The following is a 41,127-nucleotide window of genomic DNA, read 5'->3' as shown; positions in this document are numbered from 1 at the left end:
GGATGTAGTCAGGCAAGTGCAAAGCTATCTCACTGGCGGAACCTGATTGCTCGCGCCGACAAATTCGCGCGAGCTTACTGTGATGCGACTTCAAGCTCGGGGAAGATGATTGGCTCCAGCGGTGGAGTCGCCTGGTTCAGGCCGAGTCGCCAGTAGCCGACATCGTGCCATTTTCCAAGCTTGAACCCTACCTCCGGGTACATGCCGATTTGGGTGAATCCTAGTGACTCATGCAGGCCCACGCTGCCTTCATTTGGTTGCGCGATCCCAGCGTAGGCTGAGTGAAATCCCTGCTTTTCAAGAATCGAAAGCAAGGTCCCGTAAAGTTCTCGGCCGACGCCCTGACGACGAACTGATTCTGCGATGTACACGGTCACATCAACGGCCCATCGGTAGGCCGGACGTGCGCGATGCTGACTTGCGTATGCATAGCCTTTGATCTCGCCCTGCTCTTCAGCCACCAGATAGGGATAAGTCTGAAGCGTCTTAGTTATCCTATGCGCAATTTCCGTAATGCTCGGCGGTGTTTCTTCGAAAGAGATCGCAGTATTCAGAACGATTGGGGCATAAATGCGCTGGATGGCATCTGCATCGGTTGCCGCCGCCGTACGGATATTCAAAGCCATGGAGGATCGTCCTTGAGACCAAGCCTGAACCTTAGCTTTTCCAAGCCACTTTTCAATATCAACGAATGCAATATCGGTATTCAGTGTCGGAATCACAGCTTGAAGCCTGAAGGTCGGTAGTCTGTAAAATCATCTTCAGCGAGCAGAATCAGGCAAATCGCCGACAGTATCCGCTTAACGCCGACACCGCCCTGCCCCCTAATCTGAACCCATGCAGAACACACCACTGCAACGGGTTAACCAGAGACTGATCTGAACGACCCGGACCTCAATCGAAATTTGACCGGAGTCACCGCCATGAAAACTGTAAGCCAACTGATCGCTATCGCCACCTTCGCCCTCAGCGCAAGCGCATTCGCCGTACCGAGTAATCAGGAAGAACGTTTCTTCACCCAGGTCAGCGAACCACAGCAGACTGTTGCTGCCGATGGCTCGGAACGTACGCCGCAGGGCCAGGCTCTGGCTGAAAACGGCCGCAACCGCCTCGAGGAACAAGGCCTGGTTGAAGACGGTCATGACAAGACCCCACAAGGCCAGGCCATCGCTGCCGACGGCTCAGACCGCACCCCACTGGGTGAGGCCCTCGCCGCTGATGGATCGGACCGTACACCGGGCCGTCGCGCAGCATAAGTGCGTGTTGCCGAGACAGGAAAAGTCCTGCGGGTATGAGACCTGCAGGACTTTTCCGTTTTTTGAGGCAAGACCTGATCGAAAACTCTATTGATAGGAACAGGCAATACTTCGATCCGATTCGGCATCGTCCGCCAGCGTTATCCGCCCTAGCATGGCCTCTCCAATTGCCTGCTGGAGTACAGATCCATGAAGACCCTTTTCATCACCGGTGTCAGCAGCGGCTTCGGCCAGGCGCTGGCCAAGGAAGCGCTCGCTAAAGGTCACAGGGTTATCGGCACAGTGCGCAGTGAATCCGCTCTGGCAGCCTTCGAAGCGCTGTCGCCCGAGCGCGCGCATGGGGTGGTGCTGGACGTTACCGAGTTCGATGCCATCGATGGGGTGGTTGCGGCTGTGGAGGATCGTCACGGCCCGGTGGACGTGCTGGTCAACAACGCAGGTTATGGCCATGAGGGGATTTTTGAAGAGTCATCGCTGCAGGAAATGCGCCGCCAGTTCGACGTCAACGTATTCGGCGCGGTGGCGGTGACCAAGGCTTTCGTCCCGTATTTCCGCCAGCGCCGCGCGGGGCATATCCTCAATATCACTTCGATGGGCGGCCATATCACCATGCCCGGGATCGCGTATTACTGCGGCAGCAAGTTTGCGCTTGAGGGGATCTCCGACACCTTGAGCAAGGAGCTTGCGCCCTTCAATATTTTTGTCACCGCTGTGGCGCCGGGGTCATTTCGCACCGACTGGGCAGGCCGCTCGATGCAACGCACGCCGCGTAGCATCAGTGACTACGACGCAAGCTTCGATCCGGTGCGCAAGGCCCGGGAGGAGAAAAGTGGCCATCAGCTGGGCGATCCGCAGAAAGCTGCACGGGTCATGCTGACGATCATCGACAGTCCAAACCCGCCGGCTCATCTGCTATTGGGCAGTGATGCGCTGGCGCTGGTGCGTGACAAATTGCAGCGCACGGCGGAGAGTATTGAGCAATGGGCAGCGCTTAGCCGTTCGACGGATGGCTGAAAGATCAAAAGCACCCTCACCCCAGCCCTCTCCCGGAGGGAGAGGGAGCCGATCGCGGGTGGATTCAACTCCTGAGCCTGCCTCGAAGATTTCCGCAGGGCTTATTACTCTAGAACAGCGCGGTCAGCATTCGGCGCGATATTTCAGGTCGGCAGATCCCGATCAAACACCACGGTCAGTCCCCTCTCCCTCTGGGAGAGGGCTAGGGTGAGGGCTCTGTCTGACACCCCGCCAATCAGCCAGACAGGTTCAAACCCGCCTTTTCACAAGGAAACCCACAGCCCATGCCGAAACCGAAAGACCCTATCACAGCGCGCATGGTCCAGTTAATGAGCCAGCTCGCCCCGCTGGAGGGTTACAACCTGAGCCCGCTGGACGATGTGCGTTTCCTGCGTTCCAACCGACCGCTGACCCGCACGCCGGTGTTGTACGAACCGGGCATCGTGATCCTTTGTCAGGGGCGTAAACGCGGCTATCTCGGCGATGAAATCTACGTCTACGACGCTCAGCATTATCTGGTGGTGTCGGTGCCGGTACCCTTCACCATGGAAACCGACGCCAGCGAAGCCGAGCCGATGCTCGCGGTGTACGTGCGTCTGGATTTCGCCTTGGCCGGCGAGCTGATTCAGCAAGTGGATGAGCGGTGGGATTTCCCTACAGCGCAGCCGATGGGCATGTACGCCTCGCCTCTCGACGAACCGCTGCGCCGGTCAACCCTGCGTTTTCTTGAAGTGATGAGCGACGATGCCGACGCGCAAATCCTCGGCCCGGCGATGCTGCGCGAACTCTACTACCGTATCCTCACCGGCGAACAAGGCGGCACCCTGCGCGCCGCCATCGCCCAGCAAGGTCAGTTCGGCAAAGTGACCCGCGCCATCCACAAGATCCACAGTTGCTATAACCAACATCTCGACGTAGAAACCCTGGCCGAGGAAGCGCAGATGAGCGTGCCGAATTTTCATTTGCACTTTCGCAAGGTCACCGATTCCTCGCCGATGCAGTACCTGAAATCGACGCGGCTGCACCAGGCGCGATTGCTGATGCTGCGCAACGACCTGACCGCGGCAAAATCTGCGTTTCTGGTGGGCTACGAAAGCGCCTCGCAATTCAGCCGCGATTTCAAACGCCTCTTCGGCCGCACACCGCTAGCGGAAGTTGCGTGGATGAAACAGGCCTATGCGCTGCCGGCACCGACGACTGCTTCGCCGTTTGTGTCTTCGCATTGACTTCACCCGCGTATTGAACAAACAGAAATCCACATTGAAGGGAAGAAAGTGAATCTGAGAGCTGAGATCGAAAACGCATTTGGACCCCAGGCATTCGCCCGTCCGCTTTTCTATTCCTGGCCCGGAGGATTGCGTTTCGAACTCTCCGAAACGGGCGGAATGATCGAGCAATTCCTGACCGCTATGCGCAAATCCATAACCATCTGCGGCGACATTTTCCAGGGGGACGCATCGTTTGTCGCATGCCTGCGCATTCATTCCGGTCGCAATCGATTCGCCCATCGCAGCACTCTTCGCGCCCTTAAATCTGCTGGCATCGACACTCCATCAGCGCTGTGCATCTGGAGCGAAGAAATAGATAACGAGGAATGGTTCAGTGAGGAAGAGCCGGAATACTGGGTCAACGTCGCCTTCGAAGCGTCTGCCGCCCGCATTCAAGCATTACTCTGGTGCGCATTGGCCAAGGATTGCGCCGACATCCAACCGCGTGCGAACTGTGCTGTCTACCTGTTCAATCTGCCCAAGCGAGTCATGGTCTTTCCCTATGACGACAGAGGCATGGACGTGGTTGGGACCAACACCGAGCTACTTTCGCAGCTCTATCAACGTCACCATGCCTGGCTGCTCGACCATGACCGGGCAGCGATGGAAGCCTCATTCGGCAGGCACAAGCGTTAGGTGAACGCTACCGCTCCAACGTTTTCGCCATGATGATCGTGCGCTCCGTCTGATGAAACTCATCTCTGATTTTCTTGAAGCCGAGCGAAGCATAGAAGCCTTCTGCGGTGACTGAAGAAGGAACGCGCAGCAAGTTGAAACCTGCGTCCATGGCGAGTGATTGAATGCTCTTCATCAGCTGGCTTCCGACAGCCATTCCTTGAAAGTCCGGGTCGACAAATACGCTTCGAACAACGTCTCCATCAAGACTTGCCGTTGCGACGATTTGACTGTCGAGCGTAGCGACCAGCACCTGACGCTCAGACAACAAGCAAAGGATCTTCGAGGGCGAAAAACTTTTAATCACTCGATCAATGATTTCGGGTGGATAGTCGCGAGCATTGCTCTCACGGAGCGTCTTGATGATCGTCTCACTGATAGCCGATGCATCCGCATCTTTCGCAATGTGAATTTGAATATCCATCACGTAGCTCCTTGCTGGTCAGTTCCGTGTACAGCACTTATCGCAGCAAATTCCCCATCCGCATAGTGCTTGCCCCTTCCTGCGATTCCCCGCTCAATCGCACAGGTCAGCCACCTGCATCAGGATGGGATCATGAACACCACGGCCATTCCCGAAGGTTTCACTCCATTGACCCGCAGCAGTCCGTTGCTGGATCTGCTCGGCCCGATCTACGCCAGAGGTCAGGGGCTGCACTTGGAATTGGGTTTACTGACCGACTCCCGCCACGCCAATGGTCGCGGCACTTTGCATGGTGGTGTATTGGCGACTTTGGCCGATGTCGGCATGGGCTACGCCATGGCCTTCTCCAGCGATCCGCCGCAGCCATTGATTACGGCGAGCATGACCCTGGATTATCTCGGCGCGGTGCACATCAACGAGTGGCTCGAAGTGCGTCTTGAGCACTCCAGAAAAGGCCGCCAATTGGCGTTTGCTGGCGTCAGTCTGCACGTCGGTGAGCGAACGGTTGCGCGCGCCAGTGCCGTGTTCGCGGTGCCGCTGAGCTGAAGCGCGAAACCTCAGTCTGACGCTTCAGAATCATCCCGCGCTGGAACAGGAATTTGCCATGAGGGTTTCTTGCCGATCTGGCTATCGAACGTGCGTCGCGCTTGGCGGAAACCCTCGACGTTTTCCACCACCCAAGTCCAGATCGGCGACATCCGCACCAGCAAGCCCATGCCCAATGGCGTCAGCTCGTACTCGACGTGCGGCGGCACCTGGTCGAGCTCGCGCCGGGTCAGCAGGCCGTCGCGTTCCAGCGCACGCAGGGTTTTGGTCAACATGCGCTGAGTCACGCCGGTCATCTGCCGTTTGATCTCGGCGTGACGCATCGTGCCGTAGACCCCCAAGGCATGCAGGATGCCCAACGACCAGCGACTACCGGCGTGCGCAAGCACTTCGCGGCGCACGCCATCATCGTCTCGTCTGAGCGTCTGGCAGATTGCTTCTGCCTCACTGAGCGCTTGCTGATCAGTCATTTCTTCACCTGGTATCACGCGTGTGCCTTCTTCTGAGTACTGCCCGATCGTGCCAGCATTTGCCGATCTTACATGCAGATCTCAGGAGACATCATGACCGAATCGAACCACCCTTCCCCGCAATCCATTCTTGTCCTGGGCGCAGGCGAGCTCGGCCTGCCGGTTTTGCGCAACCTTGCGCGAGTGGCAAAGCGCTCGCCCGGCAGCACGATCAGCGTCCTGCTCAGGGCCTCGACGATCGACAGTCAGGTGCCGGCAAAGAAAGCCGAAATCGATGAACTGCGCAGTCTCGGCGTGCAGATGGTAGCGGCAGATCTGGTCAACGATTCGATCGACCAACTGGCCGAAGTCTTCGCACCTTTCGATACCGTCATCGGCTGCGCCGGCATGGTCGCTGGTCGTGAGACGCCGATGAAGCTGGCGACCGCTGCGCTCAAGTCGGGCATCAAACGCTACTTTCCCTGGCAGTTTGGCGTGGACTTCGAAGTGATCGGCCGGGGCAGTCCGCAGGATCTGTTCGATGCTCAGCTCGACGTGCGCGAACTGCTGCGCGCGCAGGACAAAACCGAATGGGTGATCATCTCGACCGGCATGTTTACCAGTTTCCTCTTCGAGCCGGTGTTTGAAGTCGTTGATTTCGACAACGACACCGTTAACGCCCTGGGCAGCCTGGACACCAGCGTGACGCTGACGACCCCGGACGACATCGGCAAGCTGACCGCACAAATCGTTTTCTTCGAACCGCGTTTTCGCAACGAGATCGTGTATCTGTCGGGCGACACGCTGACCTATGAACAGGTCGCGGGCCTTCTCGAACGCGTGCTCGGACGGCCCTTCAAGCGTAACGTCTGGACAGTGCCGCACCTGATGCAGGAACTGGAAAAAGACCCCACTCACCACATCAAAAAATACCGCGCGGTGTTTGCCCAAGGTCGAGGTGTGGCGTGGCCGAAAGCGGGCACGTTCAATGAGCAGCAGACGATACAGGTCACGACGGCCGAGCAGTGGGCGCGGGAAAATCTTGCGAACGAGTGAAAGCAGATTTTGCGCAGCGGGGCGTTGTGGGCGCTTTATACTCCCGCAAGCACCAGCTCCGCTGCCCGCTCACCAATAACGACGCACGGCGCCATCGTGTTGCCAACGGTAATGCGCGGCATGATCGAGGCATCTGCAACGCGCAGCCCATCGATCCCGTACACGCGCAATTGGTGGTCAACCACCGACAGCGCATCGCGGCCCATTTTTGCCGTACACGACAGGTGCCAGTAGGTCATCGCCGAGTTGCGGATGAACTGTTCCATAGCGCGGCGTTCTCTCGGCCCGGGCACGACTTCGCGCTTGATCAGCCCATCGAAGGCCTGGCTGTTGCCGAGCGCCCGGCACAGTTCGATCGACGCATGGGCTGCGGCCATGTCCTCGGGCTCGCTCAGGGAGTTCGGCTCAATGATCGGTGCATCCAGCGGCCCTGCACCCGACAGTCGCAGGCATCCGCGACTGGCCGGTCTGGCCAGCCCGGCGAACATCGTCCAACCATGCTCCGGCGGTTGTATGGCGACCTCTGGCGGAGACGGTACCGCAAATGCCAGCTGACACTGCAACAGATCCGGGGCTTCCAGGCGACTGTCGCTTTTCCAGTACAAGGTGGTTTCGCATCCGCTGCCAGCGACCGCTTGGGGTTGTTGGTATTCCCACGTGCAGCCGAAAGCCAGATGATCCTGCAAATTCTCGCCGACACCGGGTAAATGAACGACCGGTGCGATGCTGTGTTTTCGCAGTTCATCCGCCGGGCCGATGCCCGACTGCATGAGCACTTTCGGTGATTGCACCGCGCCCATGGACAGAACGACTTCAGATGCGGCATGAAAGCGCCGCCGCTCGCCGGCGATCAACACTTCGACACCGACGGCCCGGGTGCCGACCAGCAACACGCGGGTCACCAACGCCCCGGTCAGCACCGTCAGGTTCGGACAGTGCAAGCGTGGCCGGACGTAAGCGTCGTAAACCGACTCGCGCTTGCCCTGTTTGATGCGCAAGTCGGTGACAGCGATCCCTCCTGGCCCTTCCATCATCTCGCCATTGGGGCTGTCGAATCGAGGGATGCCCAGATCGCTGGCCGCCTCCAGCGTTGCCCACGCAAGGGGTTGAGGCGTGGCCGGCTGTTCGACATGTACCGGCCCACCTGAACCACGCCGGGTGGCGTCCGGGCTGCCTTGCCAGTTTTCGATCCTGCGGTAGTAATCGAGCACCGATGCGTAGCCCCAGGCCGGGTCGCCAGACTCGGCAGCAAAATGCTCCCAATCGCAGCGATGGCCGCGCGACCAGACCATCACGTTGATGCTCGAACCTCCACCGAGCCCCTTGCCCATGCTCAGCGGGAGCCGTCGACCGTTGAGGCGTGGATCGGATTGCCCCTCGAATGCCCAGTCGCGCGTGGAGCCGAGGTTCAGCGGCCATTGCGCCGGTTCGGTCACCTCGGGGCCTGAGTAACCTTCGCCGGCTTCAATCAGCAGAACCCGTGCGCCTGACTCATCGGCAAGCCGCGCAGCGACCACGCAGCCCGACGTGCCGGCACCACAGACAATGAAGTCATAGTCGTGATCGCTTCGAGGGTTCATACGCCCGCTCCCCTTCGATGCCGCGATCACTGCTTAGCAACGCTGTGCACGGCTTTGAGAATCACTGCGGCGACCTCGGCCGGCTGCGATTGCTGCGGGACATGGCTGGCGTGCACTTCTGCAAGGGTCGCACCAATACGCTTGGCGGCAGAACGCTGGACATCGGGATGAATCATCCGGTCTTCGGTAGCGAGCAGGTACCAGGACGGCTTGGTTTTCCAGGACGAAACGGTGGTTTTATCTTCGAAAGCCGAGGCCTTGATCGGCCCTTGCGTGGCGGTCATGACGGCAGTTTGCGCGGCCGGCAGATCCTGAGCGAAGTCCTTGGCCATGCCTTCGGGGGTCAGATAGAGGAAGCCGTTAGCGTCGGCCTTGATCTGACTGATGCCCGGCGGCGTCGGCGCGCCTTTACCCTGCTCGCCACTGGTTTGCCCGGCGTCTGGCGCGAAGGCGGCGACATACACCAGCGCGCTGACTTTCTGGTCGCTGCCAGCCTCGGTGATCACCGTGCCACCCCAGGAGTGACCGACCAGCACCACCTTGCCCTGCTGGTTGTTCAGCGCGCGGCGCGTGGCGGCAACGTCGTCGGCCAGAGAGGTGAGCGGGTTTTGCACAACGGTAACGGCCACGCCTTTGGCTTGCAGCAGTGGCACCACCTTGGCCCAGTCGGAACCGTCGGCGAAGGCGCCGTGTACGATCACCACCGAAGGCGTTGTATCCTGCGCGTGGCTGGCGCCGGCCATGAAGGTACTGGCCAGGGCAAAGGCGACGGTGGCGAATTTCGATTTGATTGTTTTCATTGGATGAGCTCCTGTTCGGGAGTTCAGAGTGTGCTGGCCGGCCTGCGATGTGGGCATCGGTCAATTATCCGACCCCGGGGCATTTTTCATGGATAGTGGCTTGCAACTGGACATCTCACTGGACGGCGCACTGGCAACCATCGCCCAGGTCGGTGACCTCAGCATGGGGCAACCGCTCGGTCACTCCCGGCGCGTTGCCGCTTTGGCGCGGATGCTCGCGCAGGCATGCCATGGCGACGGTGAGCATCTGCAGGTTGCAGAGCAGATTGCCTTGCTGCGCTGGTCTGGGTGCACGGCCAACGCCGAAGGCTTTGCCGACCTGCTGGGCGACGACGTCGATGGTCGCCGCGCGATGCTCGATCTGACCCTGGGCAATGAACAGATGAACGCGGTGCATCAGGCAACCCCGCTGGCCGTGGTGCACTGTGAAGTGTCCGGTGCAATCGCCAAAACCCTCCAGCTCGGAACCGCCGTTGAAGCGGGCCTGTGTCGGGTGTTCGAAACCTACGACGGCACTGGCCGACCACTGGGCGTAAGCCATGAGCACATCCCGGAAGTCGCCTATCAGGTGGTCATGGCCGGTGATCTGGACATTCTCACCCGCGCCCATGGCCTGGACGCGGCGCTGCGCTGGATCAGCGAGCAGTCGGATCGGCGCTATCCCGCATCGCTGGTGTCGTTGCTGGTGGCCAATGCCAAGGAATGGCTGGCGGATCTGGAAACGCTTTCCTCTAAAGTTGAACCCGCGCCCGAGCAGCGTCATGTCTCACTGACTTTGGTCGGAGACATCATTGACTTGAAGCTGCCATGGCTGGCCGGGCATTCGCGTCAGGTCGCCCATGTTGCCGTGGAAGCTGCGCGCCTGTGGGGCCTGGGTGAGCCGACGCTGACAGACATTGGCAAGTCCGCGCTGATTTACGGTCTCGGCCGCGCAGCCGTTTCCAATCACCTATGGAATAGCCCAGGGCCGCTGCCCTACGGTGCGGCAGAGCGAGTGCGCCTGGTGCCTTATTGGACGCAACAGGCGCTCCGACCGGTAGCGGAATTGGCCGCGCCCGCCGAGATAGCCACCCACGCTTATGAACGGCTCGATGGCAGCGGCTATTTTCGCGGGGTGGCGGGTGATGCACTGAATGCCGAATATCGGCTGTTCGCCACCTCGGTCGCCTGGGTGGCGTTGAGGCAAGCCCGGCCATGGCGATCAGCCCACGACGAAACCGCAGCAGCCACGCTACTCAAAAAGGATGCTGGCCGTGGTCTGTTCGATCACGATGTCTGCGAAGCGGTCATTGCTGCCGCCAGTGGCGAGCGCCGCCTGCGGCAACCCAAGCCTTCGCTGCTGACAGCCCGTGAGTGCCGCATTCTCCTGGAAATCAGCCGTGGCGCGAGCAACAAGCAAGTCGCGCAACTGTTGGCTATCAGTCCGAGCACGGTGCGCACGCACATGGAAAGCATCTTTCGCAAACTGCAATGTTCGACCCGGGCAGCCGCCACCCTGAAGGGGCTGACACTGGGCTTGATCGCCTGAGTCCACCCGGTCACGCCTGATCAGCCTGCCTGGCGCGAGCCAGTTCGATGAATGCCCTGGCGGCCGCAGAGGGATTGCGGCGGTTCGGGTAGTACAGGCACAACCTGTCTCGGGGCGGCGTCCAGTCCTCGAGTACCTGCACGAACTCGCCGGTGCGGATTTCGTCACGAACGTCCTGCTCCATGAAAAAGCCCAGCCCCATGCCCGCCTGCACCGCGACCTTGACCACGCTCGATTCATCCAGGGTCAGCGGACCGTTCACATCCAGACGGGTGACTTCTCCGTCCCGCTCGAAATACCAGGGGAAAATCGCCCCGTTCGGCAGTCGCACGCGGATGCATCGATGCCCGGGCAGATCGGACGGCGTGCGCGGTTTGCCGTGTTGTGCAAAATACCCCGGCGAACCGACCACCGCGTAACGTTGCGGCGGGCCGACTGGCACCACAATCACATCGTTGGGCACAAGGCCTGCCGAGCGCACGCCGAAATCGAAGCCGTCAGCCACGATATCCACCAGCCGGCCTTCGGTTACAAGATCAATATGGACTTTCGGATGCTGCTGCAAAAACTCGATCACCAGTGGCAGCAGCGCCGAACGCGCAGCGCTGGCGAAGGCGTTGATGCGCAGCGTGCCCGAGGGTCCGGCGTTTTGCGAGCGCACTGCATCGAGTGCCGCACGCAAATCCTGCAAGGCTGGCCCCACCTGTTCGAGAAACACTCTCCCCGCTTCGGTGATGGCGACGCTACGGGTCGTGCGGTTGAACAGTCGCGATTCGAGGCGCGCTTCCAGTTGCGCAATGGTGTTGCTCAGCGCGGTGGTGGAGACGTCGAGATCAATGGCGGCCTGGCGAAACGACCCCCTTCGAGCCACGGCTATGACGGCGTCCAGTTCATTGAGGGCCAAACGATCCTGAACCATGGATTGTCCTGTTTTTCGGGATAGGTCATTAAGGCTTGTCCCAGTTGAACAAACTATCTGCAGCGCAGCAAGATGACTCCAGTTAATCAATCAGGAGTCAGCCAATGAACCTTCAACTTCCCGCCGTCGTGCAGACGTATGTCACAGTCATCGACGAGAAAGAAATCTACGACGCGACCCATCAATTCCGAGCGCTGGAGATTTCGCCATGCTGAATTCAGGATTGACTGGCAAGCGGGTCCTCGTCACCGGCGGCACCAAGGGAATCGGCAAAGCAGTGGTCGAGTGGTTTCTGGCCGAGGACGCAAAGGTCATCACCTCGGCTCGGCAAGTGGACGTCGAAATGCCGGGAGCACTGCTGGTTGCGGCTGATCTTTCGACACAGGAAGGTTGTGACGCACTCATCGCAGCGGTCCAACAGCAACTGGGCGGCGTCGACATAGTGGTTCATGTCCTGGGTGGCTCGTCGGCCCCCGGTGGTGGTTTTGCAGCGCTCGACGAGGAGCAGTGGCAACGCGAGCTCAATCTGAATTTGCTGCCAGCGGTGCGCCTCGATCGCGCCCTGCTCCCGGGCATGCTCGAGCGTCGGGATGGCGTGGTGATCCATGTCACCTCCATCCAGAGTCGACTGCCACTGCCGGAATCCACCACAGCGTACGCGGCGGCCAAGGCTGCGCTGTCGACCTACAGCAAGAGCCTGTCGAAAGAGGTGTCGCCCAAAGGGGTCCGGGTGGTTCGGGTTTCCCCGGGCTGGGTCGAAACCGAAGCATCGGTGGCATTGGCCGAGCGACTCGCGCAGGAGGCTGGCACTGACTATCAGGGGGGCAAGGACATCATCATGCAAGCCTTGGGCGGTATTCCGCTCGGCCGCCCATCGACGCCAGCTGAAGTGGCTGAGCTGATCGGGTTTGTGGCGTCGCCGCGAGCGGCTTCGATCACAGGAAGTGAATTTGTGATCGACGGCGGGACCATCCCGACAATCTAGCCGCCAGCCTGCGGGTCAAGGACGACTCGCTGAATCCGACCGGCACGCTTACATCCGATGCTGCTCCAGCAAAAAATCCACGAACAAGCGCACCCGCACCGGCATCGCCGCGCCGCCGACGAACACCGCATGAATCGGTTCCTCATCGCCCGGGTTGAACGCTTGCAGCAGCGGGATCAGCGCGCCGCGCTGCAAGTCTTCCCTGACGGTGAACTCGCCAATGCGCGCAATGCCTGCACCGAGCCTGGCGAACTGGGCCAGTGCTTCGCCGCTGCTGCATTCGATGTTGCCGCTGACTTTCAGCGAGAACTCCTTGCCGTCGCGGATAAACGGCCAGTTGGCTTCGGCGCGGCGGAAGTTGAAGCGCAGGCAGTTGTGCTTGAGCAGGTCTTCCGGTTCGAGAGGTGTGCCGTGGCGTTTCAGGTAGTCGGACGATGCGACCACGACTTGGCCGGTGTGGCCGAGCCGGCGTGCGGTCAACGGGCTGTCGGGCAGATGGCCGAAGCGGATGGCGACGTCCGCCTGACCGGCAAGGATGTCGACTACTTCGTCGCCAAGGCTGAGGTCGACGACGATGTTCGGGTAGCGGGCGGTGAAGGCTGCGACCAGCGGCACAATGGTCAGCCGTCCATGGCCAAGGGCGGCACTGACACGCAAGCGGCCCTTGGGTACGCCTTGGTCGGTAATGGCCCCTTCCACTTCGTCCATGTCGGCGAGAATTCGCCGGGCACCGCGCAGGAAGGCCTCGCCCTCGGCGGTAAACGTCAGCGCGCGGGTCGTGCGCAGCAGCAGACGAGTGCCGAGGCGCTGCTCAGCGCGGGCGATGATCCGACTGACCGCCGAAGGCGTCAGCCCCAGCGCACGCGCAGCCGCTGAGAGGCTGCCCTCCTGCGCCACGGTGACGAACACGCTCATTTCCCCTGATCTGCCGTTGAAGTCCATTCGTGCCTCTTACGCAAAGGTGATTGCCAAAATCGCCATCTACCGCCTGAAAACGATGGATCGTAGCATTGGCGGCATAGATGAGGAGACTTTCCATGCGTATCAATCCACCACTTGTTGCACTCGCTGTCGGCGCCTTTGGCATCGGCGTCACCGAGTTCGCGCCGATGGGCATGTTGCCCGGCATCGCCGCCGATCTCGGCGTTTCCATTCCCGCTGCGGGGTTGCTGGTCAGTGCCTACGCCTTGGGCGTGCTGCTTGGCGCGCCGTTGATGACCCTGACCACCGGCAAGATCCCGCGGCGCTATCTGCTGATCGGGCTGATGGCGATTTTCACCCTGGGTAACCTGATGTCGGCGCTGGCCACCGACTACTACAGCCTGATGGTCGCCCGGGTGATCACCTCGCTCAATCACGGCGCATTCTTTGGGGTTGGTTCGGTGGTTGCCGCCAGTGTGGTCGCGCCGGAAAAACGTGCCGGCGCCGTGGCAGCGATGTTCATGGGCCTGACGTTGGCGACCATTGGCGGTGTGCCGCTGGCGGCGTGGTTTGGTGAACTGTTTGGCTGGCGCACTGCGTTCTGGGGCATTACCGGCCTCGGCGTGCTGACCATGATCGCCTTGTGGTTCGCCCTGCCCAATCTGAAAGCAGAGCAAGGCGCGGGTGCGATGGCGGAAATACGTGTATTGGGCCGAGGTCCGGTACTGGCGGCGCTGGCCCTGACCGTGGTCGGCTCAAGCGCAATGTTCACCGTGTTCACCTACATCGCGCCGATTCTCAGCAGCGAAACCCACGCCTCAGCCGCGTTCATCACCGCGATGCTGGTGTTGTTCGGAATCGGTTTGACGCTGGGCAATATGTGGGGCGGCAAGGCTGCCGACCGTTCTATCGACCGCACCCTGATCGTGTCGCTGAGCGCATTGATTGTGGTGTTGCTCGCATTCACGGTGCTGATGCGCTGGCCGCTGCCGGCCGCCGTGGCCATTCTGATCTGGGGTATCGCCAGCTTCGCTTTGGTACCGCCGCTGCAGATGCGCGTGATGGAAGCCGCCAAGGACGCGCCGAATCTGGCTTCGGCGGTGAACATCGGTGCGTTCAATTTCGGCAACGCGATCGGCGCGGCGCTCGGTGGCGCGGTGATCAATGCCGGGCTGGGTTATCCGGCGATATCCCTGGCCGGCGCGGCGATGGCTGGTCTGGGCCTGCTGATGGTGCTGACGTTCGCCTGGCGCTCCAGAGCCAGTGCCGCTGCGCTGGCGTAAGTCTTCGCAGCGCTACGCCCCGCCCTGCTGATATTCGCGGGGCGTGCAGCCGAACTCGCGACGGAACACCGTGTGCAGATATTGCGCAGACTTGAAGCCGCAGGCTTGGGCAATGTCGGCAATCGCCGCATCGGTGTTCTTCAAACCGCTGGTAGCCGCCGCCAGTTTGAAACGCAGAATCTCGTCATGCACGCTGCAACCGCGCTCAGCGCGGAAATGCGCTTCCAGCGATGAGCGCGACACCCCGACATAGGCCGCCACTTGCGCGGTCTTGATGCCCTGGCAGGCATATTGGCGGATGAACAGCAGCGCTTGCATGACGTAGGGATTGCCCAGTGGTTGGTGCAGGCTCGACACCTGCACGTTGACCGCGTCCGGCGGAATCAGGATTTGCGTACCGGTGGACGGCATGCCGTGGAGCATCTGGTGCAGCAATTGCGCAGCGGTGCGGCCCATGGTTTCGGTGCCCTGAATCACCGAACTCAGCGGTACGCGAGTCAGGCTGCGGGTCAGCGGGTCATTGTCGATGCCGATCAGCGCGACCTGCTCCGGCACGGCGATGCCGGCGGTCAGGCAGGCTTGCAGCAACTGCCGGGCACGGGCGTCGCTGACGGCGATGATGCCGATCGGTTTGGGCAGGCTGTGCAGCCAGGCGATCAGTTGTTCGACGGCGCTGTCCCACAGCGGCGCGCTGGTGCCCATGCCGCGATAGATCTCGGCGTGCAGGCCGTCTCGTTGCATCAGTTTGCGAAAGGCTTTTTCTCGCTCCTGCGCCCAGCGATTGGCCTGCGCTTCCGGCAGGCTGAAACAGGCAAAGCGCTGCAATCCCGCCTCGACCAGATGCGAATAAGCCAAGGCGATCAATGCGTTGTTATCGGTGGCGACATAGGGGATCGCTTTCGGATAGGCGCGTGCATCCTCGTAGGAACCGCCCACCGCCACCACCGGCAAATGAATGTCAGCCAGCGCCTCGCCAATCAGCGGATCGTCGAAATCGGCAATGATCCCGTCACCCTGCCAGCGCTCGATGCCTTTCAAGCGGCAGAGAAAGTCCTCTTCCAGAAACAGGTCCCAGGAAGCGCGGGTGCTGCTCAAGTAGTTGCCGATGCCGCTGATGATGCCACGGTCGTAGATCTTGCTGCCGTTGAACAACAGGGCGATGCGGTGCACGGGCGGTAGGCTCTTCATTCAGTATCCGGATTTTGCGTCAAGCCATTCGCGAGCAGGCTCGCTCCCACAGGGTTTTGTGAACGACACAAGTTCAATGTGGGAGCGAGCCTGCTCGCGAAAGCGGCCTCAAATTGTTTTTGTACTGTTCCAGGCCGCCATGTCGCGGCGACGATGGACACAGACTAGGCCTGCGAGCGCTGAAGCTCAATACGCAAAATCGCACTCGCAGTTGAGGCTTTTCATAATCAGCGGGCACGGGGCCGTTGCTAGTATCGAGACACCGCCAAGAACAACAAGGACAAGGTCCATGCAGTATTTCCCCAATATCGAGCCGGTTCGCTACGAAGGCCCGAACAGTGATTCGCCCCTCGCATTCCGTCACTACGACGCCGACAAACTGATCCTCGGCAAACCCATGCGCGAACACCTGCGCATGGCCGCCTGCTACTGGCACACTTTCGTCTGGCCGGGCTCCGATGTGTTCGGTGCCGGCACCTTCAAACGCCCGTGGCAACGCAGTGGCGAACCGATGGAACTGGCTATCGGCAAGGCTCAAGCCGCATTCGAGTTCTTCAGCAAACTGGGCATCGATTACTACTGCTTTCACGACACGGACGTCGCCCCGGAAGGCAATTCGCTGAAGGAGTACCGCGAACACTTCGCACAAATGGTCGATCGCCTTGAGCAACATCAGGAACAGAGCGGTATCAAGTTGCTCTGGGGCACCGCCAACTGCTTCAGCAATCCTCGTTTTGCCGCCGGTGCCGCGAGCAATCCCGATCCGGAAGTGTTCGCCTGCGCCGCCGCGCAAGTGTTCAGCGCAATGAACGCGACTCATCGCCTCAAGGGTTCCAACTACGTTCTGTGGGGCGGTCGTGAAGGCTACGAAACCCTGCTCAATACCGACTTGAAACGCGAGCGCGAACAACTCGGGCGCTTCATGCGCATGGTGGTCGAGCACAAGCACAAGATCGGTTTCACCGGCGACCTGCTGATCGAACCCAAGCCGCAGGAGCCGACCAAGCACCAATACGATTACGACAGCGCCACGGTGTTCGGCTTCCTCCAGCAGTACGGCCTGGAGAAGGAAATCAAGGTCAACATCGAGGCCAACCACGCGACCCTGGCCGGCCACAGCTTTCATCACGAAATCGCCACGGCTGCCTCGCTGGGGATCTTCGGCAGCATCGACGCCAACCGTGGCGATCCGCAGAACGGCTGGGACACAGACCAGTTCCCCAACAGCGTCGAAGAAATGACCTTGGCGACCTATGAAATCCTCAAGGCCGGCGGTTTCAAGAATGGCGGTTTCAACTTCGACTCCAAGGTGCGCCGGCAGAGCCTCGACGAGATCGACCTGTTCCACGGTCATGTTGGCGCCATGGACGTCCTCGCCCTGTCGCTGGAGCGCGCCGCTGCGATGGTTGAGAACGATCAATTGCAAACCCTCAAGGACCAACGCTACGCCGGCTGGCGTCAGCCGTTCGGGCAAGCGGTGATGGCGGGCGACTTCAATCTCGAGTCGCTGGCCGAGCACGCGTTCACCAACGAGCTGAACCCGCAAGCCGTCAGCGGCCGCCAGGAAATGCTCGAAAACATCGTCAACCGTTACCTGTATCGCTGATCGCCGAGACCCTCTGTCGACGCAACGACGCTGTGACAATTGCACGACAATTCTGTGCCTGCTGCGTCGGCAGATTCTCTACAGTTCTACCAGCCCGATTCATCGTCAGGCCGTGTCTTTCCAACAAAAATAAAAGGACGCACCACCATGAAGAACTTGAAACGTACGCTGCTGGCCAGTGCCCTGGCGTTGTTGGCCCTGCCGGTAATGGCCGACGCAACCCATCCGAAAATCGGTTTCTCCATTGATGACCTGCGTCTGGAACGCTGGTCGCGCGATCGCGATTACTTCGTCGCGGCGGCGGAGAAAATGGACGCCAAAGTCTTCGTGCAATCGGCGGACGCCAACGAGCAGAAGCAGATTTCGCAGATCGAAAACCTCATCTCTCGCGGCGTCGATGTAATCGTCATCGTGCCGTTCAACGCGACAGTGCTGACCAACGCCGTCGCCGAGGCGAAGAAAGCCGGGATTAAAGTGGTGTCTTACGACCGGCTGATTCTCAACGCCGATGTCGACGCCTACATTTCCTTCGATAACGAAAAAGTCGGCGAAATGCAGGCCGGCGGCGTGCTGAAAGCAGCGCCCAAGGGCAATTACTTTCTGTTAGGTGGCGCGCCGACCGACAACAACGCCAAGATCCTCCGTGAAGGCCAGATGAAAGTGCTGCAACCGGCCATCGACAAGGGCGATATCAAGATCGTTGGCCAGCAGTGGGTCAAGGAATGGAACCCGACCGAAGCGCTGAGCATCGTCGAAAACGCGCTGACCCGTAACAACAACAAAATCGACGGCATCGTCGCCTCCAACGACGCTACCGCTGGCGGCGCCATCCAGGCATTGGCCGCGCAGCAACTGGCCGGCAAGGTGCCGATTTCCGGTCAGGACGCCGACCTCGCAGCGGTCAAACGCGTGATCGCCGGCACGCAAACCATGACCGTTTACAAACCGCTGAAACTCATCGCCTCCGAAGCGGCCAAGCTCTCGGTGCAACTGGCACGCAACGAAAAACCGGCCTACACCTCGCAGTACGACAACGGCAGCAAAAAGGTCGACACCATCCTGCTCACGCCAACGCCGTTGACCAAGGACAACATCGACTTGCTCGAACAGGACGGCTTCTACACCAAGGCGCAGATTGCCGGGCAGTGATCCGGTCGTAAATCTTGATCAGACCTGTGGGAGCGAGCCTGCTCGCGAAAGCGGAGTGTCAGTCAGTAAAGCTCTGTCTGAAAAGGCGCCTTCGCGAGCAGGCTCGCTCCCACACAGGTTCAGTGGTGTTTGAGTCCCTGGTATACGAGCCTTTTCCATGTCCGACTATCTGCTGCAAATGAACGGCATCGTCAAAACCTTCGGCGGTGTCAAAGCGCTCAACGGCATCGACATCAAGGTCAGGCCCGGTGAATGCGTGGGCCTGTGCGGCGAGAATGGCGCCGGCAAGTCGACGCTGATGAAGATCCTTTCGGCGGTCTATCCCCATGGCACCTGGGACGGCGAAATCCTCTGGGACGGGCAACCGCTCCGGGCGCAATCGATCAGCGAAACCGAGGCCGCCGGCATCGTCATCATCCATCAGGAACTGACCCTGGTTCCGGATCTGTCGGTGGCGGAAAACATCTTCATGGGCCATGAGCTGACGCTGCCCGGCGGGCGCATGAACTACCCGGCGATGATCCACCGCGCCGAAGCCTTGATGCGTGAATTGAAAGTGCCGGACATGAACGTGTCGCTACCGGTTTCGCAGTACGGCGGCGGCTATCAGCAACTGGTGGAAATCGCCAAGGCCCTGAACAAACAGGCGCGTCTGCTGATTCTCGACGAACCCTCCTCGGCCCTGAGCCGCTCGGAAATCGAAGTGCTGCTGGACATCATCCGCGACCTCAAAGCCAAGGGCGTCGCCTGCGTCTACATCTCGCACAAACTCGATGAAGTCGCCGCCGTATGCGACACCATTTCGGTGATCCGCGACGGCAAACACATCGCCACCACCGCCATGGCCGACATGGACATTCCACAGATCATCACGCAGATGGTCGGCCGCGAAATGAGCAACCTCTACCCCAGCGAGCCGCATGAGATTGGCGAGGTGATTTTCGAGGCGCGCCACATTACCTGCTATGACGTCGACAACCCCAAGCGTAAACGGGTCGATGACATTTCCTTCAGCCTCAAGCGCGGCGAGATTCTTGGCATTGCCGGGCTGGTCGGGGCCGGCCGCACCGAGCTGGTCACCGCACTGTTCGGCGCTTACCCCGGCCGCCATGAAGGCGAAGTCTGGCTGGACGGCCAGCCAATCGACACGCGCACGCCGCTGAAAGCGATCCGCGCCGGCCTGTGCCTGGTGCCTGAAGATCGCAAGCGCCAAGGCATCATTCCGGATCTCGGTGTCGGTCAGAACATCACCCTCGCCGTGCTCGAGAGTTATTCGAAAATGACCCGCATCGATGCCGAAGCCGAACTGGGCTGCATCGACCGGGAAATCTCCCGCCTGCATCTGAAGACCGCAAGTCCGTCCCTGCCGATCACCAGCCTGTCGGGCGGCAATCAGCAAAAAGCCGTACTGGCCAAGATGCTGCTGGCCAAACCGCGCGTGCTGATTCTCGACGAGCCGACCCGAGGCGTGGACGTCGGCGCCAAGTATGAGATCTACAAGTTGATGGGCGCGCTCGCCGCTGAGGGCGTGTCGATCATCATGGTTTCGTCGGAACTGGCCGAAGTGCTCGGCGTCTCCGACCGCGTGCTGGTGATCGGCGAAGGCCAGTTGCGCGGCGACTTCGTCAACCATGAGCTGACCCAGGAACAGGTACTCGCCGCCGCCCTCAGCCAGCCGGGCAGCCATAACAATAATGATCGGAAAACCGCGTAAATGAATCAGGTCAAACAACTGTTCACCCGCTACAAAATGCTCGCGCTGGTATTCGCCGTGGTGCTGATCTGGCTGTTCTTCAGCTGGCAGACCGAAGGCGGTTTCCTCACCCCGCGCAACCTTTCCAACCTGCTGCGGCAGATGTCGATCACCGGCATCCTCGCCTGCGGCATGGTGCTGGTGATCATCAGCGGCGAGATCGATTTGTCGGTGGGCTCATTGCTCGGCCTGCTGGGTGGCCTCGCGGCGATACTCGACGTGGTCTATCACATTCCGTTGCTGGCGAATCTGAGCCTGGTCGCCCTGTGCGGCCTGATGATCGGCCTCGCCAACGGCTACATGGCGGCGTACTTGCGCATACCGTCATTTATCGTCGGGCTCGGTGGCATGTTGGCGTTTCGCGGGATTTTGCTGGGGATCACCGGCGGCACCACCATCGCCCCGGTATCGCCGGAGCTGGTCTATGTCGGCCAAGGTTATCTGCCCCACGCGATCGGCACTGGCCTGGGTGTGCTGCTGTTTGCGCTGACAGTGTTCCTGACCTGGAAACAACGACGCAATCGCGCCCTGCATGGCCTGGCGGCGCATTCACTGGTGCGTGATGTTGTGCGCGTGCTGGTGATCGGCGCGGTGCTGGCCGGTTTTGTTCAGACCCTCAACAGCTATGACGGCATTCCCGTGCCGGTGCTGCTGTTGCTGATTCTGCTCGGGGTGTTCAGTTACGTCACCAGCCAGACCGTGTTCGGCCGCCGGGTCTATTCGGTCGGCAGCAACATGGAAGCCACGCGCCTGTCAGGCATCAATGTGCAGGCGGTCAAGCTGTGGATCTTCGGCATCATGGGCGTGATGTGCGCCCTCGCCGGCGTGGTCAACACCGCACGCCTCGCCGCCGGCTCACCGTCCGCCGGCAGCATGGGCGAGCTCGACGCCATAGCCGCCTGCTTCATCGGCGGCACCTCCATGCGCGGCGGCTCCGGCACCGTCTACGGCGCCCTCCTCGGCGCACTGGTGATTACCAGCCTGGATAACGGCATGTCGATGCTCGACGTCGACAGTTACTGGCAGATGATCGTCAAGGGCAGCATTCTGGTCTTAGCGGTCTGGGTGGATGTGAGTACGCGTACGGCGCGGCGTTGATCGCCGCGAGCCTGGAGATATCTGCTTCAAAAGGGAGCAAGGACGCAAGCCGCTGCTACGCTACGTAACACAATATTATGGAATACCAGATACCATAAACGCTGCTTCAAACGCTTGGTCCGCTCTGGCTCAATGGCTTCGAAGGCCTTGCACAGCTTGGCCCGTATCTTGCTCCTCCAGTGCATATCGCGCTCAAGGTCTATGGCCATGCCTGCATCCTCCGCAAATTTCGGCGACGCTCACACCCGCTCTTCAAGCGCGGTGTGTGCGTTGCCGTGCGCAGCCATGGCGCGTTATCTCCGTCGATTCCGCTCTTCGTCCTCCATCGTGCTGCCGCAGCTGCCATCCTGCGTGAGCGCGAAGCAAAACGGTTTCTGGCAGATAGTCAGGTAACACCTCCCCACGAGAGTCTCTCTCGATCTCTCGCAGTTTCCGCCTTGGCGGATCGCTGCGCACCGTCATTACCGAGTTTTCTGGTGAGTCCCTCCGGCTCGCCCGACGCTCTGCATCCGGAACAAACCTGATGAACCAAAACACCGCCTTGCTTGTGATCGATATGCAAAAGGAAGATGGCTTCCCGCTCGAACGCTTCGATCAAGTGGTCGATAACGCCGCATCCCTGATCGATCGCGCTCGCCAGTTGCACATCCCGATTTTCTATACCCGCCATGTCAACGACGCTCCGGGCCGCGATCTGGCGCTGGGCGAACCGGTAGACGACCAAGGCAGGCCAACGACTTACCGCGCCGGCACATCTGCGATCGAGATCATTGACGCCCTGGCGCCTCGAGACGCTGACGTCGTCATCGATAAACGCCGCTACAGCGCCTTCCACGGCACCCGTTTGGCTCAGATGCTCAACCGCCGAGGCATCAAGCAACTGGTGGTCATCGGCGTGCTGACGGATGTGTGTGTCATGAGCAGTCTGTTCGACGCCTATCAGCACGACTTCCAGGTCAGCCTTGTCGCTGACGCCTGTAGTGCGACTACAGAGGGAGCGCATTACTCGGCACTGTTCATCCTTTCCAACTGGCTGTACGGGCTGGAGCTCTTCACCACCGAGCAGTTGTCGAGACGCTGGAACAACGAGCCCGCAACATCGCTTCGAACCGCCGAACCCGATCACCTCGCCTTCCAGCCAGATGAATTCCCACAAGTCGTAGCGCGCTTTCAACGCCGCCTCGTCGACGCCTGCTGAACGGAGACAGACATGAAAGTTGAAAAACGCAGCATCGACTTTATCCCTGAGAGCGAGCGTCACGGTCGGCCACGTTCCCTGTTCTTCGTCTGGTTTGGTGCCAACGCCAACATCACCACGGTAGCGGCTGGAGTGTTGCCCATCAGCCTGGGACTCAATCTTTTCTGGAGTGCGCTATCGATCCTTACCGGTTCGCTGATTGGTGCAATTTTCATGGCTTCGCACTCCGCGCAGGGGCCGAGACTGGGTATTCCGCAGATGATCCAGAGCCGGGCACAATTCGGGGTTTTCGGCGCCATCGTCCCGCTGCTGTTCGTCATGCTTATTTACTTGGGCTTTTTCGTCAGCAACACGCTGTTGGCTGCTCAGGCGGTGAGCGACCTGAGCCCGTTGAGCACCGCTGGCAACATCGCTCTGCTGGGCGCGGCATGCTTCCTGGTCGCGCTGTTCGGCTACCAATTGATTCATCGCGTGCAGAAGCTGCTTTCGCTGATTTCGATTGCGGTGTTCGGCATCGCCACCCTGCTCGCCCTCGCGCTGCCGATAGAGGCCGGCCAATGGACCGCGCAGGGTTTCAATCTGGTCAGCTTCCTCGCCTCCGTCAGTATCGCGGTCACTTGGCAACTGTCCTACGCACCTTACGTGGCGGATTACTCTCGCTATTTGCCGAGCGCCACATCCACCCGCCAAGTGTTTTGGTACAGCTATGCCGGTACCGTGATCGGCGGAAGCTGGATGATGTTGTTAGGCGCCGTACTGGCCAAGGGCATGGTGGGGTTCTCCGATAATGTCGGGCTGCATCTGATAGGCCTGCTCGGAGGAGGCACCCTGCTGATGGTGGCATTCGTGCTTTACGGCCAGATCGCCATCAACGTGTTCAACCTGTATGGCGCTTTCATGTCGACGGTCACGATGATCGAGCCTTTCTCTGCGCTCAAAATCACCCCGCCTGTACGTGCGGGATTCCTGCTGATCATCTGCACGACCGCTACCGGTTTATGCACTCTGGCGCAGGACGACTTTCTGCAGTTCTTCCTGAATTTCATTTTTTTCATGAGCTACTTTCTGATCCCCTGGACGGCGATCAATCTTGTCGACTACTACGCGCTGCGCAAAGGCGTTTACCGGATTACCGACATCTTCGATCCGGCAGGTATCTACGGTCGGGTGAACTGGACAGCAATCGCAATATTCATTTGCACTATTGCTCTGGAAATTCCGTTCATGAACACCTCGATGTACGTCGGGCCTGTTGCCACCAGCCTGCAAGGCGTCGACCTGGCGTGGGCCGTTGGCTTGCTGTTCCCTGCGTGCGCTTACTACGCCCTCATGCGCCGGCGCGGTTCGCTGTTGATCAAGGCAACGGGAGTCTGACTGAGCAGAGCAGATCTGCTTTCCAAAACCCGGAGACAGGGGCTGAGGTCTGTGAGCGCAGACGTCAGCCCCTCTTCGGACCAGCCCGTCAGGGCATGCGCATCTCATACGCAGTGCCGGACCTTAACCATCTGTAATGCACGAACGTCTGCTAGGATCGCAACTCACTGACGGAACAGGAGCACGGTGCGTGAGCAAGCACAATGCGAGCAGCGACAGCGTTTCCAAGGGCATAGTGCTGATCAGCGCTGCTGTCTTTCTGCTCTCGCTGGCCGATGCAGCGGTCAAATACTTCAGCGCACGCCTACCGCTCTGGCAGCTGTTCCTCCTGGTGTCTTGTCTGTCGGTTCCCGCCCTTGGAGTCTGGCTCGGCAGGCACATCAGATCGGGCCGCCAGGGGATTGCTTCGGTGTACTGGGTGACCGTCCGGAGCATCCTGCTTTTGTTGATGTGGGTAACGTATTACGCGGCATTACCGCTGATTCCATTATCAGTGGCTGCCGTGGCGATCTACACGACGCCCCTGTTCATTGCGCTTTTTTCCACCCTTTATGGAGGTGAGCCGTTATCACTGCGTGGCTGGGTGGCGATAGCAACAGGCTTTGCGGGTGTCGCAACGGTGTTACGTCCAGGCTCGGACATCTTCGTTCTCGCAACGCTGCTGCCCGTCATCGCTGCTGTGTTCTACGCGCTTGCGATGGTAGTGACGCGCCGACATTGTCGCAGTGAACATCCACTGGTATTGGCTCTTGGTTTGAATACAGCTTTCCTCGTCGCCGCCAGCATCGGCGCAATCGCTACGCTGATGGTCAGTGACACGGCTGCCACAACTGGCGGTTTTCTACTCTCCCCATGGCAAACGCTTGATTGGCAAGTGACACTGTTCATCTTCTGCTATGCCTGCGCTCTGATCTTCATCAACACCGCTACCGCCAAGGCTTATCAAATCGCGCCCGCGGCACTGATCGGCACGTTTGATTACGCCTACCTGGTTTTTGCCTGTCTTTGGGGTTACGTGGTGTTCCACGAGGTCCCGGATATTTTTACATGGGCAGGAATGGCGTTGATTTTGATTGCCGGCTTGCTGGTAATCCGCGCCCAGAAAGACGGCCAGTAACTTCTCCTGTGACAGTTGACAGTCGGGCCTTCTGACAGTGTTTTGCCTTTTCTGGTCAATTCCCCGGCAAATCAGATATTTCTGCCTAGACTTGAACATGTCTCGGCACTTGAACGCGTTCAGCGCGTCGAGCGGTCATCACAATAAAAACAAGAGGAATCACCCAGATGCTCAGATCTCTGTTCAGCGCACTTGCCTGCGCTTTGGCGGTAAGCAGCATGAACCCGGCCATGGCGGCAGACCCGGTGATCATCAAGTTCTCGCATGTGGTCGCTGACCAGACGCCCAAGGGGCAAGGTGCGTTGCTGTTCAAGAAACTGGTCGAGGAACGCTTGCCGGGCAAGGTCAAAGTCGAGGTGTACCCCAACTCCTCGCTCTTTGGTGACGGCAAGGAAATGGAAGCTTTGTTGCTCGGCGATGTGCAGATGATTGCGCCGTCGCTGGCCAAGTTCGAGCAGTACACCAAGTCAGTGCAGTTGTTCGACCTGCCCTTCCTCTTCAATGACATCAACGCTGTCGACCGCTTTCAACTGAGCCCGCAGGGTCAGGGCCTGCTCAAATCCATGGAAAGCAAAAACATCACCGGCCTGGCTTATTGGCACAACGGCATGAAACAACTGTCGGCCAACAAGCCACTGCGTGTACCGGCTGATGCGCGCGGCCTGAAGTTCCGCGTGCAGGCCTCGGCGGTGCTGGAGGAGCAGTTCAAGGCGGTGCGCGCCAATCCGCGCAAGATGAGTTTTGCCGAGGTATATCAAGGCCTGCAGACCGGTGTGGTCAACGGGGCGGAGAATCCTTACTCGAACATCTACAGCCAGAAGATGCATGAAGTGCAGAAGTACATCACCGAATCCAACCACGGTGTACTGGACTACATGCTGATCACCAACACCAAGTTCTGGAACGGCCTGCCGCCCGACGTGCGCAGCGAACTGGACAAGATCGTCGTGGAAGTCACCACCCACGTGAACAAGGAAGCCCAACAACTGAACGAGGGTGACAAGCAGCGCATCCTTGCCGCCAAAACCACGGAAATCATCACGCTTACGCCAGAAGAACGTGCGCAATGGCGCGATGCGATGAAACCGGTGTGGAAGAAATTCGAAGGCGAAATCGGCGCTGAGCTGATCTCTGCCGCCGAAGCCGCAAACCAGGCGCAATAATCCCAAGGCAGGCGCCGCTGCGTCGGCGCCTGCCCGTCTTCACTCGACGTGAGATGCCATCCATGAAAGCGCTTCGGCGAATCTGGGAACACTTCGAGGAAGGCTTCATCGTCTTCCTTCTGGCGGCCATGACCCTCGTCACGTTTGTCTACGTGATCCTCAATAACTTCTACAGCCTGTTTTACTGGCTCGCCGATCATTGGCCGGCAGCGAGTGTCCCGCTGTTCGCTGTTGGCGATCAGATCATGGGCATGGCGCAGGCCATGACCTGGAGCACCGCCCTGACCAAAGCGCTGTTCGGCTGGCTGATTTTTTTCGGCCTGGCCTATGGCGTGCGCACCGCCGGGCATATCGGTGTCGACGCACTGGTCAAACTGGCGCGCAGATCGGTACAGCGCTACATCGGCATTTTGGCCTGCCTGTGCTGCCTGGCCTACGCAGGGCTGCTGGCCGTCGCCAGCTTCGAATGGATTGAAACCTTGATGAACGCCGGTATCGGCGCCGAGGATCTCGGCCATTTCGGCGTCATGCAGTGGCATATCGGGTTGATCGTGCCGCTGGGCTTCGCGCTGGTGTTCATCCGCTTCGCTGAAATTCTCCTGCGCATCATGTTTAACCGTCAGACCGGCCTCGGCCTGGCCGATGAAGCGGCCGACGCGCTGAAACTTGCCGAACACGAGGAAGACAAGCCATGACCATCGCTTTCCTGTTCGTGGCCCTGTTCGCCTTGATGTTCATCGGCGTGCCGATCGCCATCTCGCTTGGGCTGGCCGGCTCCCTGACGATCATTTTCTTCAGTCCCGACTCGGTGCGCTCGCTGGCGATCAAACTGTTCGAGACCTCGGAACACTACACGCTGCTGGCCATTCCGTTCTTCCTGCTGGCCGGGGCCTTCATGACCACCGGTGGCGTCGCCCGCCGGCTGATCGACTTCGCCAACGCCTGTGTCGGGCATATTCGCGGCGGCCTGGCCATCGCGGCGGTGCTGGCCTGCATGCTGTTCGCCGCCCTCTCCGGTTCAAGTCCCGCCACGGTCGCTGCGGTGGGCTCGATTGCGATTGCCGGGATGGTCCGTTCCGGCTACCCGCAAGCGTTCGGCGCAGGGATCATCTGCAACGCCGGTACGCTGGGCATCCTTATCCCGCCGTCGATCGTGATGGTGGTTTACGCCGCTGCTACAGAGACTTCCGTGGGCAAGCTGTTCATGGCCGGCGTGGTGCCTGGCCTGCTGCTGGGCACGGCATTGATGGTGGCAATCTACATCGTTGCGGTGAAGAAAAATCTCCCCGCCTTGCCGCGTGCGACGCTTCGCGAGTTTCTGAGTACGGCACGCCAGGCAATATGGGGCCTGTTGCTGATGGTGATCATCCTCGGCGGCATCTATTCGGGCATGTTCACCCCGACCGAAGCTGCCGCAGTGGCAGCCGTCTATTCGGCCTTTATCGCTCTGTTCGTCTACAAGGATCTGACCTTTCGCGAGACCCCCAAGGTTCTGCTCGACTCGGCCAAGCTGAGCATCATGCTGATGTTCATCATTGCCAACGCCATGCTGTTCGCCCATGTGCTGACCACCGAACAGTTACCTCAACAAATCACTGCCTGGGTGATCGACGCCGGCCTGACGCCGGTGACGTTCCTGCTGGTGGTCAACATTGTGCTGTTGATTGCCGGCGCGTTCATGGAACCGTCGGCGATCATCCTGATCCTGGCGCCCATCCTTTTTCCTATCGCGATGAAACTGGGCATCGATCCGATTCACCTCGGCATCATCATGGTGGTCAACCTTGAGATCGGCCTGATCACGCCACCGGTGGGCCTGAACCTGTTCGTGACCTCGGCGGTGACCGGCATGTCCTTGCCCGCCACAGTCAAAGCCGCGATGCCCTGGTTGTCGATTCTGCTGTTGTTCCTGATCCTGATTACTTACGTGCCGTGGATCTCACTGGTGCTGCCGAACTGGCTGGGGATGAACTGACGTCGTTACGATCACGTCCAGCCGGGATCGACCAAAGTGCAATCACTCTGCTTAAAACCATAACAAGACGGAGAAGTGCCCCCATGCGAGTCAAAACACGCTTTGCCCTGCTGGCCGCCGCCACGCTGACCCTTAGCAGTGCTGCGCAGGCCGCGCCCGTGTTCATCAATATCCTCACCGGCGGAACCAGCGGGGTTTACTACCCGATCGGCGTCGGCCTGTCGCAAATCTACAGCGACGGTATTGCCGGTTCGAAGACATCGGTGCAGGCCACCAAAGCGTCGGTGGAAAACCTCAATTTGCTACAGGCCGGTCGCGGCGAGTTGGCCCTGGCTTTGGGCGACTCAGTGGCCGACGCCAAAAACGGCGTGGAAGACGCCGGCTTCAAAACACCACTGACCAAGTTGCGCGCCTTGGGCGGCGCCTATCCCAATTACATCCAAATCGTCGCCAGCAAAGAGTCGGGGATCAAAAGCCTCGCCGATCTCAAGGGCAAGACCATCTCGGTAGGCGCCCCAAAATCCGGCACCGAATTGAATGCGCGGGCGATATTCAAAGCGGCCGGCCTGACCTACGAGGACATGGGCAAGGTGCAATATCTGCCGTTTGCCGAATCGGTGGAATTGATCAAGAACCGGCAACTGGACGCCACCCTGCAATCGTCAGGACTGGGCATGGCCGCCATTCGTGACCTGTCGTCGGTGATGCCGCTGAACTACGTGGCTATCCCGAGCGAAGTGGTGACAAAAATCGGCAATCCGGCCTATCAGAGCGCAATGATCCCGGCCAACACCTACGACGGACAGGCCGAAGCCGTGCCCACCGTGGCAATCACCAATATTCTGGTGACCCGCGCCGACCTTCCGGATGACGTCGTCTATGACATGACCCGCCTGCTGTTCGACAACCTGGGGCGCTTGGGTAACTCCCATTCGGCGGCCAAGGACATCAAGCTGGAAGCGGCTGCGAAAAACCTGCCGATCGCGCTGCACCCCGGCGCCGAGCGCTACTACAAGGAAAAAGGCGCTTTATAAGCGCTTGTGCGCAGTGGCGTGACGGCCACTGCAGCGTCGATTCCTTTGTGTGGTCATGAGGAAGGCAGCCAATGAGTGACGAGCATCACGGTATTTCCGCGAACCCGCGGGACTGGCCGAAAACCCTGTTTTACGTAGCGTTGCTGTTCTCGATTTTCCAGATCGTCACCGCAGCCTTTTCTCCTCTCTCCAGCCAAGTGCTGCGTGCGGTGCACGTCGGCTTCCTGCTGTGGGTGGTGTTTCTCAGTTATCCCGCACGCGGCACAGACCGTCCGTGGCAACCGCTGGCGTGGCTGTTGAGCCTGGCCGCCATCGCTACCGCGCTGTATCAATGGGTGTTCGAGGCCGACCTGATCCAGCGCTCCGGTGATCTGACGTCGGCGGATCTGGTTATCGGGATCGTGTTGATCGCTCTGGTTTTCGAAGCCGCACGACGAGTGATGGGCATCGCGCTGCCGGTGATTTGCGGGTTGTTCCTGGCGTACGGCCTGTTCGGGGAATACCTGCCCGGCGAACTGGCCCATCGCGGCTACGGTTTCGACCAGATCATCAACCAGCTGTCGTTCGGCACCGAAGGGCTGTACGGCACGCCGACCTATGTGTCGGCGACCTACATTTTCCTGTTCATCCTGTTTGGCGCGTTCCTTGAGCAGGCCGGCATGATCAAGCTGTTTACCGACTTCGCCATGGGCTTGTTCGGGCACAAGCTGGGAGGCCCGGCGAAAGTGGCCGTGGCCTCGTCGGCCTTGATGGGGACAATTACCGGCTCCGGGATTGCCAACGTCGTGACCACCGGGCAATTCACCATTCCGCTGATGAAGCGCTTTGGCTATCGCGCCGCGTTCGCCGGCGGCGTGGAAGCCACCTCCAGCATGGGCAGCCAGATCATGCCTCCGGTGATGGGCGCGGTCGCCTTCATCATGGCTGAAACCATCAATGTGCCCTTCGTCGAAATCGCCAAGGCGGCGCTGATACCCGCCCTGCTGTATTTCGGCTCGGTATTCTGGATGGTCCATCTGGAAGCCAAGCGCTCCAACCTCAAGGGCCTGCCCAAAGACCAGTGTCCCAGCGCCTGGGGCGCGGTGAAAACCAGTTGGTACTTGCTGATTCCTCTGCTGGTCCTGGTTTACCTGCTGTTTTCCGGGCGCACACCGCTGTTCTCGGGCATGGTCGGCCTGGCCTTGACTGCCATCGTGATCCTCGGCTCGGCGATCATTTTCCGGGTGCACAGCTTTGGCCTGCGCTGTGCGTTCTGGATTGCCCTGGGCGTGCTCTGCACAGGTTTTTTCCAGCTTGGCATCGCGGTGATTTTTGCGGTCATTGCCGTCCTGGTGCTGGTCTGCGCTTTCATCAAGGGCGGTCGGGAAACGCTGCTGATCTGCCTGCACGCGCTGGTCGAGGGCGCCCGCCACGCGGTACCGGTGGGCATCGCCTGCGCGTTGGTCGGTGTCATTATCGGCATCGTTTCGCTCACCGGCGTCGCTTCGACGTTTGCCGGCTACATCCTCGCCATCGGCCGCGACAACCTGCTGCTGTCGCTGATCCTGACGATGATCACCTGCCTGGTGCTGGGGATGGGCATTCCGACCATTCCCAACTACATCATCACCAGCTCGATCGCCGCGCCCGCCCTGCTGGAGCTGGGCGTGCCACTGATCGTGTCGCACATGTTCGTGTTCTACTTCGGCATCCTCGCCGACCTGACCCCGCCGGTCGCTCTCGCCTGTTTTGCCGCCGCACCGATCGCCAAGGAAAGCGGCTTCAAGATCAGCCTGTGGGCCGTGCGCATTGCGCTGGCCGGTTTCGTCATCCCGTTCATGGCGGTCTACAACCCGGCGCTGATGCTGCAAGGCGACAACCTGTGGGCGACTGCCTACATGCTGATCAAGACTCTTCTGGCGGTTGGTCTCTGGGGCATGGCGTCTACCGGTTTTCTGCAACAGAAAATGCTGCTCTGGGAACGTTTGCTGAGTCTTGGTGCGGGCGCCCTGCTGATCGTGGCACTGCCAGTGACCGATGAAATCGGCTTCGCACTCGGGATTCTGGTAATCGTGCAACACGTCTGGCGCTCGCGGCGCGCCGCAGCGGCCAATGCATGATCGGTTTGTGCCTGGGTCTGGCCGGCAGTATCTGGGCACAGTTGCCGGTAGCGAATTTCACCCTGGCCTGGAACCACAGCATCGAAAAGATCCGCTGGGAGGAAGACTACCGCGTCACGGCCCAGGGGCTGGTTCTTGAGCAGGCCAGGGTTCGCGGCAACGGCGCGGGCATGGAGATACCCAATGATGCCCGGCTGGAGAACGGCAGTTGGCATTTCCGACGCCACTTGCCGCCGCTGCAACCACTGCAGTTGGGCCGAACCCCGCAGGCCGGCGATTACCAGTTATGCATGGATGGCGAGTGCGAACTGGTCAGCCGATGGGTTGGGCCGGCCACTGTCAGCGAGCCGTTTTTGCAGTTGTGGGGGTGTGAGATGACCACGCTATCGCCATCGCATGAACGCCAAGCCGCTCATTTCTAATCAAGCGGTCATTTCCCGATTGATCGCAACCATCTGCTCGCGGGTGAACTCAGTGCCGGGCGCCATGAATCGGGCCATCAAGGCATCGCGGTTCAGCGGCGCGCGGGCCTTGTCCGCAGCTTCGAGCGCTTGCTTCAGTTCCGGCAAGGTCAGTTCGGTGCAGTAAGCCGGGGTCCCGGGTTGTTGACGCCATGACTCCTGAAGGCTGCCCGCAGCGAGCGCGGTGAATCCGGTTTCTTCGACCAGATCCTGTGCGATCGCCTCGGCACGCACATCATCGCCGGCGACTGGCAAGGCGATGCGAGTTGCGGATTCGGCAGGTTGACCTTGATCGGCCAGCGTAGCGGCGAGTACGGCATTCCACGCTTTGATCAGCGGGCGGCCGATCTGCTCGCTGACCCAGACGCTTTCAGGCTTGCCCTCGTCCACTTCCTTGATCGCCCCGTCACGCTGCGGATAGTAATTGGAGGTATCGATGACCACGACTTGCTCGGGAACCTGGCTCAGCGTCTGCTTCAAATCAGGGTATCGGGCGAAGGGAATCGACAGGATGATCACATCGACATCGGACACAGCCTGCTCTTTGGTGACAGCCTTGGCACCGACTTCTTTAGCGAGTGCCTGAATGCTTTGCGGGTCTTTCGAGTTGGCCAGTTTGATCTTATGACCGCACGCAGCCAGCTTGCGCGCCAGTGTTGCGCCGATGTGGCCGGCGCCGATAATTCCGATGTTCATTTCAAAACCCTCTCTGTTACGTGTGTTATCGCCCGGTTGAGCGCGCTTTTGGACTGGTGGGCTCAGTCAGCCGCCGGATGGGCAAGCGCATCCAGCGTCAGACGAAGCGCCTCAATCCCCTGCTCATCGAGCTGGCAGGCCGTCTTGATCTTGCCGGTGATGGCTCTGATGTCGTCTTCCATGGCCCGGCTTTCGGGCGTCAGGTCGATCAGCACGCGGCGCTCGTCTGCCGGATCGCGCTTGCGCGTGACCAATCCGGCGCCTTCCAGACGTTTGAGTAGCGGCGTGATGGTTCCCGCGTCCATGGCCAGGTAAGTGCCGAGTTCGCCCACAGACAATGGCGCGCCATCCAGAAGCTGCAGGATCACCAGATACTGCGGAAAGGTTAAGCCCAGTGGTTCCAGATACGGCTTGTGCAAACGCACGACACGGTTGGCAGCGGCGTAGAGTGCAAACGACAGCTGCGTTCCCACGTGATTTCGGTTCGAGCTCATTTCATAGTTCGCTATTGTATAGTGCACTATATATTTCATGAGTACGAAGGAGTGTCAACCCAGGCAGCCCGTGCGGTGTCGATCAGCACCTCTGTTGGCGATCCGGATCGCCAACAGAGGTGCTAATCGCCACGCTTGGTTTACTTGTGCGCCAGCAGCGCCTTGCGTGCAGCTTTGGCGTGTTTCATGGCGGCGATTTCCCGCTCGCACGCTTCGACATCGAAGGAGTTGTCCCACTTGGCAATGGCAATGGTGCCGATGCCGTTGCCGATCAGGTTGGTCACCGCTCGCGCCTCGTTGAGGAAGCGGTCGATGCCCAACAGCAACACCAGGCCCACCAGAGGTATGGAGTGAATGGTGGTGAGCGTGGCAGCCAAGGTCACGAATCCTGCCCCCGCCACACCGGCCGAACCTTTGGAGGTCAGCAGGAACACGCCGAGCAGAATCATCTGGTCCATGAAGGTCAGCGGTGTGTTGGTCGCCTGGGCGATGAAGATCGCCGCCATGGTCAGGTAAATGCAGGTGCCGTCTGCGTTGAACGTGTAGCCCGTCGGCAGGACCATGCCGACCACGGATTTCTTGCAGCCGAGCTTTTCCAGTTTGACCATCATTCGCGGCAATACCGCTTCGGTCGAACAGGTGCCCAGGGTGATCAGGATTTCATCCTTGAAATAGCGCAGAAACTGCATCAGCGGCATGCCCGACCATCGCGCCACCGCGCCCAGTACAACGACGATGAAAATCAGCGTGGTGATGTACAGCGCGACCAGCAACTGCCCCAGCGACAGGAGAGTGCCGATGCCGTATTTGCCGATGGTGAATGCCATGCCAGCCCCCGCGCCCAACGGCGCCAGACGCATGACCATCGCGACGATTTTGAACAGACCTTGCAGGAACAGATCGATGGTGTTGATCAGCGGTTTGCTGGTTTCGCCCATTTGCACCAGGGCGACGCCCATCAGCACCGACAACAGAATCACTTGCAGCATGACGCCATTGGAGAAAGCACCGAGGAAGGTGTGCGGAATGATATTGAGGAAGAATTCGACGAGGCCGCCCTGCTCGCTCGCCGCCTGGCTGTATTTGTTGACAGCGCTGCCATCGAGGGTGCCGGCGTTGATGTTCATGCCGGCGCCGGGCTTGACCACGTTGACTACGATCAGGCCGACCACCAGTGCGATGGTGGAAAGAATCTCGAAGTAGATCAGCGCTTTCACACCGATGCGACCGACCTCCTTGATACTGCCCATCTTGGCGATACCGACCACTACCGTGCCGAAGATGATCGGCGCCAGAAGCATCTTGATCAGTTTGATGAAACCGTCGGCAAACGGCTGCAGCTTGGCGCCGATGTCCGGCACGAAGTATCCGATGGCAGCGCCGATGACGATGCCGATCAGCACTTGCACATAGAGCTGGTTGTACCAGCGTGATTTTGAAGTTTCCACGGAAGCACCTCATTTTATTGTTGTGGTGGGCATGTGGCTTTGGCGTCGAGGATGACGCCTGAAAGTACGGCCTCGGCGAACGAGGCCGAAGGTGAAACCGAATCAGCCCTCGCCCAGTTCGCGCATGACGGCATACAGCGCAGACTTGGCTTCGAAGCCGACGCCCGGGATATCCGGTAGCCCGACATAGCCGTTTTCGACGCGGATGCCATCGGCAAAACCGCCGAAGGGCTGGAACACGTCCGGGTACGATTCGTTGCCGCCCAGGTGCAGACCGGCGGCGATGTTCAGCGACATCTGGTGACCACCATGCGGCACCACGCGGCGCGAAGACCAACCCAGCTCTTCCATCACTTTCAGGGTGCGCATGTACTCGACGAGCCCGTAGGACAGCGCGCAGTCGAATTGCAGGTAGTCGCGGTCAGGGCGCATGCCGCCGTGGCGCAACAGGTTGCGGGCATCCTGGTGAGAGAACAGGTTTTCGCCGGTGGCCATCGGCAGTTCGTAGTGATTGGCCAACTCAGCCTGGAGCGCATAATCCAGCGGGTCGCCGACCTCTTCGTACCAGAACAGGTTGTACTTCTTGATCGCTTCGGCGTAGGCGATACCGGTCTGCAGATCGAAGCGGCCGTTGGCGTCGACCGCCAGGCGCTGGCCGTCGCCCACCACTTCGAGCACCGCTTCGATGCGGCGGATATCTTCGTCCAGCGGCACCGCGCCAATCTTCATCTTGACCACGTCATAGCCACGGTCCAGGTAGCTCTGCATTTCGGCCTTGAGCTTGCTCTGGTCCTTGCCCGGGTAGTAATAACCACCCGCCGCATACACCCAGACTTTGTCATCGGCAACGCCGTTGCGATAACGGTCGGCAAGCAGGCGATACAGCGGCTTGCCTTCGATCTTCGCCACCGCATCCCACACCGCCATATCGATGGTGCCGACCGCTACCGAACGCTCGCCATGGCCGCCCGGTTTTTCGTTGGTCATCAGGGTTTTCCAGATGGCGAACGGATCGAGGTTATTGTTCTCGTGATCGATCAGGGTTTCCGGGTCGGCTTCAGTGATCCGCGCCAGAAAGCGATCGCGCATCAACGCGCCCTGGCCGTAGCGACCGTTGGAGTTGAAGCCGTAACCGATGACCGGTTTACCGTCGCGAATCACGTCGGTAATGACCGCGACGACCGAGCAGGTCATCTTCGAAAAATCGATGTAGGCATTGGCGATCGGGGAAGCAATGGAGACGGTTTTTTCACGGATATCGACGATACGCATGACGGGTTCCTCTTGTTGTGGTGACCCAACGTTATGCTTTGCGACGACACCCGCCCAATGCTATTAATGCCGCGCCCTATGCACAGGAGGCATTGCCCTTGGAACTGGTTTGGCTTGAGGATTTTTCAGCACTGGCCGAGTACGGCAGCTTTGTCCGGGCCGCCGAAGCGCGCCATGTGACGCAGCCGGCGTTCAGTCGCCGAGTGCGCTCGCTGGAGAACTGGATGGGTGTGGAATTGTTCGTGCGCACCCCGCAAGGTGCGACGTTGACCGAGGCCGGCCGGCAGATTCTGCCCAGCGCCCAGGAAGCGGCCAGACGCCTGTACCGCATGCGTTCCGAGGCCCAGGAAGTGGCTGGCATGGCGGCGAAAACCTTGCAGTTCGCCGCCACTCATTCGCTGTCATTCACCTTCTTCCCACGCTGGTTGCGCAGCGCCGAAAGTGGCGCGCCGATCGATGCGGTTCGTCTGCATTCCGACAGCATGGCCGTGTGCGAACAGATGCTGATTCATGGCCAGGTGCAGTTCCTGCTGTGCCATCGCCACCCCGACGTTCCGCCATTACTGGCGCCTGATCAGTTCATTGGCAAGAAGGTCGGCGAGGACGTACTCGTGCCGCTGGCGAGTGCTTCAGCCCAGTTCGGCACGTCGCCTGAAACCCTGCCCTATCTGGCCTACACCCACGAATCCGGCCTGGGCCGAATCGTCGCCCACAGGTTGCATGGCAAGGCTGATTATCTGCACCTGAAACCGCTGTTCAGCAGCCACTTGGCCGCAGTGCTGATGTCGATGGCGCTGGAAAGCAAAGGCGTCGCCTGGCTGCCGAAAAGCCTGACCGAACAGGAAATGGCTGACGGGCGTCTGGTCAGGGCACTGGATGAAAGTTGGGATATTCCACTGGAAATCCACCTGACTCGCCCGACGGCACCGATCAGCCCTTCGGCCGAGGAATTCTGGGCGAAGCTGGGCGAGTGATATGCCAGTCAGCCTCTTGAGCCTGGGCGCGGCGGCGACACGCCCAGGCAGGCCTGAATCAATCAGAACTGCAACGCAGCACCGTCAGCCGGGATATCCACGCGGCTGTCGATGCCGTGCTTTTGCACATAGCTGCGCAGCTCAGCGCGGGTCAGCGACATGTGGTTGATCGCGTCCATGTGCACGGCGACGATTTTTGCGTCTTTCGCTACCTGCGTCGCTCGCAATACATCTTCCTCGCCCATGATGATCGAGCCTTCGTAACCGCTCATTTTCGCTTTGCCGGCGTTAAGCACAATCACCTCAGGCTGGAATTTCTCGATGGCCTGATCGACTTCCGGGCGCCAGATGGTATCGCCGGCGAGATAGAGTGTTTTGTAGCCGGGCGCCTGGAACACCACGCCCATGGCTTCGCCCAGCGGTTTGGCGAGGGCCGGCACGGCATACATTTCGTCAGTGCCGTGCTGGCCGCCGGTTTTGCTGATCTTCACGCCGCCGAACTCAGCCTCGTTCGTCAGCACGCGCACGTTCTTGAAGCCTTGCGAGCGGATCAGTTGCGCATCTTCTTCATGCTGGGCGAACAGAGGGATGTCTTTGGGCAGCGCTTTCTGTGCCGCGTCATCCCAGTGGTCCAGGTGCGTATGCGTGACGATAACGGCATCGACGCCCGCAATCACCTGCTCCGGGGACTCAGTCAGGTCGACCAGCGGGTTACGCAGGTTGCTGCGGTAGGTATTTTCGAACCCTGGGTACGCGCCCTTTTTCGCCAGCATCGGATCGATCAGAAAGGTCGTGTCGCCGTAGGTGATCTTCACCGTGGCATTACGCACTTGCTGCAGATTCAGCTTGTGTGCAGCTTCAGGGTTTGCCCGCGTTTCTGTCTCTGCGAAGGCCGGTGCGGTAGCAGCGGCGCAAGCAATGCTCAGGGCAAACGGTAGAGTCTTGAGTGTCATCGGAATCATCCTGTTATTTATGAATGGGTCCATTTTTGCTGAAGCCTGGCGCAGCCAACAGTGGCCTGAAAGACATATATCGATATAATCGGGCCAACCCGATAGTGTGCAACCGAGATTTGTTTTATGCCCCCCATTCGCGTTGCTGTTCTGGCGTTCGACGGCGTCAGCCTGTTCCACCTGTCGGTGCCGGGCATCGTACTGGCGACGGCGAATCCAGCGTCGACTGAGCCTCGTTACCAGATCAATTACTGCGCGGAAGTACCCGGCATGGTCGCCAGTGACCAAGGCATCGGCCTGGCGGTCGCTCATGGCCTGGAATTGATGGCGGCGTCCGACGTCATCATCATTCCGGCATGGGGCGATCAATCGATCACTGCTTCGGCAGCGCTTGTACAGGCGCTGCAGAATGCCCACGCCGAAGGCAAATTGATCGTCGGTTTATGCCTGGGCGCGTTTGTGCTGGGCGATGCCGGGTTGCTTGATGGCAAGGAAGCCACGACGCACTGGGCGGCGCGCGACGAGTTTGCCCAACGCTTTCCCAAGGTTCGCTTTCGCCCCGAGGTGTTGTATGTCACCGACGACAATCTGATGACCTCAGCGGGCACCGTAGCGGCCATCGACTGTTGTCTGCATCTGGTGCGCCAGCGGTTCGGGGCTGACGTGGCCAATCACACGGCGAAAATGCTGGTCACGCCACCGCACCGGCAAGGCGGCCAGGCGCAATACGTCGAGCACCCGGTGCCACAGCTCTCAAGCGAAACGCATCTGGCTGAAGTTCTGGATTGGGCGCGCATGCATCTGGGTGAAAATCTGTCGCTGGACCTTTTGGCGGAGAAAGCCCGAATGAGTCGCCGCACTTTTACCCGGCGCTTCAAGGAAACCACCGGTACGACAGTATTCAAATGGCTTAACGCCGAGCGTGTGATCAAAGCGCAGGCGTTACTGGAAACCACGGATTTGCCGGTTGAATGCATTGCCGGGGAAGCCGGGTTTGGCACGCCGCTGTCGTTGCGGCAGCAGTTTGCGGCGCACTTGGGAACTTCGCCGTCGGACTATCGGAAGATGTTTTGTCTTGGGGTGAAGCGCGAAGGCGGTGCACGGGCGTGACGAGCAATTTTTGGGGTCGACTTGATTCCGGCGGCGCGGCAGCCCCTCATCGGAACGCCGCCCGCCCAGCCCTCTCCCGAGGGAGAGGGAGCCGATTCGGGTGCTGTTCTAGAACTGAGTTCGGCTCGGTATTTCAGGTCGGCGAATTTCTACTAAACACCTCGGTCAGTCCCCTCTCCCTCCGAGGAGAAGGAGAGAGCCGATTTGAGTGCTGTTCAAAACCTGAGTTCGACCCGGTATTTCAGGTCGACGTTTCTCTGCTAAACCACTCGGTCAGTCCCCTCTCCCTCCGAGGAGAATGTGAGAGCCGATTTGGGTGCTGTTCAAAACCTGAGTTCGACCCGGTATTTCAGGTTGGCGAATTTCTACTAAACACCTCGGTCAGTCCCCTCTCCCTCCGGGAGAGGGTTAGGGTGAGGGGCTTTTGGCCATTGACTCGATTCATGCCACCGTGAGCCCCGTCCATAGCTCCGAAACCGCCCAAATTCGCTCGGCCAGCTCAGCATCCGCCGCCCATTTCGCAACACCCTTGCGGCCTGCTTCCGGTTCATTGATCGGCGCAACATTGCAGTCTTCGCAATACACGCCGCCCAAATCCGCAAGCAATGCGCTGGTCGCGCACCACAACCCCGTCGCCGCGCCTTGCTCGACAGTTTTCAGTCCATTGTGCGCATCCAGCCGTGGCCGGCCCTGCTCATCCAGCGCATCGAATGCGGCAAGTTCCCCTGTGCTGAGGTGCCGCGCCAGATCCGTGAGAATCTGCCCCGGATGCAACGAGAACGCGCGAACGCCATGGCGCCGTCCACGCTGATCGAGTGCGATGGCAAACAAGGCATTGGCCGTTTTCGATTGGCCATATGCAACCCATTTGTCATACGGCCGTTGTAAAAAATCGATGTCGTCAAAATCCACCCCGGCAATCTGATGCCCGCGCGAGGACACCGACAGCACCCGCGCCTGTCCCGCCCTGACCAGCGCAGGCCAGAGCCCGCAGGTCAGGCGGTAATGACCAAGATGGTTGATCGCGAACTGGCTTTCATGGCCATCGGCATCGCGCAGCAACGGCGCGGCCATGATTCCGGCGCAGTTGATCAGCAAGGACACTGGCTGACCCGCGCTGACCACGCTTTGGCTGAACGCCGCCACCGAGTCAGCCTGCATCAGATCCATGGACATCACGCGTACACCTTCAACACCGGCCAATGCCACCTCTGCCCGCTCCGTATCTCTGGCCGGCACCATGACCTGCGCTCCTGCCGCAGCGAGGCTTTTTACCGTCAGCAGACCGAGGCCGGAATAGCCGCCGGTCACCACAGCGAGCTGCCCGCGCAGATCGATCCCGGCCATGACTTCTGCCGCTGTGCTGGCGGCGTTGAACGGTGATTGCACAGGTTGTTGAAGCGTAGCCATGAGCCTTAATCCTGAGTGAGCTATCGAAGGCCTTCATTCTTGGCTAAGCTCTCGGGACGAACCAGTCTGATAAATCCAGGTTTCTGTCGTGATCATCCAAAATCCTGCTGGCGATCCACTCTCTGCCGTATTGGCACTCTCGGAACTGCGCGCAGCCTGCTCGGTTCGCTTGCAAGCGGGCGGTGTCTGGGCGCTGCGTTTCCAACCCATCGAACTGAAATTCAACGTGGTGCGACGAGGCGAATGCTGGCTGCGCATGCAAGGCATGCCGGCGCGCCTGTTGCAGGCCGGCGACTGTTTTGTGATGTCGCGCACGCCGTTCATTCTGGCCAGCGGCGCCGATGTCGAAGCGATTAACGCAGCGGAGGTTTTCGCTCATGACGAAGCCTCGGCGACCTTTGGCGTCGGCGAGGAAGTCGAGTTGCTGGGCGGCAGCGTGTCGCTGTCGGGACCCGGCGCAACTGAACTGCTCGATGTGCTGCCGACCTCGCTGATCATTCGTGCCGAAACCGCAGGCGCTTCGTCGTTCGGTTGGCTACTGGATGAACTGGGGCGCGAGTGGCCCTCGCATCAGCCTGGCTCGCAGGCAATGTGCAACGACCTGCTGCGGCTGATCTTCATCCATGCGCTGCGCCACCACATCAACAGCGCGGATGCCGAACAACTGGCGTGGCTGGGCGGACTGCGGGAACCGGCGATTGCCGGCGTGTTGCGCGCCGTTCACGCTGCTCCGGAAAAGGCCTGGCGACTGACGCAAATGGCCGAGATTGCCTGCATGTCGCGTTCGGGTTTCGCTGCGTTATTCAAAACTTGCATGGGTGTAGCGCCGGTCGAGTACGCCACGCGCTGGC

General features: G+C 60.0%; 39 protein-coding genes. 25 read left to right on the top strand and 14 right to left on the bottom strand.

Annotated elements, in window-relative coordinates:
* Positions 1-74: 74 nt before the first annotated feature.
* Positions 75-626 (bottom strand): arsinothricin resistance N-acetyltransferase ArsN1 family B, encoded by a 552-nt coding sequence (locus D6877_RS12850; RefSeq protein ID WP_073475408.1) that lies wholly within the window; start codon positions 624-626, stop codon positions 75-77.
* A 297-nt stretch (positions 627-923) separates the two neighbouring features.
* Here D6877_RS12850 and D6877_RS12845 point away from each other — a divergent pair, with 297 nt between their 5' ends.
* From D6877_RS12845 to D6877_RS12830, 4 genes are all read left to right on the top strand, one after another.
* Complete coding sequence (locus tag D6877_RS12845; RefSeq protein WP_130911024.1) at positions 924-1,256, top strand: hypothetical protein; 333 nt, start codon at positions 924-926, stop codon at positions 1,254-1,256.
* A 189-nt stretch (positions 1,257-1,445) separates the two neighbouring features.
* Positions 1,446-2,270: an oxidoreductase gene (locus D6877_RS12840; RefSeq protein WP_130911023.1), complete on the top strand. Its 825-nt coding sequence runs from the start codon at positions 1,446-1,448 to the stop codon at positions 2,268-2,270.
* 284 nt (positions 2,271-2,554) lie between these two features.
* Complete coding sequence (locus tag D6877_RS12835; protein WP_130911022.1) at positions 2,555-3,496, top strand: AraC family transcriptional regulator; 942 nt, start codon at positions 2,555-2,557, stop codon at positions 3,494-3,496.
* A 48-nt stretch (positions 3,497-3,544) separates the two neighbouring features.
* Entirely contained in the window at positions 3,545-4,174 is a 630-nt protein-coding gene (locus tag D6877_RS12830) for a DUF3885 domain-containing protein (RefSeq protein ID WP_130911021.1), read from the top strand.
* 7 nt (positions 4,175-4,181) lie between these two features.
* Here the strand turns inward: D6877_RS12830 and D6877_RS12825 are convergent, their stop codons facing one another.
* On the bottom strand, positions 4,182-4,637 hold the full coding sequence (locus D6877_RS12825; RefSeq protein WP_130911020.1) for a GNAT family N-acetyltransferase: 456 nt from the start codon (positions 4,635-4,637) through the stop codon (positions 4,182-4,184).
* Between the two features lie 132 nt (positions 4,638-4,769).
* On the opposite strand from D6877_RS12825, the gene D6877_RS12820 reads away from it, so the two are divergent.
* Positions 4,770-5,183, top strand: coding sequence for a PaaI family thioesterase (locus tag D6877_RS12820; protein ID WP_130911019.1), 414 nt, complete (start codon positions 4,770-4,772; stop codon positions 5,181-5,183).
* An 11-nt stretch (positions 5,184-5,194) separates the two neighbouring features.
* Here the strand turns inward: D6877_RS12820 and D6877_RS12815 are convergent, their stop codons facing one another.
* On the bottom strand, positions 5,195-5,653 hold the full coding sequence (locus D6877_RS12815) for a helix-turn-helix domain-containing protein (protein WP_130911018.1): 459 nt from the start codon (positions 5,651-5,653) through the stop codon (positions 5,195-5,197).
* A gap of 93 nt (positions 5,654-5,746) precedes the next feature.
* Here D6877_RS12815 and D6877_RS12810 point away from each other — a divergent pair, with 93 nt between their 5' ends.
* Positions 5,747-6,688: an aromatic alcohol reductase gene (locus tag D6877_RS12810; RefSeq protein WP_130911017.1), complete on the top strand. Its 942-nt coding sequence runs from the start codon at positions 5,747-5,749 to the stop codon at positions 6,686-6,688.
* Positions 6,689-6,723: 35 nt separating this feature from the next.
* Here D6877_RS12810 and D6877_RS12805 read toward each other — a convergent pair whose 3' ends face one another.
* Both D6877_RS12805 and D6877_RS12800 read right to left on the bottom strand, forming a co-directional pair.
* Positions 6,724-8,268: a GMC family oxidoreductase N-terminal domain-containing protein gene (locus D6877_RS12805; protein WP_130911016.1), complete on the bottom strand. Its 1,545-nt coding sequence runs from the start codon at positions 8,266-8,268 to the stop codon at positions 6,724-6,726.
* Between the two features lie 26 nt (positions 8,269-8,294).
* Positions 8,295-9,068, bottom strand: coding sequence for an alpha/beta hydrolase (locus D6877_RS12800; protein ID WP_130911015.1), 774 nt, complete (start codon positions 9,066-9,068; stop codon positions 8,295-8,297).
* A gap of 88 nt (positions 9,069-9,156) precedes the next feature.
* Between D6877_RS12800 and D6877_RS12795 the strand changes: the two genes are divergently transcribed.
* Entirely contained in the window at positions 9,157-10,596 is a 1,440-nt protein-coding gene (locus D6877_RS12795; protein ID WP_130911014.1) for an HD domain-containing phosphohydrolase, read from the top strand.
* 10 nt (positions 10,597-10,606) lie between these two features.
* Here the strand turns inward: D6877_RS12795 and D6877_RS12790 are convergent, their stop codons facing one another.
* Positions 10,607-11,515: a LysR family transcriptional regulator gene (locus tag D6877_RS12790; RefSeq protein WP_110599163.1), complete on the bottom strand. Its 909-nt coding sequence runs from the start codon at positions 11,513-11,515 to the stop codon at positions 10,607-10,609.
* A gap of 208 nt (positions 11,516-11,723) precedes the next feature.
* Here D6877_RS12790 and D6877_RS12785 point away from each other — a divergent pair, with 208 nt between their 5' ends.
* Positions 11,724-12,500, top strand: a complete 777-nt coding sequence (locus tag D6877_RS12785) for an SDR family oxidoreductase (RefSeq protein ID WP_130911013.1) — start codon at positions 11,724-11,726, stop codon at positions 12,498-12,500.
* A gap of 48 nt (positions 12,501-12,548) precedes the next feature.
* Here the strand turns inward: D6877_RS12785 and D6877_RS12780 are convergent, their stop codons facing one another.
* Positions 12,549-13,442, bottom strand: a complete 894-nt coding sequence (locus tag D6877_RS12780; protein ID WP_130911012.1) for a LysR family transcriptional regulator — start codon at positions 13,440-13,442, stop codon at positions 12,549-12,551.
* Positions 13,443-13,537: 95 nt separating this feature from the next.
* Between D6877_RS12780 and D6877_RS12775 the strand changes: the two genes are divergently transcribed.
* Positions 13,538-14,704, top strand: coding sequence for an MFS transporter (locus D6877_RS12775; protein ID WP_130911011.1), 1,167 nt, complete (start codon positions 13,538-13,540; stop codon positions 14,702-14,704).
* A 12-nt stretch (positions 14,705-14,716) separates the two neighbouring features.
* Here D6877_RS12775 and D6877_RS12770 read toward each other — a convergent pair whose 3' ends face one another.
* The gene (locus D6877_RS12770) at positions 14,717-15,892 is read right to left on the bottom strand and encodes a DNA-binding transcriptional regulator (RefSeq protein WP_130911010.1); all 1,176 of its coding nucleotides are present in this window, start codon (positions 15,890-15,892) and stop codon (positions 14,717-14,719) included.
* Positions 15,893-16,181: 289 nt separating this feature from the next.
* Between D6877_RS12770 and xylA the strand changes: the two genes are divergently transcribed.
* The 13 genes from xylA (at position 16,182) to D6877_RS12700 (ending at position 31,880) form a co-directional block, all read left to right on the top strand.
* A complete protein-coding gene (gene xylA, locus D6877_RS12765; protein ID WP_041480538.1) occupies positions 16,182-17,498 on the top strand; it encodes a xylose isomerase in 1,317 nt (438 codons plus the stop codon).
* A 147-nt stretch (positions 17,499-17,645) separates the two neighbouring features.
* A complete protein-coding gene (xylF, locus tag D6877_RS12760; RefSeq protein WP_016774327.1) occupies positions 17,646-18,647 on the top strand; it encodes a D-xylose ABC transporter substrate-binding protein in 1,002 nt (333 codons plus the stop codon).
* A gap of 157 nt (positions 18,648-18,804) precedes the next feature.
* Positions 18,805-20,361, top strand: a complete 1,557-nt coding sequence (xylG, locus tag D6877_RS12755) for a D-xylose ABC transporter ATP-binding protein (protein WP_039758957.1) — start codon at positions 18,805-18,807, stop codon at positions 20,359-20,361.
* On the top strand, positions 20,362-21,498 hold the full coding sequence (locus D6877_RS12750; protein WP_024012594.1) for a sugar ABC transporter permease: 1,137 nt from the start codon (positions 20,362-20,364) through the stop codon (positions 21,496-21,498).
* Between the two features lie 523 nt (positions 21,499-22,021).
* Positions 22,022-22,696 (top strand): isochorismatase family cysteine hydrolase, encoded by a 675-nt coding sequence (locus D6877_RS12740; protein ID WP_130911009.1) that lies wholly within the window; start codon positions 22,022-22,024, stop codon positions 22,694-22,696.
* Between the two features lie 12 nt (positions 22,697-22,708).
* Entirely contained in the window at positions 22,709-24,070 is a 1,362-nt protein-coding gene (locus D6877_RS12735) for a cytosine permease (protein WP_130911008.1), read from the top strand.
* Positions 24,071-24,260: 190 nt separating this feature from the next.
* Positions 24,261-25,187 (top strand): DMT family transporter, encoded by a 927-nt coding sequence (locus D6877_RS12730; RefSeq protein WP_178083674.1) that lies wholly within the window; start codon positions 24,261-24,263, stop codon positions 25,185-25,187.
* A 218-nt stretch (positions 25,188-25,405) separates the two neighbouring features.
* Positions 25,406-26,350, top strand: coding sequence for a C4-dicarboxylate TRAP substrate-binding protein DctP (gene dctP / locus D6877_RS12725; protein ID WP_224789932.1), 945 nt, complete (start codon positions 25,406-25,408; stop codon positions 26,348-26,350).
* A gap of 62 nt (positions 26,351-26,412) precedes the next feature.
* Complete coding sequence (locus tag D6877_RS12720) at positions 26,413-27,045, top strand: TRAP transporter small permease (protein ID WP_130911006.1); 633 nt, start codon at positions 26,413-26,415, stop codon at positions 27,043-27,045.
* Positions 27,042-28,325 carry a C4-dicarboxylate TRAP transporter large permease protein DctM gene (gene dctM / locus D6877_RS12715; protein ID WP_041480541.1) on the top strand — a complete coding sequence of 428 codons (1,284 nt, stop codon included), beginning with the start codon at positions 27,042-27,044 and terminating at the stop codon, positions 28,323-28,325. The genes D6877_RS12720 and dctM overlap by 4 nt, the downstream gene beginning before the upstream one ends.
* Positions 28,326-28,408: 83 nt before the next feature.
* The gene (locus tag D6877_RS12710; protein WP_130911005.1) at positions 28,409-29,359 is read left to right on the top strand and encodes a TAXI family TRAP transporter solute-binding subunit; all 951 of its coding nucleotides are present in this window, start codon (positions 28,409-28,411) and stop codon (positions 29,357-29,359) included.
* Positions 29,360-29,430: 71 nt separating this feature from the next.
* Positions 29,431-31,458, top strand: coding sequence for a TRAP transporter permease (locus tag D6877_RS12705; RefSeq protein ID WP_130911004.1), 2,028 nt, complete (start codon positions 29,431-29,433; stop codon positions 31,456-31,458).
* Positions 31,455-31,880, top strand: coding sequence for a DUF1850 domain-containing protein (locus tag D6877_RS12700; protein ID WP_130911003.1), 426 nt, complete (start codon positions 31,455-31,457; stop codon positions 31,878-31,880). The genes D6877_RS12705 and D6877_RS12700 overlap by 4 nt, the downstream gene beginning before the upstream one ends.
* On the opposite strand, the gene D6877_RS12695 is transcribed toward D6877_RS12700, so the two are convergent.
* The 4 genes from D6877_RS12695 to D6877_RS12680 all read right to left on the bottom strand — a co-directional run bounded on the left by D6877_RS12695 (position 31,881) and on the right by D6877_RS12680 (position 35,829).
* Positions 31,881-32,681 carry an NAD(P)-binding domain-containing protein gene (locus tag D6877_RS12695; protein ID WP_275550084.1) on the bottom strand — a complete coding sequence of 267 codons (801 nt, stop codon included), beginning with the start codon at positions 32,679-32,681 and terminating at the stop codon, positions 31,881-31,883.
* Positions 32,678-33,109: a MarR family transcriptional regulator gene (locus D6877_RS12690; protein WP_016774314.1), complete on the bottom strand. Its 432-nt coding sequence runs from the start codon at positions 33,107-33,109 to the stop codon at positions 32,678-32,680. The genes D6877_RS12695 and D6877_RS12690 overlap by 4 nt, the downstream gene beginning before the upstream one ends.
* A gap of 140 nt (positions 33,110-33,249) precedes the next feature.
* On the bottom strand, positions 33,250-34,557 hold the full coding sequence (gene dctA / locus D6877_RS12685; RefSeq protein ID WP_130911001.1) for a C4-dicarboxylate transporter DctA: 1,308 nt from the start codon (positions 34,555-34,557) through the stop codon (positions 33,250-33,252).
* 102 nt (positions 34,558-34,659) lie between these two features.
* Entirely contained in the window at positions 34,660-35,829 is a 1,170-nt protein-coding gene (locus tag D6877_RS12680) for a mandelate racemase/muconate lactonizing enzyme family protein (protein WP_024012582.1), read from the bottom strand.
* A 98-nt stretch (positions 35,830-35,927) separates the two neighbouring features.
* Between D6877_RS12680 and D6877_RS12675 the strand changes: the two genes are divergently transcribed.
* Positions 35,928-36,803 (top strand): LysR family transcriptional regulator, encoded by an 876-nt coding sequence (locus tag D6877_RS12675; protein WP_024012581.1) that lies wholly within the window; start codon positions 35,928-35,930, stop codon positions 36,801-36,803.
* A gap of 62 nt (positions 36,804-36,865) precedes the next feature.
* On the opposite strand, the gene D6877_RS12670 is transcribed toward D6877_RS12675, so the two are convergent.
* Positions 36,866-37,756 carry an MBL fold metallo-hydrolase gene (locus D6877_RS12670; protein WP_130911000.1) on the bottom strand — a complete coding sequence of 297 codons (891 nt, stop codon included), beginning with the start codon at positions 37,754-37,756 and terminating at the stop codon, positions 36,866-36,868.
* 126 nt (positions 37,757-37,882) lie between these two features.
* Here D6877_RS12670 and D6877_RS12665 point away from each other — a divergent pair, with 126 nt between their 5' ends.
* Positions 37,883-38,866 carry a helix-turn-helix domain-containing protein gene (locus tag D6877_RS12665; RefSeq protein WP_130910999.1) on the top strand — a complete coding sequence of 328 codons (984 nt, stop codon included), beginning with the start codon at positions 37,883-37,885 and terminating at the stop codon, positions 38,864-38,866.
* Between the two features lie 441 nt (positions 38,867-39,307).
* Here D6877_RS12665 and D6877_RS12660 read toward each other — a convergent pair whose 3' ends face one another.
* The gene (locus D6877_RS12660) at positions 39,308-40,276 is read right to left on the bottom strand and encodes an oxidoreductase (protein WP_130910998.1); all 969 of its coding nucleotides are present in this window, start codon (positions 40,274-40,276) and stop codon (positions 39,308-39,310) included.
* Positions 40,277-40,364: 88 nt separating this feature from the next.
* Here D6877_RS12660 and D6877_RS12655 point away from each other — a divergent pair.
* Positions 40,365-41,127, top strand: a 763-nt coding sequence (locus tag D6877_RS12655; RefSeq protein WP_241662890.1) for a cupin domain-containing protein, incomplete at its 3' end; no start/stop codon positions are given.

The organism is Pseudomonas sp. Sample_9, assembly GCF_004307535.1.
GTDB classification, from domain to species: Bacteria; Pseudomonadota; Gammaproteobacteria; order Pseudomonadales; family Pseudomonadaceae; genus Aquipseudomonas; species Aquipseudomonas mercuritolerans.
The sequence above is the reverse complement of the archived record's forward strand: the minus strand, read 5'-3'. Positions and strand labels throughout refer to the sequence as shown.

Coding starts and splice junctions, on each gene's coding strand:
- D6877_RS12680 (WP_024012582.1), bottom strand. CDS start 35,829: ATGCGTATCGTCGATATCCGTGAAAAAACCGTCTCCATTGCTTCCCCG.
- D6877_RS12670 (WP_130911000.1), bottom strand. CDS start 37,756: ATGACACTCAAGACTCTACCGTTTGCCCTGAGCATTGCTTGCGCCGCT.
- D6877_RS12820 (WP_130911019.1), top strand. CDS start 4,770: ATGAACACCACGGCCATTCCCGAAGGTTTCACTCCATTGACCCGCAGC.
- D6877_RS12840 (WP_130911023.1), top strand. CDS start 1,446: ATGAAGACCCTTTTCATCACCGGTGTCAGCAGCGGCTTCGGCCAGGCG.
- D6877_RS12735 (WP_130911008.1), top strand. CDS start 22,709: ATGAAAGTTGAAAAACGCAGCATCGACTTTATCCCTGAGAGCGAGCGT.
- dctM (WP_041480541.1), top strand. CDS start 27,042: ATGACCATCGCTTTCCTGTTCGTGGCCCTGTTCGCCTTGATGTTCATC.
- D6877_RS12795 (WP_130911014.1), top strand. CDS start 9,157: ATGGATAGTGGCTTGCAACTGGACATCTCACTGGACGGCGCACTGGCA.
- xylF (WP_016774327.1), top strand. CDS start 17,646: ATGAAGAACTTGAAACGTACGCTGCTGGCCAGTGCCCTGGCGTTGTTG.
- D6877_RS12700 (WP_130911003.1), top strand. CDS start 31,455: ATGATCGGTTTGTGCCTGGGTCTGGCCGGCAGTATCTGGGCACAGTTG.
- D6877_RS12810 (WP_130911017.1), top strand. CDS start 5,747: ATGACCGAATCGAACCACCCTTCCCCGCAATCCATTCTTGTCCTGGGC.
- D6877_RS12770 (WP_130911010.1), bottom strand. CDS start 15,892: ATGAAGAGCCTACCGCCCGTGCACCGCATCGCCCTGTTGTTCAACGGC.
- D6877_RS12720 (WP_130911006.1), top strand. CDS start 26,413: ATGAAAGCGCTTCGGCGAATCTGGGAACACTTCGAGGAAGGCTTCATC.
- xylA (WP_041480538.1), top strand. CDS start 16,182: ATGCAGTATTTCCCCAATATCGAGCCGGTTCGCTACGAAGGCCCGAAC.
- D6877_RS12790 (WP_110599163.1), bottom strand. CDS start 11,515: ATGGTTCAGGATCGTTTGGCCCTCAATGAACTGGACGCCGTCATAGCC.
- D6877_RS12665 (WP_130910999.1), top strand. CDS start 37,883: ATGCCCCCCATTCGCGTTGCTGTTCTGGCGTTCGACGGCGTCAGCCTG.
- D6877_RS12705 (WP_130911004.1), top strand. CDS start 29,431: ATGAGTGACGAGCATCACGGTATTTCCGCGAACCCGCGGGACTGGCCG.
- D6877_RS12775 (WP_130911011.1), top strand. CDS start 13,538: ATGCGTATCAATCCACCACTTGTTGCACTCGCTGTCGGCGCCTTTGGC.
- D6877_RS12825 (WP_130911020.1), bottom strand. CDS start 4,637: ATGGATATTCAAATTCACATTGCGAAAGATGCGGATGCATCGGCTATC.
- D6877_RS12845 (WP_130911024.1), top strand. CDS start 924: ATGAAAACTGTAAGCCAACTGATCGCTATCGCCACCTTCGCCCTCAGC.
- D6877_RS12740 (WP_130911009.1), top strand. CDS start 22,022: ATGAACCAAAACACCGCCTTGCTTGTGATCGATATGCAAAAGGAAGAT.
- D6877_RS12780 (WP_130911012.1), bottom strand. CDS start 13,442: ATGGACTTCAACGGCAGATCAGGGGAAATGAGCGTGTTCGTCACCGTG.
- D6877_RS12850 (WP_073475408.1), bottom strand. CDS start 626: ATGGCTTTGAATATCCGTACGGCGGCGGCAACCGATGCAGATGCCATC.
- D6877_RS12660 (WP_130910998.1), bottom strand. CDS start 40,276: ATGGCTACGCTTCAACAACCTGTGCAATCACCGTTCAACGCCGCCAGC.
- D6877_RS12785 (WP_130911013.1), top strand. CDS start 11,724: ATGCTGAATTCAGGATTGACTGGCAAGCGGGTCCTCGTCACCGGCGGC.
- D6877_RS12805 (WP_130911016.1), bottom strand. CDS start 8,268: ATGAACCCTCGAAGCGATCACGACTATGACTTCATTGTCTGTGGTGCC.
- D6877_RS12815 (WP_130911018.1), bottom strand. CDS start 5,653: ATGACTGATCAGCAAGCGCTCAGTGAGGCAGAAGCAATCTGCCAGACG.
- D6877_RS12800 (WP_130911015.1), bottom strand. CDS start 9,068: ATGAAAACAATCAAATCGAAATTCGCCACCGTCGCCTTTGCCCTGGCC.
- D6877_RS12710 (WP_130911005.1), top strand. CDS start 28,409: ATGCGAGTCAAAACACGCTTTGCCCTGCTGGCCGCCGCCACGCTGACC.
- dctP (WP_224789932.1), top strand. CDS start 25,406: ATGAACCCGGCCATGGCGGCAGACCCGGTGATCATCAAGTTCTCGCAT.
- D6877_RS12835 (WP_130911022.1), top strand. CDS start 2,555: ATGCCGAAACCGAAAGACCCTATCACAGCGCGCATGGTCCAGTTAATG.
- D6877_RS12690 (WP_016774314.1), bottom strand. CDS start 33,109: ATGAGCTCGAACCGAAATCACGTGGGAACGCAGCTGTCGTTTGCACTC.
- xylG (WP_039758957.1), top strand. CDS start 18,805: ATGTCCGACTATCTGCTGCAAATGAACGGCATCGTCAAAACCTTCGGC.
- D6877_RS12750 (WP_024012594.1), top strand. CDS start 20,362: ATGAATCAGGTCAAACAACTGTTCACCCGCTACAAAATGCTCGCGCTG.